We start from the raw sequence: 56249 nt of genomic DNA, 5'->3' as shown, positions 1-56249 counted from the left end.
CACGACCAGGCCCGCGCCTTCATGGATATCGTAATGCCCGACAACGTCGGCAAGGTGAAGCGCTACCACGACGACGTGCCGCTGTTCTCGCGCTTTCAGATCGAGCACCAGATCGAAACCGCGTACTCGCGCACGGTGCCGCTGCCTTCGGGCGGCGCGATCGTCATCGACCATACGGAAGCGCTCGTCGCGATCGATGTGAACTCGGCGCGCGCCACCAAGGGCGCGGATATCGAGGAAACGGCCACGCGCACGAACCTCGAGGCGGCCGACGAAGTGGCGCGCCAATTGCGGTTGCGCGACCTCGGCGGCCTGATCGTGATCGATTTCATCGACATGGAATCGGCCAAGAGCCAGCGCGAAGTCGAGCAGCGCCTGAAAGACGCGCTCAAGCACGACCGCGCGCGCGTGCAAATGGGCAAGATTTCGCGCTTCGGCCTGATGGAGCTGTCGCGCCAGCGTCTGCGTCCGGCTTTGTCGGAAGGCAGCCATGTGACTTGCCCGCGCTGCAACGGCACGGGCCACATTCGCGATACGGAATCGTCCGCGCTGCAAGTGCTGCGGATCATTCAAGAAGAGGCGATGAAGGAAAACACCGCGGCGATCCACTGCCAGGTGCCGGTCGAAGTGACCGCCTTCCTGCTCAACGAGAAGCGTCAGGAAATCAACAAGATCGAGTCGCGCTTCAAGGTGGGCGTCGTACTCATCCCGAACAAGCACCTCGATACGCCGCACTACAAGCTCGAGCGTCTGCGTCATGACGATGCGCGCCTGGACGAGCCGCGCGCCTCGTGGAAGATGGCCGAGGAAGCCGCTCGCGAGCTCGAATCGGAGACGGCTTACAGCAAGCGCGCCGAAGAGGTGAAGCCGAAGCAGGAAGCGGCGGTCAAGGGCATCACGCCGGAGCGGCCCGCGCCGAGCGCACCGGTGCGTCCGGAAGCGGCGAGCACGCCGACCCCGGCCGTCGCCGCCCCCCGCACGGGCGGATTCTTCGGTTGGATCAAGAGCCTGTTCGGCGCTCAGGAAGCCGCTCCGGCGAGCGCACCCGAACCGGTCCAGCCAGTGCGTCCCGCCCGCGGTGAACGTGGCGAGCGCGGTGAGCGTCAAGAACGCGGCGGCGAGCGCAATCGCAATCGCCGCGGCGGCGCGCCCCGCGACGGCGCCGGTCGTCAGGAAGCGGCCGTCGGCGGACGCGGCGCTCAGCAGCCGTCGCAACGGCCCGCGCGCGAGCCGCGTGAAGGGCGCGAAGGCCGCGGCGAGCGCGGTCAAGAGCGTGCCGAGACGGTGGAAGCCGGAACCCGCGGTGAACGTCAGGACCGCCAGGAACGTCGCGAACGCGGCGAGCGTGCGGAACGCGGCGAGCGAGGCGAGCGCACCGAGCGTGCCGAGCGCGGTGAACGTCAAGAGCGCGCGGAGCGTCCCGAGCGCGGCGAGCGCCGGAAGCCGCAACCCGAAGTAGCCGTGGAAGCGGCTGCACGCGTCGAGGCGCAGGACGTCGAAAACGCGGTCGCCGCAGGCGTTCCCGCGCCCGAGCAGGAAGCGGCAGGGCGTGATGGCGAAGAACGCCGCCGCCGCCGCCGCGGTCGTCGTGGCGGCCGTCGCGAGCGCGAGGAAGACGGCGTGAACGCCACGCTGGCCGCCGACGTGGCGGAAGCCGAAGGCGCCGCATCCGCCGTGCCGCCGCAAGCGGCGCCTGTCGTCGAAGCCGCTCAAGCGCACGAGCACGCCGCGGCGTTCGAGGGTGTGCCGCAGGCTGAAGCCGAACTGCCGGCCGAAGCACGAGCCGAACCGGCAACCGTGACGCCGGTGGCTACCCGAGAGGCTGTCGCTACGCCGCTGGCGGAAACGCCGGCTGTCGAGGCCGCCGAACCGGTCGCGCCCCCTTCGTCGAGCACCGCCGCGCCGGTCGAGCACGAGGCCGCGGTGCCGTCGGCGCCGGCCGCGCCCGCACCGATCTCCGCCGAACCGGAATCGGCCGTCGCACGCGCCATCGAGACTGCCCCGACTGCTCCGGCCACCCCGGCAGAGCCCGTGCCCGCGCCGGACGTCGCGCAGGTGGAAACGGCAGCGGCCGCTTCGCCCGTCGTGATTCCCGTGCCCGCGCCGATCGAAGCGGCCAGCGCGGTGACCGAGGTCGCACAGCGTCCGGAGGCGTTCGAAACCATCGCCACGCGCGCGCCGCGAGCGAACGGTTTGTCGGTCTCCGAACTGCAGCCGATGCTGGAATCGGCCGGCCTCGTTTGGGTCAACACCGATGAGCAGAAGCTGCATGCCGCGCGTGAAGCGGCTGCGCAAGCACCGGCCCCCGTGCGCGTGCCGCGCGAGCGCAAGGCGCTGCCGCCGGTCGACCCCACGCCGATGCAGCAAATCGAAACGCACAAGGACGCATAAACAGGTCCGAAGGGCGCGAAGGCGCCCTTCCCGTGCCGCCGGCCCGCCCTTCGAGGCGGGCTTTTTTGTGAGCCCGCGCCCGCCTCGTCAGCACCTTTTCGGGGTTTCGCGACCCCGTTTTTGATTCACATCAGACATTTCGCGGTTATCCTCAGCGTCAGGCGGGCCATGTCGTCCGGCCGAGCGGTCATTCCGTTAGAATGGGCTTCTGCTCGTTTATTGCCTCATCATGTCCCGACGCATCATTCCCGTGGCCGACGTCAGCGCGATCCCCGATGTCGCCGGCGCGCCGTTCGCTCCGCGCGGGACGCTCACCGATACGCTCGCCAGGCCGCTGCGCGATTTGCGCATCTCCGTCACCGATCGCTGCAACTTCCGCTGCGTCTACTGCATGCCGCGCGCCGTCTTCGACAAGGACTACCCGTTCTTGCCGCACGGTGCATTGCTGACGTTCGAGGAAATCGAGCGGCTCGCGCGGCTGTTCGTCGCGCACGGCGTCGACAAAATTCGCCTGACGGGCGGCGAGCCGCTGTTGCGCAAGGACATCGAGCGACTCATCGAGCGCCTTGCAGCGTTATCCACGCCCGACGGGCGGCCGCTCGACCTCACGCTGACCACGAACGGCTCGCTGCTGGCGCGCAAGGCGCGCAGCCTCAAGGCGGCCGGCTTGACGCGTGTCACGGTCAGCCTGGATGCGCTCGACGACGCGCTTTTCAAGCGAATGAACGATGCCGACTTCGCGCCGGGCTCGGTGCTCGACGGCATCGAGGCCGCGCAAGCCGCCGGGCTCGCGCCGCTCAAAGTGAACATGGTGGTCAAGCGCGGGACGAACGACGGCGAGATCGTCCCGATGGCCCGCCATTTCAAGGGCTCGGGCGCGGTGCTGCGGTTCATCGAATACATGGACGTCGGTGCGTCGAACGGATGGAACATGACGGAAGTGTTGCCGTCCGCCGACGTCGTCGCCCGGATCGCCGAGCACTTTCCGCTCGTTCCGCTCGAGGCTCATACCCCGGCCGAAACCGCGCAGCGCTGGGGCTACGCCGACGGCGACGGTGAAATCGGCGTGATTTCGAGCGTCACGCGCGCCTTCTGCGGCACCTGCACGCGCGCCCGGCTCTCGACGGAGGGCAAGCTCTACCTCTGCCTGTTCGCCTCTGCGGGTCACGACCTGCGTGGCCTCGTGCGCGGCGGCGCGACCGACGATGAAATCGCCACGGCGATCGGCCGCATCTGGCACGCGCGCGCCGACCGGTACTCGCAATTGCGAGGCAGCGCGGCAGCCGACGCCGCGTCGAACGGCCAGGCGCGCGTCGAAATGTCGTACATCGGCGGCTAGCCTCAGTTCCCACGCAATGAACTCGGGCACGCGCACTCGCATTACCGGCATCGTCTTGGCCGGCGGCCGCGGCACGCGCATGGGCGGGCTCGACAAAGGGCTGCAGCCGCTCGCCGGCGCGCCGCTCGCGGTTCATGTCGCCAGGCGCTTAGCGCCGCAAGTCGACACCCTCTTAATTAGCGCGAATCGCCATCGCGACGACTACCTGCAGTTGGGGGCGGCCTTCAACGCACGCGTCGTCGAAGACGCGACGGATGATTTCCCCGGACCGCTGGCCGGCCTGCTCGCGGGACTGCGCGCAACGTCGAGCGAACTCGCGCTCTGCGCGCCCTGCGATACCCCGAACTTGCCGGCCGATTTGGCCGACCGGCTGCTCACGGCGTTCGACGCCGCCCAGGCCGACATCGCCGTCGCGGCCACGGTGGACGCGGCGGGCCACGCGAGCCTGCACCCCGTGGTCGCTCTCGTACGCACGGCGCTCGCCGACGATCTGGCCGCGTATCTCGATGCGGGCGAACGCAAGGTTCGCACGTGGTACGCGCGCCACAAGCACGTCGAAGTGCCCTTCCGCGACGAGCGCGCGTTTTACAATGCCAACTCTTTGCATGAGCTTGCCGAGCTCGAGCGAGCGTACGGCGATCAGCCCGAGCGCGGACAATAATTCGGCCAAGACTCGAAGCGCGCGACCTGCCTGGCATGCGGCGCGCACGACCCTCGATGAAGATCTCCAACGACATGTCCGGCCAAAGCGCCACGTCCGCCCCCAATCCGCTTCCCGTCGAGACCGCACGCGCGATCATCGGGCGCGCGGTGTCGCGTGTGGCGACGGCCGAGCGCGTGGCCTTGCGCGCGGCGCTGGACCGAGTCCTAGCAGAGGATATCGTCTCGCCTATCGATGTGCCGGCGCACGACAACGCCGCAATGGACGGGTATGCATTCGACGGCGCGACCCTAGCGCAAGGTGGTGCGCCGCTCACGCTTGCCGTGGCCGGGCAAGCGCGCGCGGGCCATCCGTACAGCCAAACCTGCGGAGCCGGCGAATGCGTCAGAATCATGACGGGCGCACCCATGCCGGACGGCTGCGACACCGTCGTGCCGCAAGAGCTCGTCACGCGCGTCGATGAGGCCGTCACTTTCGACGCCCACCGAATCGAGCGGGGAGCCAATTGCAGGCGCGCCGGCGAGGACATCGCACGCGGCGGTGCCGCGCTGGAAGCGGGACGTGTCGTGCGCGCATCCGACCTCGGCCTGCTCGCGTCGCTCGGCGTTGCGGAAGTCGCGGTGCGGCGGCGCCTGCGCGTTGCCTTCTTTTCGACCGGCGACGAACTGCGCTCGGTCGGCGAGCCGCTCGACGCCGGCTGCGTATACGACAGCAACCGGTACACGCTCCACGCCATGCTCGCTCGGATGAACATCGACGCCCTGGATCTAGGCGTCGTGCGCGATGAGCCCGACGCGCTGGAAGCCGCCCTTCGTGCGGCTGCCGCCAGCGCCGATGTCGTGCTGACCTCGGGTGGCGTGTCTGTCGGGGATGCCGATTTCACGGCGCGCATGACCTCGACGTTCGGCGACGTCGCCTTCTGGCAGCTCGCCATGCGTCCGGGCCGCCCGCTCGCGTTCGGTCGTCTATGGCCCGGAGAACGCGGCTCGAACCAACCCAGCGCCGTGTTTTTCGGTTTGCCGGGCAATCCCGTCGCGGTCATGGTCACGTTTTACCAGCTCGTGCGCGAAGCGCTCTTGACGATGTCGGGCGCCACCGCGAGCGCGCCGCTACAATTTGCGGCCGCGAGCCGGGTACCGATCAAAAAGCGGCCGGGCCGCACGGAATTCTTGCGCGGCGTCGCCACGCGCGATGCTGCCGGGCATTGGAGCGTCGCGCCCACGCGCTCGCAGGGGTCGGGCGTACTCAGTTCGATGAGCGAAGCGAATTGTTTCATCGTTCTCGATCACGATCGAGCCGATGTCGCTGCCGGCGACGCCGTCGAGATCATGCCCTTCGACGGGCTCATTTGATCGGCAGCCGAATATCGGCTGCCGAGTTTCCGGGTTAGCACACCAGAACATCCGCACATCGTCTCTTACAGAGGCTTCTTTCAATGAAAAAACAAATCTTGTCGATTGCGCCCGGACAGACCGCGAAGGCGCTCATCCTCGTCTATCTGACGTTCAGTATGCCGATCGTCCTGCTCGGTATCCTCGTCGCGTTCATCCGCCACGGATCGGTCGAACTCAGCACGATTTTCAGCGCACTGCTGCTGAACGCGATTCTCGGTTTCGTCTTGCTTTGGATCGCCTGCCATGCCTACAACTGGGTGGCCGGGCGTTTCGGCGGCATCGAGATCGTCCTCTCCGACGTGCCGGAGGAAGCATGACGGCCGACATCATCCGCGGCGCGGCACCTCAAGATGTGAGCGCGATGCTCGGCCTCATGCATGAGTTGGCGGAATACGAAAAGCTTACGCATTTGTTCGTCGCCACCGAGGCGTCGCTGAACGACGCGCTGTTCGGCGCGCGGCCCGCCGTCGAGGCGCTCGTCGCCGAACGAGAGGGACGCGTCGTCGGCTACGCGCTGTTCTTCCACAACTTCTCGACGTTCCTGAGCCGGCGGGGCCTCTACCTCGAAGATCTCTATGTGCAGCCGGCGCTGCGTGGAAGCGGGCTGGGCACCGCCCTGCTGCGCCGCGTGGCCGCGATCGCCGTCGAGCGTCAATGCGGGCGGTTCGAATGGTCGGTGCTCGACTGGAACCAAACCGCGATCGACTTTTATACGAAGATGGGCGCGACGGTCATGCCCGATTGGCGCATCGTCCGGGTGACGGACGACGCGTTGACACGGCTCGCCGGCGGCGCCTGATACGTTCTGCGGCGGCCCACGCTAGTGCGCCGCCGCAGAACGTTCCGCCGACGACGCGCGCCGAATCGCCCGAGAGCGAGCGAACCGCTCACACGTCGGGCTCTTGCAAGCCTGCATAGGCGTCGCCGAGCAACCCTTCCGTTTGGTCGCCGGGCAAAGCCTCCACCTCGCGCAGCCTCGTGTTCATGACGCGCGTGCGCCGCTCCGCCGCTTCGATCGACCTCGTGACCGTTTCGAGCTGCGACTTGGTCTTCGCGAGGACATCGCCGAACTTGCCGAACTCGGTCTTGACGGCGCCGAGCACCTGCCACACTTCGCTCGAGCGCTTCTCGATCGCGAGCGTTCGGAAGCCCATCTGCAGGCTGTTCAAAAGGGCCGTCAGCGTCGTGGGGCCCGCGATCGTCACGCGATAGTCGCGCTGCAATTGATCGGTCAGCCCCGGCCGCCGCAGCACCTCGGCATATAGCCCCTCGGTCGGCAGAAACAGCAGCGCGAAATCGGTCGTATGCGGCGGCGCCACGTACTTTTCCGAAATCGTACGGGCCTCGCCGCGCACACGCGCTTCGAGGGCGCGCGACGCTTCCTCTACCGCCACGGGATCGGCACGCTCCTGCGCATCGATCAAGCGCTCGTAGTCTTCGCGCGGGAACTTGGCGTCGATGGGCAGCCATACGGGCGTGGCCACCCCCTGCCCGCTTGCGCTTTCCAAGCGGCCGGGCAGCTTGATCGCGAACTCGACGCGCTCCGCGCTCTTGGGCACCGTCGGGACGTTTTTCGCGTATTGGTCGGGCGTGAGAATCTGCTCGAGCAACGCCTCGAGCTGGACCTCCCCCCATGTGCCGCGCGTTTTGACATTCGTCAGCACCTTCTTCAGATCGCCGACGCCGGCGGCCAACGTCTGCATCTCGCCAAGCCCGCGATGCACTTGCTCGAGCCGGTCCGACACGAGCTTGAACGATTCGCCGAGCCGCTGCTCGAGCGTCGCGTGCAGCTTTTCGTCGACGGTGCGGCGCATCTCTTCCAGCTTGGTCGCGTTGTTCGCTTCGATATCCTTGAGCCGCGCCTCGAGCGTCGCACGCACCTCGGCGAAGCGGCGATCGTTCGCCTCGACGAGCTGCGCGAGCTGCTGGGCCAGCGTGTCCCCGAAACGCTTGAGCGCGGCAGACTGTTCGTCCCGCGATTCGTGCGAGTGGCGCTGCAAGCTCTCGCGCATCGCGTCGAGCTGCACCGCGTTCGTTTCGGTCAGCTGAGCAAGACGCATGGCGAAGCCGTCGATCTGCTGGTTCTGCACGGTGGCCACGCTCGTCAGTTGCGCGGCCAGGGTCTGCTGAAACTGCGCGAAGCCGCCTCCGAGTTCGACGCGGGAAAGCCGAGAAGTCTCGGTGATCTCGCCCCGCAGCTCTCGTTCGAGCCGTTCGTAGGCGCGCCCTTGCGTTTCGCCGGCCCTCTCGATGCATTCGCCGAGTTCGGCCAGCGCGACGCTGTCGTTCGCGCGCGCGGCGCCCCTTATCGCCAACGCGAGGGCGATCGCCAAGATCACCACGGCCAGCGCGAGCGCTGCAATCAGTATGGTCGTCATGAACGCGTACGTCCCAGTACTTCAGGGTTGATCGGATTCGGCGGTCGCCCGGCGCGCGGCCCCACGCCGAGCGCGGCGATGAGATTGTCGGCCGCGAGATTGGCCATGGCGCGGCGCGTCGATTCGGTCGCGCTCGCGATGTGCGGCGTCAAGACCACGCTCGGCGCAGACAACAGTCGAGGATGCACCTTCGGCTCACCCTCGAATACGTCGAGACCCGCGGCCGCGATACGGCGTTCGTGCAGCGCGTCGGCCAACGCGGCATCGTCGACGATGCCGCCGCGCGCGATGTTCGTCAGAGTGGCGGTGGGCTTCATCAGCGCGAGTTCGGCCGCGCCGATCGTGTGATGACTCTGCGCGCTGTACGGCACGACAAGCACGACGTGATCGGACTGTCGCAACAGGTCTTCCTTGGACAGATACTGCGCACCCAGTTCGCTCTCGATCCCCGGGGCCACGCGCGAACGGTTGTGATAGACGACGCGCATCGAGAACCCGAGCGCGCGCCGCGCGAGCGCTTGCCCGATTCGGCCCATGCCGATGATGCCGAGCGTCGAGCCGTACACATCGCCGCCTAAAAAGCCGTCGTAACGCCAGGCGCCCCACTTGCCGGCGCGCAGCCAATGCTCGCTCTCGGTGACGCGCCGCGCCGCCGCCATCATGAGCGCCCAGCCGAAATCGGCCGTCGCTTCGTTCAGCACATCGGGCGTGTTCGTCGCGATGACGTTGGCCGCGTTGAACGCGTCGATATCGAAATTGTTGTAGCCGACGGCCATGTTGGCGACCGCGCGCAGCCGCGGAGCGGCCGCGAAGACCGATGCGTCGATCGGATCGCCGGCCGTCAATGCGCCATCCTTATCGGCGAGCCTGCGCGCCAGTTCTTCGGCCGGCAACGCGGGCCCATCGTTCCAATCGACGTCGAAGTGTTGCCTGAGACGGTCGACGACATCGGGAAATATCGGACGCGCGACGAGAATCTTCTGCATGACATCTCCAGGATTAAAAAAACAGCCACGTCGTCAGCAGGAACACCGGTATCAGCACGGCGCCCGACCAACCGAGGTAGCCGAAAAAGCTCGGCATGCGCACGCCGCGCGACTCGGCGATCGCCTTGACCATGAAATTCGGCGCATTGCCGATGTAGCTGTTGGCCCCCATGAACACGGCGCCGGCCGAGATAGCCACGAGCGTCGAGGCGCCCGTGTCCATCAACACGCGAGCGTCGCCGCCCATCAAATTGAAGAATACGAGGTACGTCGGCGCATTATCGAGAAACGACGACAGGATACCCGTTGCCCAGAAATACATCGCGTCGATGGGCCTGCCCTGCGTGTCGGTGACGACGTGAAGCACGGACGCGAACGCGCCGCGCTCGCCGGCTTTCAGCATCATCACGACGGGCGCGATCGTCACGAAGATCGCGGCGAATAGCTTGGCCACTTCCTCGATCGGCGCCCAATTGAACGCGTTGCCCGTGCGCGCGGTGCGCGGTGTGATCGCAAGCGACACGAGCGTCAGCACGGCAAGCGCCGTATCGCGCACGACGTCTTGCAGCGCGAGATGCGCGCCCGCCACGTCGAACACGATGCCCGGCTTCCAGAGCCCGCTCATCAGCACGAGCGCGATGGCGAGCGCGAGCAGACCGAAATTGCGCTTGCCTTCGATGACGATGCCGAGCGAATCGGGCGACGGGTCGAGGCCTGGCGCGCGCTCTTCACCCGGGCGCTTGTAGAAGTAGGCGTCGAGCGCGTAAAACACGGTCAGCAGAACCGCCGTAACGAACAGCATCGGCAGCGCGAGATGGCGCGTCGTCCAAAAGAACCCCACGCCGTTCAAGAAGCCGAGAAACAGCGGTGGATCGCCCAGCGGCGACAGCGAGCCGCCCACGTTCGCAACGAGGAAGATGAAGAACACGAACACGTGCACCACGTGCCGGCGGTTGTCGTTCGCGCGCAGCAGCGGCCGGATCAGCAGCATGGCCGCGCCTGTCGTGCCCATGATGCTCGCGAGCGCCGTGCCGAGCGCGAGCATCGCCGTGTTGACCCGAGGCGAGCCGTGCAGATTGCCGCGCACGCAAATTCCGCCCGCGATCGTGTAGAGCGCGGTGAGCAGGACGATGAACGGGATGTACTCGGCGACGAACGCATGCGCGAGCGCGAGTGCGGCGGCGGCGGCGCCGAACGCATAGGCGAACGGCGCGAGAAAAGCGATCGCCCAGAGCGCCGCCACTTTGCCGAAATGCCGATGCCAGAACGCGGGGGCGAACAGCGGAATCACCGCGATGGACAGCAAGATGCCCGCGAAGGGCAGCGCCCAATGCGGCCCCAGCGCCGCGCCGTCCGGCAGCGCGGCCGCCCACGCGCCGGCGGGCCACGCGAGCGCTACCGATGCAAATGCCCCCGCCGCCGCCTTGCGCGAGCAGGCGGCCCGTGGTTGGACCATGTATTCCTCTCTTGAATGACGAAGGCGCGCGCATGCCGCGCGCGCCGCGAATCAACCGCCGCGCACGACGATCGCATGAACACGGTACGGGCCGTGTGCCCCGAGCACGATCGTTTGCTCGATATCGCCGGTACGCGAAGGGCCCGACACGAAGTTGACGGCGCGCGGCAGCTCGCCACGTTCGGCGCGCATGAGCGCGAACGCTTCCTCATGGCCCGCGACGATGCGTGAAGCAGGCACGACGGCGATGTGCGTTTCCGGTAGCAGCGCCATCGAGGCCTCGGAATCGGGCCCCGACAGCAGCACGAGCGAACCGGTCTCGGCCGTCGCGCAGAAGCAGCCCGTGATGCCGACGAGATCGCCGTTCTCGGGCTTGCGAAACTCGACCGACACGCCGGCTTGGGCCCAAGGCAGCGACTCGAGCGTGGCCCAAGCCACGGCGCGCGGCGCCATGCCGAATTGGGCGAGGTAGCGTGCGGCGGCAGCCGGGACTTCGTCGAGCGATTCGACGATCTCGACTGTACTCGCCATCAAGCGCGCTTCGTCGACGAAACGCGTCGCGAGCCCTTCGCGATCGACCGGCATATCGGGACGCGGACCGACCGGATGCCGTTGCAGGTAATCGGCAACCGCTTCGCGCTCCGAAGCTTCCGGCTGCGCCGAGCGGCCCGAGGCCGCGCGAATGCGCGCGAGAATGTTGCGCCGCGCCGCCGATGTATCCATTGCGTTCCCCATCACGAGACCAAACGAATGGCCGATTATACGGACGTTCTTTTTTGGGATACATCGGCCGGTCGGCCAAGCCGCTCGATCAGTCCGAACCGTCGTCCACCGGCGTTTCAATCCCGAAGACTTGCCGCAGATAAGCGAGATATGCCTTGTCGTCGCACATATTCTTGCCCGGCGAATCGGATAGCTTGGCGACGGGCTGCCCGTTGCAGCGAACCATCTTGATGACGATCTGCAAGGGGCTGTAGCCGAGGTCGTTCGTCAGATTCGTGCCCACGCCGAACGCAAGCTTGCAGCGTCCGCGGAACTGCTCGTAAAGCTGGAGCACCTTCGGAATATCGAGCGCGTCGGAAAAGACGAGCACCTTCGTGCGCGGGTCGCAGCGATTCTCCTCGTAGTGGCGCAGCAATCGCTCGCCCCACTCGAAAGGATCGCCCGAATCGTGACGCGCGCCGTCGAACAGCTTGCAGAAATACATGTCGAAGTCGCGCAGGAACGCCTTCATGCCGTACACGTCCGACAGCGCGATGCCAAGGTCGCCGCGGTATTCCTTCGCCCAGACTTCGAAGCCGTACGTCTGCGAATCGCGCAGCCGCGGGCCGAGCGCCTGGCAGGCTTGCAGGTACTCGTGCGCCATCGTGCCGAGCGGCGTCAATCCGTGCTTCTTCGCGTAGAAGACGTTGCTCGTGCCGGCGAGCTGCTCGCCGATGCCGCCCATCAGCGTGAGCACCACCTCTTCGTGCCAGCGTTTCGAGAACCGGCGCCGCGTGCCGTAATCGGCGATCTTGCAATCGGCGAATTCCGGACGGGCTCCGAGCAGCGCGATCTTTTCGCCCAGACGCTCGCGCCCGATCGCGTAATTGGGCTCGCGCTGCGTATTGCGAAAATAGACCTCGTTGACGATCGCGAGCACGGGGATTTCGAAAAGAATCGTGTGCAGCCACGGTCCCGTGATCGAGATTTCGATTTCGCCGTTGCGCTTCGCCGATTCCTCGACCGAGATGTACTTCTCGTTCAAGTGAAACAGCGCCAGAAAATCGACGAAATCGCTCTTGATGAAGCGCATGCGCCGCAGGTAATCGAGCTCGTCGTCGGTGAAGCGCAGCTCGCAGAGCTGGCGCACCTCGTCGCGAATCTCGTCGACATAGGGCGCCAAATTCACGTTCGGCGTGCGGCAGCGAAAGCGATATTCCACGCTCGCCGCGGGAAACTGATGCAGCACCACCTGCATCATCGTGAACTTGTAGAGATCGGTGTCGAGCAGCGAAGTGATGATCATGGTGGCAACCGAAACACGTGGCGGGCGGCGCGCCTTGCGCCGCGGCACGCTCACGAATCGCCGCATGTTACCGCATCGACGGCGGCGATAGCGTAGGACCCGCCGGGCGCCCCGGGCGCCCATAAACTAATCACGAATCGATCTAAACGGCGCTAAGACCCCGGACGCAACGGGGCCAGGACGTTCAGTTACAATACACGTTTTGCTATTTCGGCATTTTCCCCCGATATCCCCTGCAGGAGCTTGAATGACTCACGTTGTGACCGAAAGCTGCATCAAATGCCGCTATACCGACTGCGTCGACGTCTGCCCGGTGGACTGCTTTCGCGAAGGTCCCAACTTCCTCGCGATCGACCCCGATGAATGCATCGACTGCGCCGTGTGCGTGGCCGAGTGCCCGGTAAACGCGATCTACGCCGAGGAAGACGTGCCCGGCGATCAGCAACAGTTCACGCCGCTCAACGCCGAGTTGGCGAAGATCTGGCCGAGCATCACCAAAACGAAATCGCCGCTGCCCGAAGCCGACGAGTTCAAGGACATCCAGGAAAAGCTCCAGTTCCTCGAGCGATAACGCGCTTACGCTCCGGCCTGCGGGCGCGGCGCCCGACTTTTCCCGCCTCGCGTCCGGCCATCGCCGTCGCGAAGATGCCTCGGGGTATTGACAGGGCGAGAACCGGTACATAAAATCTCGCTTCTCTGCTGTTGTTGTTCCCCGATAGCTCAGTCGGTAGAGCGCCGGACTGTTAATCCGTAGGTCCCTGGTTCGAGCCCAGGTCGGGGAGCCAAAAGAATGAATGGAAAAGCCCGTTCGTCATAACGGGCTTTTTTACGCGTTAGCCGCGTAGTACTAGTTTGCACCGTAGCATGCTGTTCCCCGATAGCTCAGTCGGTAGAGCGCCGGACTGTTAATCCGTAGGTCCCTGGTTCGAGCCCAGGTCGGGGAGCCAACCGCTCCATGTAAAAAGGCCCGTCGTATCGTCGACGGGCCTTTTTGCGTTTGGCGCTGGCCATTCGCACACTGCATTCGGCGCGTGCCCGTCGGCCTTGCGGCCCAGGCGATCCGCGGCTAACCGTTGTGATACCGTGTCGCTTTACACGCCATCGTGTCAGCCGCCTCGCGCAGGCAGTCCCCGCAGGATCATCACTTCGCCATGAGCCGCCTCGCCTCCTTACCGCTCCAGATCGTCGCACTCGCGTCCACCGCCCTCGCTTGCGCGGCCCTGCCCGCAAGCGCGCAGGAAATCGGCAGCGTCAATACGAACTTCCGCGTGACGGGCTCCGACCGCGTCGTGGTCGAGGCGTATGACGATCCGGCCGTCGACGGCGTCACCTGCTATGTCTCGCGCGCGCGTACCGGCGGTATCAAGGGCACGCTCGGCATCGCCGAGGATCCCACCGAAGCGTCGATCGCCTGCCGCCAGGTGGGCCCGATCAAATTCTCCGGCCCCTTGAAGCGCCAGGCGGATGTCTTCACCGAGCGCATGTCGTTCATCTTCAAGACACTGCACGTCGTGCGCATCGTCGACGAAAAGCGCAATGCGCTCGTCTATCTGACCTATAGCGACCGCGTCGTCTCGGGCAGCGCCAAGAACAGCGTCAGCGCCGTGCCAATGCCCTCCGGCACGGCGATCCCCGTGCGCTGAGGCGCGCGGCTGGCCACATCGCATGCACGGTAGGATGCCGACCATGGACGAGCCCCGCTTCCGCGATTGCGCCCGTTATTGGCGCTCGCCGCTGCTGCCCGGCGCGGACATGCTCACGGCCGAGTATCGCGAGCACGAATTTTCGCCGCACTGGCACGAGGCCTACACGGTGCCCGTCATCGAGGCGGGAGCGGAAGCTTACGCCTACCAAGGCGCCCGGCACGTAGCCGAAGCCGGCACGGTGCCCGTCATCAATCCAGGGGAGATCCACACGGGATCGCGCGCCATGGAAGGCGGCTGGCGCTACCGCGTGTTCTACGTACCGATCGATTTCATCACGCAGTTGGCGGGCGAAATCGCATCGACGCCGCAGCCGATGCCGTGGTTTCCCGTCGATGTGATCCGCGACCCCGATCTAGCCGAGCGCGTCGCGCGCGCGCATCGCCTCATGGAAGGGCTCGCGGCCGCGCACGGCAACGGTAAGGTGTTGCCGGGCGGCGATTGCCTCGCGGCTGAAATGGCGCTCATCGATGCCATGTCGACGCTGATCGTTCGCCATGCCGTGGGGCATCCCGAAGCGCACCGGCCAGGGGGCGACCCGCCGCGTGTCGCGCTCATGAAGGAGCGGCTCGCCGCCGATCTGCTCGAGCCGCTCAGCCTGACCGAGCTCGCCGCCAGCGTCGATCTATCCGCTTTTCATGCCGCGCGTCTGTTCACGCAGGCGACGCGCATGCCGCCGCACGCGTGGCGCAACCAGCTGCGGCTGCAGCGCGCGCTCGCGCCGCTGCGTGATGGCGCGCCGGTCGCCGATGTGGCCGCCGCCTGCGGCTTCACCGATCAAAGCCACTTCACGCGGCACTTCCGGCGCATGTTCGGCGTGCCTCCGGGCCGCTGGCAGGCGGGCAACGCCGGATAGGCGCGGCGCACACGGCGCACACGGCCCATACGCGACGCCCAAAGCAAGAACGTACAAGCGCCCCGCACCGCGCCGCCGCTATCCTGCGCGCAGTAGGAGGACTTTCCCTTGAAACCGCGCACCCCACTCAACGAATTCGTCGACGGCGCCCGCGACACGATCCCCATGATGGTGGGCGCGGCGCCGTTCGGCGTCATCTTCGGCACGCTCGTCACCGCCGGTCCGCTGCACCTGTGGCACGGCCAGCTCATGTCGCTCGCCGTCTTTGCCGGCTCCTCGCAGTTCATCGCATTGGGGCTCATCGCCTCGCACGCGAGTTTCGCCGTCATATGGGCGACGACGCTCGTCGTGAACATACGCCATGTGCTCTACAGCGCGACGCTGGCGCCGTATGTCGCGCGCCTGTCCCCCGCGTGGCGGCTAGCGCTCGGGGCGCTGCTCACCGACGAAGTGTTCGCGGTCGCCTACGCGCATTATCGGCATGCGAGCCCGGGCCAAATCGGGCCGCACTATTTCCTTGGCTCGGGCTTGTCGATGTACGTGAACTGGCAAATTTGGACGCTTGCCGGACTCCTGTTCGGCGCGGCGTTCCCGCGCCTGCAATCGCTCGGCCTCGATTTCGCGATGGTCGCGACGTTCATCGCGATCGTCGTGCCGCAGCTCGTGTCGCTGCGCTACATCGCATCGGCCGCCACCGCCGGGGTCGTCGCACTCGCGTGCGCCGGCCTGCCCTACAAGCTTGGCCTGCTGGCGGCCGTGGCCGCCGGCGTGGCGGTCGGCGTCGCGCTGTCCGGGCCTCGGGCGGCCGATGGCGACCCCGGGCGCGGCGGGCGACGGCGAGCGGACGAGCGCGCCTCCTCCAGCAACGCCAGCCGGCAGCATCAGCCTCGGCAGGCCGGCGGCGCCCCCGCCCGGGCCGAACGCGGCACGGAGGTGACGTCATGAGCTACGTTCTGCTGATTCTCGGCATGGCCGCCGTGACCTTCATGATCCGCGCGACGGTGTTCATGCTGGGAGAGCGCATCGTCTTCGCGCCGCTCGTGCGCACGGCGCTCGGCTTCGTGCCTGTGACGGTGCTGACGGCGATCATCGTTCCGATGGCCGTCACGCCCCATGGTGGTGCACCGGAGCTGACCTGGCGCAATCCGCAACTCGTCGGCGCGCTTGCCGCCTGCGCTGTGTCGGCCTGGACGCGCCGTCCGCTCTTGACGATCGCCGTCGGGCTTGCCGTCTTCTTTCTGTGGCAAGGACTGGTCGTTCACTAAATTCGCTATTCGTCCGACGGCATCCTCCAAATCCCTCAAGTTCCGCGCGCAGTCGCCGTTATTCAGTCGAAGCGCGTTTTTTGGCCGCGCGGCGCAGGGGCGCGCCGTCGCCTGTCGTCGGTAGCGGCTCGAAAACGCATGCGAAAACCGCAAGGCGCGCCGTTTCGCGCCGGCGCGTCCGATTGGACGTCGAGCCGGCTCGGCCAGGACTGCCCTAGCGACCACCGCGGCGTGAAGCCGTCGGCGGGGCGAGCGATCAGGACAAGCCATGGGTCAAATCACCCTTTCTCTACGAGACGAGACGATCTCTTCGCTGCACAAGGACTTCGAGGCCTTCGTGCGGGTGTCGCTCAAGCTCGATCCGCAGTTCGCGACGCCGTCGTTCGAAGATTTCCTGCGCGCGAAACTGCTCGATAACATGGTGCCCCTCACCGAGCATGCCGTGCAGCGCATGCTCCAAGGGGGCCAGTACGCGTGGGCCAAACGCACGCTGGAAAAAGAATTCCCGGACGTCGCGGCGATTCTGATGCGTCAGGCCGAAGAGTTCGGCTTCAGCTTCGCCGTACGCTCGGAGTGGACGCCCGAGGAACTCGCGAAGGCTGCTCGCGACTGGGCCGGCGCCATCGTCAAGGAAGCGGGCGGCGACCCGGCGCTCGTCGATCCGCTCGCCGCTCAGATCAAGTCGACGGCACGGGACATCCAATCGCTCGAGGAAAAGATGCAGACGCCGGCCTGGCGGCTGGCTGAATCGCTACGCCAGCGCGTGTACGAGGCGAAAATCGCCTGCGAGACGAGCGTCGGCAGCACGGCACGCGAAAAACTCGGGGAATTGCGTGGCCTGCTCAAGCTCGGCCTGGCGCACGGCTCGTTTCAAAAGCAGGAAGCGCAGCAGATCATGGAGTATCTGCGGCTGCTCAAGCCCGAGATTTTCGTCGAAGAGCCGTACGACATCTTCGCGCGCATGGCGACTTGGATGCGCAACTTCTTCATGCCGCCCCAAAGGCCGGCGCAGCCCCGCATCGAACCCCGCCGCCCGCGCTGACCGGGGCGGCTCCCACGGCGCGCCCGTCCATGCCGCAAGCCGAACGCCGCCCGGCGCCCGGCGCCCGGCATCGCGGTAGCGGCAACCCGCCGGCCTCGCCGGGGGCGTTCTGCCCGCGAGACATCAATCCCACATCGCCTTGAGCTGCGCCGCGATATCGATGCGCGCCTTCGCGGCAGCCGCGAGCCCCGAGGCCGTCGGCGGTGCGACCGGTTCCACGCGGGGCCAGGCTTGAACGTCGAACAGCGGCAGCAGCGATGCGGGGATGAACCGCGTGCGCGAGGCCCAGACATGCCGATCGCCAAGCCCGCTCTGGTTGTGCACGTAAAAGCGCTGGGGCACGACGATGTGCAGATCTTCTTTTGCGCGCGTCATGGCCACGTAAAGCAGGCGTCGCTCCTCGTCGATTTCCTCTTGACTGCCTGTGCCGAGATCGGACGGGATACACCCGTCGACGCCGTTGAGCACGAACACGTTACGCCACTCCTGGCCCTTCGCCGAATGGATCGTCGAGAGAATCAGATAATCCTCGTCGACGAGCGGCACGCCCGATTCGCCGCTGGTCGCATCGGGCGGATCGAGGGTCAGCTCGGTGAGGAAGCGCTCGCGCGACGCAAACGTGGCGGCTAGGCTTTCCATCTGCAAAATATCGGCATGCCGCGTGGGCGCGTCTTCATGATTGCGCTCGAGATGAGGCTCGTACCAGCGCCGCACTTGCTCGAATTCGGCCGGCCACGGCGTGCGCGAAGCGCCGGCCTCCATCATCAGCGCGGCGAACGCGGGCCAATCGGCCTGCGCACGCGCCGGCGGATCGTACGCCCCGATCGCCGCGGGCAGTTCGCCGGCATCGGCCACTGCATCGAGCACCTGTCCAGCCGTCGCAGGGCCTACGCCCGGCATCAGTTGCAGGACGCGAAACCCGGCCACGCGGTCGCGCGGGTTTTGCGCCCATCGCAGCACGGCGAGTACGTCCTTCACATGAATGGAATCGAGAAAGCGCAGCCCCCCGAACTTGACGAACGGGATGTTGTGCCGCGCGAGCTCGATCTCCAGCGCCGCGCTGTGGTGCGCCGCTCGAAACAGCACCGCCTGGCCCTTGAGCTTCATGCCGGCTTCGCGCGCCGCGAGCACCGATTCGACGACATACCTCGCCTGCTCCAGTTCGCCCGCCACCGATACGAGCCGGGGTCGTTGGGCCGAGGCCTTGTCGGTCCACAGATCTTTCGTGAAGCGCTCCGCGGCCAGGCCGATCACGGCGTTCGACGCCGCGAGGATCGGCGCGGTCGAGCGATAGTTGCGCTCGAGCGTCACGCGCGAGGCGCGAGGCTCGAAATGTCCCGGAAAATCGAGGATATTGCGCACCGTCGCGCCCCGGAACGAGTAGATCGATTGCGCGTCGTCGCCGACCACGGTCAGCCCTCGGCCGTCGGGCTTCATCGCCAGCAAGATCGTGGCTTGCAGTCGATTGGTGTCTTGGTATTCGTCGACGAGCACATGGTCGAAGCGCTGCCCGAGATCGGCGGCGATCGTGGGCTCCGCCGCCATGCGCGACCAATACAGCAGCAGATCGTCGTAGTCCAGGACGTTTTGCGCCTGCTTGGCGGCGACATAGGCGGCGAACAAAGCGCGCAGATCCGGTTCCCATTCGCGGCACCAGGGGAAGGCCTGCTCGAGCACCTGCGCGAGCGTCGCGCCGGTATTCACGACGCGCGAATAGATCGCGAGACAGGTACCCTTCACCGGAAAGCGCCGCTCCTTGGCGGACAACCCGAGTTCGTGCCGCACCACATTCATCAGGTCAGCGCAGTCTTCCCGATCGTTGATCGTGAACACGGGCGACAGACCGATCGACTCGGCGTATTCGCGCAGCAGGCGCGCACCGACGCTGTGGAACGTGCCCGTCCACGTCAACGCCTGAGCCAAATCGGCGCGGGTGCCGAGCGCATGGGCGGCGATGCGCGTGGCGCGACGCGTCATGTCTTGCGCCGCGCGCCGCGAGAACGTCAGCAGCAGCACGCGCCTCGGATCCGCCCCTTTCACGAGCAGATGCGCGACCCGATGGGCAAGCGTATTCGTCTTGCCCGACCCCGCGCCGGCGATCACGAGCAGCGGGCCGCCCGGGCTCGCCCGCTCGCCGACGCCATGCTCGACCGCCACGCGCTGCGCCTCGTTGAGCTTCTCGAGATAAGGGATGGCCGGAGCGGGCGCAGCCGAGGCGGCGGCAGTCGAAATGTCGTACACGGGGCGATCGTCGATCGTGATGTTGGGCAGCGAGACGGGCAAGCGAGCGCCCGATTGGACGCTCGGTTAGCCGCTCGGCTAGCGAGTCGGACATACTGTATAGGCATACATGCCTGCCCGGCAAGGGCCCCAAATGAGGGGCGTATCGAATCTCGCATGCGCCGGTTCACTCCGCGGCCCAAGTGGCTTATGATGCGTGCCCTAATCGCTTACAGGCCGCGTGTCGGCTATCGCCATGGCCAATCTCAATTTCACGCTTACGGGCGATTACGTCGAACTGCACAATCTGCTCAAGCTGATGGGTCTCACGGACAGCGGCGGCGCCGCGAAGATGCTGGTCGCCGCGGGCGAGGTCACCGTCGACGGCCGCGTCGAATTGCGTAAGACCTGCAAGATCCGCGCAGGCCAGGTCGTCATGCTCGGCGACACGCGCATCGCCGTCCACGAGGGCGCCTGAGCCGAGCGCAGTCCTGAAAATCGGGGCGCGCCGCCGCCCACTACGCGCTTGCGCCATCGACAGCCGAGCGCCGAAGCAATAAGCTCTTCATTTCCGACGAAAACAACATTGGGCCCGGCGCAGGTCATGCGCCCGCGCACCATTGCGCCTCGATCGCCTCGCCATGTCCGAATCCGCCTTCACACGGGCCGCTGCCGCGCCGGCCCCGCCGCCGCTGTCGCGCCATGCCGCCGACACCGCACGCCTGGCCGCCCCGCTCGCCATCGCGCAACTGTCTCAGATGGCCATGGGCGTCACCGACACGATCCTGCTCGGCTCGCTGAGCGCCGACGCGCTCGCCGCCGGCGGTTTGGGCGCCGGGATCTTTTTCGTCATCGTCACGCTGCTGCAAGGCGTGCTCAGCTCCGTAAGCGTCACGGTCGCCAATGCGCGCGGCGCGCAGGCCGAGCACCGTGTACCGCACATCTACTGGACCGGCCTCGCCTTGTCGGTGCTGCTCTCCGTGCCGGCGTTCGTCCTGCTCTCGTTCGCCCACCCTATCCTGCTCGCGTTCGGGGAGCCGCCCGCGCTCGCGCGCGACGTAGGCGCATATACGGGCGTGCTGCGCTTCGCCTCGCTCGGCAGCCTCATCGGCATCGGCATGATGCGCTCGTTCTTGCCGGCGATCGGCGCAGCCAAGCGCTTGCTGTGGGTCTCGCTCGTCGGCGTGCTCTTCAACGGTTTGCTCAACTATGGCCTCATCCACGGCGTCTACGGTCTGCCCAAGCTCGGTATGCTCGGCTCGGCAGCGGCCACCACGATCACCGTGTGGCTCAGCGCCATTGCGCTCGTCGCACTGCTGCACGGCCGGCCGCGCTACCGGCACTTCGTGGCCGCCAAGCGGCCGACGATGCCGCTCATGAGCGAGTTGTTCGCGATCGGCTGGCCAGTCGCGATCACGTACGGCGTGGAATCGATGCTATTCCTGTGCACCGGGCTTTTTATCGGCTTGATCGGCGAAAAACCGCTCGCGGCGCACCAAGTGGCGATGAGCGTCAGCTCCGTTACGTTCATGGTGCCGCTTGCCATCGGCCAGGCCGCTAACGTGCGCGTCGGTTACTGGATGGGCGCAGGCAATCGCGTCGCCGCCCGGCACGCTGGGTTCGTCGCACTCGGGCTAGGCGTAGCCTATATGTCGATGACAGGCCTGCTGTTCATCGTCGCGCCGCGCGCCATCATCGGCCTTTATCTGCGCCTGGACGATCCCGCCAATGCGCAGACCGTCTCGATCGCAGCCTCCTTGCTCGGCGTCGCGGCGGTCTTTCAGATCGTCGACGGCATGCAGACGATCGGATCGGGGTGCCTGCGCGGGCTGAAGGACACGCGTATTCCGATGCTGGCGGCGGCGTTCGGCTATTGGGGCGTCGGCTTTCCGATCGGGTACCTGCTCGCGTTTCACGCCGGGCTCGGCCCGCGCGGGCTCTGGTGGGGGCTCGCCGCCGGGTTAGCGAGCGTCGCGGTGCTCATGACGCTGCGTTTCGAACGCCGCACGCGCCATCGGCCCGACGCATAGATAAGCAAAGCATCCCTTATTGGTTGGCCGGCGCCCGCAATGCACCTACGATAGGCACCGACTCTTCTGACAGGGTGTTCGGCCCGCGATTGCGGCGGGCCATTTTTTTGTCGGGCGCATAGATGGAGTGCATGCGCCGATGCGCACGTATGCTTGGCGCGTATCGTGCTCCGGCTTCCCCTAGAATGCGGTTATGGGTGCCGATACGAGCATCCGCCGGTTCCGGTCTGTCCACCAGCAAGGGAAGAGTCCGACGTGCATCACGTGCCATGGCCGCGGCCCCCTGCCGCTTTGCGTCGAACCGCGCATCGCTTTGCGGCGCGAGTGAGCGCCGAGCGAGTCCTTCCGCTCGACTCGCCCGCGGGTGTGCTCGTCTCGGCCCGTCGGCTCGCCTTGGTGCTGTTCATCGGCCTCCTCGCCGGGCTGGTCGCCGCCTGCTCCTCGCTGCCGCCTGCCACTTCGCTCGATCGCCCTGCCACGCATGCGCTGGAGCACCCCGCCGCGACGCCGCTCGGGCAAGCACTAGCGCCGCTTGTCGCGGCGCACGGCGGGCAGTCGGGATTCCGCTTGCTCACCGACGGCACCGACGCGCTTCAAATGCGCATTGCGCTCGCGCGCGCCGCCACGAAGACACTCGATCTGCAGTACTACATCGCCGCCGAAGACACGACCGGGCGACTGCTGCTCGCCGCCGCGCTTTACGCGGCCGATCGCGGCGTGCGTGTGCGGATGCTGGTCGACGATCTCAATTTCGACGACGCCGAGCGCCTGATGGCCGCACTTTCCCGACATCCGAAGATCGAGGTGCGCGTGTTCAACCCATTCGGCAGTTCGCGCTCGAGCGTCTTTGCCCGCACGGAAACGTTCGTCACGCGCCTCGATCGCTTCACGCATCGGATGCACAACAAGGCGATGATCGCCGACGGCGAAGTCGCGGTCGTTGGCGGCCGCAATCTGGGCGACGAGTATTTCAGCGCGAGTCCCAAGCTGCAGTTCCGCGATTTGGACGTCGTCGCCGCGGGGCCGATCGTCGAAGACGTGTCGAAGAGCTTCGACGCTTTCTGGAACAGCGCCGGGGCCTATCCGCTGAACGTACTGGACAAGCAGCACTTCGCCGACACCGATCTGCACTCGGCCCGCGAGGCGCTGCGTGCGCACTGGCGCGAACAAGCCGCGGCCGTGGGCGCGAAGCCGCTGCGCGATGCGCCGCTCGCACAGCAGATCGCGCGCGAGCAGTTGGGCCTGGTCTGGGCTCACGCCACCTTCAGCGTCGACTCGCCGAGCAAGGTCACCGCCCCGAACGACGACTACCGCAGCCCCCCGATGCATCGGCTCGCCGAACTGCTGCGCGGCGCGCAGCATGAAGTGCTGCTGCTGTCGCCGTACTTCGTCCCGCACGATGCGGGGGTCAAGCTCCTCGCGGGCCTTACCCATCGCGGCGTGCGCGTGGCCGTCGTCACGAACTCCATGGCCTCGACCGACGCGGTCGCCGTGCAGGCGGGCTACAGCCCTTATCGAATACCGCTGCTCGAGAACGGCGTCGAACTCTACGAGTACCAACCGCTGCAGCGGGAGCGCTCGCGCTTCTTTGCGGGATCGCAATCGCGCGCAAGCTTGCACGCGAAAGCGTACGTCATCGATCGGCAAACACTCGTGATAGGTTCGTTGAACTTCGATCCTCGCTCGGCCCACCTCAACAGCGAGCTTGCCCTATTCATCGACAGTCCGGTGCTGGCGGACGCGGTCGCCAAGCTCATCGATCAATCGATGTCGCCAAGCGTGAGCTACCGCGTTCGACTCGCGACGCCGAGCGAAGACCAGCGCCTGCGCGCGCTCGGGGCGCCCGTGGCGGGTCTCGTCTGGACCGGCGAAGACGAAAGTGAAACCGGCAGCCCTTATTTGCGGACCTGGTCGCTCGATCCCGAGGCCGGCTTCGCACGCAATGTGTTGACGGGTCTATTCTTGTTGTTGCCGATCGACTCGCAGTTGTAGCGGTTCAACGGCCCAGGCCGAATCGAATTCGCTTCCCAATCCCGTTTTTCGCACATCTACCGGAGCCAACGCATCATGACGGAAGACCATCGCATGGAGCGCGACACGTTCGGCGAAATCGCCGTGCCCGCCGCGCGCTTGTGGGGCGCTCAAACACAACGCTCGTTGCTCAACTTCAAGATTTCGACCGAAAAGCAATCGCCCGAACTCGTCACGGCGCTTGCCGTCATCAAGCGCGCCGCGGCGGAAGTCAACCTCGAGCTTGGCGTGCTGGCCAAAGATAAAGCACAAGCGATCATGCAGGCGGCCGACGAAATCATCGAGGGCCGCCATGCGAGCGAATTTCCGTTGGCGGTCTGGCAAACGGGTTCGGGCACGCAAACGAACATGAATTTGAACGAAGTGATCGCCAATCGCGCCAGCGAACTGCTGGGCGGCGAGCGCGGCGAGGCGCGCAAGGTGCATCCGAACGATGACGTGAATCGCGGGCAATCGTCGAACGACGTGTTCCCGACGGCCATGCACGTGGCCGCGGCCAGCGGGATCGTCAAGCATCTGGTACCGGCGCTTTCCGCTTTGCGCGCGACGCTGGAGGCGAAAGCCCAAGCGTTCGCCGGCATCGTGAAGATCGGCCGCACGCATTTGCAGGACGCGACGCCGCTCACCCTCGGTGAAGAGTTCTCGGGGTACGCGGCGCAGCTCGCGCACGGCATCGCGCACCTCGAATCGTCGCTGCCGCACTTGTACGAACTCGCACAGGGCGGCACGGCCGTCGGCACGGGGTTGAACGCGCACCCGCAATTCGCCCAGCGCGTCGCGGCGGCGATCGGCCGCTTGACGGGCCTGCCGTTCGTCAGCGCCCCTAACAAATTCGAAGTGATGGCGGCGGCCGACGCGCTCGTCTTCGCGCACGGCGCATTGAAGACGCTCGCCGCGAGCCTGATGAAGATCGCGAACGACGTACGCTGGCTCGCGAGCGGCCCGCGCTGCGGCTTGGGCGAAATCTCGATCCCCGAGAACGAGCCCGGTAGTTCGATCATGCCGGGCAAGGTCAACCCGACGCAGTCGGAAGCCGTCACGATGCTGTGCTGCCAAGTGTTCGGCAACGACGTGGCGATCAACCTGGGCGGCGCGAGCGGCAACTTCGAGCTCAACGTATTTCGCCCGATGATCGCGCATAACGTGCTGCAGTCGATTCGTCTACTGGCCGACGGTGCGCAAAGCTTCAACGATCATTGCGCGGTGGGCATCGAGCCGAACCGCGCGCGAATCGACACGCTGCTCAACGAATCGCTGATGCTGGTAACGGCGCTCAACCCGCACATCGGCTACGACAAGGCCGCGCAGATCGCGAAGAAGGCCCATAAGGAAGGCACGACGCTCAAGGCGGCCGCGCTCTCGCTCGGGTATGTGACGGAAGAACAGTTCGATGAATGGGTGCGGCCGGAGGATATGACGGGGCACTAACGACGAACCCGAATGCGACAAGGGAAGGCCCGAGCCGCCCACAGGCCTTTCCTGGCTCGCTCATGCCGGGAACCCAATCGCGAACATCGCGAGCGAGCCCGCTCGATACTTAGATTTTGCCGTTCGCCATCTCTTCGGGCTTGAGTTCGACGATCGCGTCGAGCGCGGCTTTCACGTCCATCGCATACTTCGCGACACGCTTTTGCTCGTCGGTCCGCGGCTCGAACGCCGGGACTGGGATGGGCGTGCCGTTCTCGTCGACGGCCACGAACACGACGAGACAATCGGTGGTCAGCCGCAGTTGGCCGCTCTTCGGATCGCCCGCGTGCACGGTCACGTGGATATGCATGCTCGTGCGGCCCGTCGCCACGACGCGCGCCCGCAATTCGACGAGATTGCCCACCAGGATGGGCCGGCGAAAGCGAATGTTGCCAACGCTGACCGTCACGCAATACCGGCCCGACCACACCGCCGCGCAGGCGTACGCGGTTTCGTCGATCCATTTCATCAGCGCGCCGCCGTGCACCTTGCCGCCGAAATTGACCGAGGTGGGCTCGGCGAGGAAACGGAACGTCGTTTCGGAACGGTCCAAGGGGGTCGAGGGCGTGCTCATCGTGGCTCCGGTGGCGCGTTCGCGCGGCGAGGAATATAAAGGAGCCGATTATACGGGTGCAATATCGGCGCGGCGCGCTCTCGGTTACCCGGCGTTCAGCGAAGCGAACCGCGCGCGGTAATCGAGCGGCGGCACGCCGAAGCGTCTGACGAATGCGCGCCGCAGATTCTGTTCGGAGCCGAAGCCGCAATCGAGCGCGATCCGCTTCATGGGGCGATGGGATTGCGCGAGCGCGCGCGAGGCGGCCTCGAGCCGCAGCGCCTCGACCGTTTTGGCCGGCGTGCGCCCCACCGCGTCCACGTAACGACGCGCGAACGTACGCGGCGACATGCGCGCGCGTTCCGCAAGCCGCTCGACCGAGAGGTCGCCGTGCAGATTCGTCGTCATCCACGCGTGCAGCGCGTCGAATTCGGCGCTCGCGCAATGCTGCGCATCGAGCGCAGCGCTAAATTGCGATTGCCCGCCGGGGCGCTTCATGAACACCACGAGCCTACGCGCCGCCTGCATCGCGACCGCATGCCCGAAGTCTTCTTCGATCAGCGCAAGCGCGAGGTCGATTCCGGCCGTCACGCCCGCGGACGTCCAGACGGCGCGACCGCCGCGCACGTCGCGAATGAAGATCGGATCGGCGTCCACGTCGACCGTCGGAAACGTGCGAGCGAGTTCATCGGCGCTGCGCCAGTGCGTGGTCGCGCGTCGTCCGTCGAGCAGACCCGCGGCCGCCAGATAGAACGCGCCGACGCAGACCGAGCAAACGCGGCGAACCCGCGGCGCTATGCGGGCGAGCCACGCGACGAGCTTCGGATCCAGCACCATTCGATCGGCCACGAACGTGCCGGCGACGACGACGGTATCGATCGCCTCGTCCTCCAGCGCGTCCAGCCGTTCGACGACGACAGGCAGGCCCACGTGCGTGGGCAGCGTTCCGCCCTCGATGGACGCTACACGGGTCTTGTAGGCGACGATGTCCTCGGCGGAACTGCCTCGCGCTCGCCGCAACTCGAGTTCGGCGCGCCAAAATGCCTCCAGCGGACCGCACGCGTCGAGCAGCACGAGGTGCGGCGCAACGGCGAACACGATTTGCCGAATCGCGGGCGCGGCTGCGGGAGACGCAAGGATAGGTTCGCCGGTCGCACTCAATTAGGGCTCCTTTTCATCGAATCGATCTACATGGCGCCGGCCACGGCGGTTGCGTTCGCTCGCGCGCGCGACCACGCGTAGGCGAGCGTCACGCAGGCCGCGAGCGCAAGCGCCGGAAAGATCGCGGCATTGACGGCTGTCCAGCCGAAACGCGCAAGCAGCTGGCCGGCCGTCAGCGAGGCGAGCGCGGTGCAGGCGAAGGTCGTGAATTCGCTCGTCGCCTGCGTTTTTGCGCGCTCGTTCGGGCGATACGATTGCGACAGCAAGGTCGTGCCGCCCACGAACATGAAATTCCAGCCTACGCCCAGGCACGCGAGCGCGACATAGAAGTGGGGCAGATCGGTGGCCATGAGGGCAATGGCGCCGCACGCGGCCGACAATACGATACCCGCGCCGATCACGCGCAGCACGCCGACGCGCGCGATCAAACGCCCAGCGAAGAGCGAAGGCGCGAACATGCCGACGAGATGCCATTGAATGATCCGCGCGCCGTCGCCGATCGTATGACCGCATGCCACGGCGGCGATGGGTGTGGCCGTCATCACGAACATCATGACCATGTAGCCGATCGCGTTGTTCGCGAGCGCGGCGAGGAAAATCGGCTGCGCGACGATTTGCGCGAGGGGGCGCGCCCTCGCCTCGCCCGCCTGCGTCGATGCGCTTGCGTGGGCTGCCGGTGCGGCGTTGCGATAGCCGATCAGCACGAGCGCCATCGATAAGAGCCCAAGCACCGTCACGAGCGCATAGGAACCGGCGAACGCGATAGGGGCGAGCCAATCGCGGCTCCACGCGGCCAGCGCCGGCCCGAGCACGGCCGCGACGACGCCGCCCGTCAGCACCGTGGAGATCGCGCGGCTCTTGAATTGCGCATCGACCGCATCGGCGGCGGCGAGCCGGTAGTACTGCGCGAACGCTTGGAAGACGCCGACCGTCGCCGTCCCGCAGCAAAACATCCAGAAGCTGTGAGCGAAGATCGCATGCACGGAGACGGCCCCGCCGGCCGCGCCGACGGCCGCCCCGAGCGCGAAACCCGCACGGCGCCCGATACGCGCCATTAGGAACGACGCGAAGATGGTCGTGAGCGCGGCGGCGACGGTGATCAAGGAGAACGGCAGGGTGGCGAGCGCCTTGTCGTCCGCGAGCGTATAGCCCACCAGACCGGTCAGCGTGAGGTCGATCGAGACGGAAGACGTATAGAGCGCCTGGCATAACGCCAGCACTCGTGCGTTACGGCGGCCGGCGCGTTCGGGGTTAGGTAGGGCGGACAGAGAAGCGTGCATCGGGGAACCCTTCGATGAGTGAGCAGGAATCCCTCTATGCTCGCTCCGCGCGAGATGGCAGAAGCGTCAATGATGCATCAATTTCTGCCACACCACGCGCTGTCCCCGTACCGCCGTCGCCGAACAATGCCGCACGCCCCTCCTTCGCTACTTGCGGAAGGTGATGCCCTCGTCGATCGTGCCGTACATCGTAATGCTGCTGCCGTCGTTGGTACGCGGCGTGCCATGCTCCGCGCAGCCGACACAGAACCATACGGCCAAAACAGCCGTCAACCACGCTTTCATCGCAACCTCTTCGCGTCACCGTCCAAAACTTCATTCTAGCCTGCCCGGCCGGGCCCGCCGCGCCGCCACATTCCACGTTTCACGTTACGCCGAAGCATCGAATGCAACGGGCGATTACAGTAGAAGCCGTACCGCCGACATCCGCCCCGAACCACGCTACGAGGAGATCCCATGGCCGCCCTGCTTTCCGATGCCGATCGCGACGTCGCGCATTTTCCTGGGCTTTCGCGCATCGGCGCCCTGCTCGCCGACCCGGGGCGAGCGGCCATGCTCTGGTCGTTGATGGACGGCGCCGCCCGTCCGGCCGGCGAACTCACCCTCATCGCGGGGCTATCGCCTTCCGCCGCCAGCGGCCACCTCGCCAAACTCGCCGAAGCCGGGCTGTTGGCGCTTGAGGTGCGCGGGCGCCACCGCTACTACCGCATCGCCACGCCCGAGATCGCGACTGCCATCGAGGCGTTGGCCCATTTAGCGCAAGCCAGCGCGCCGGCACGGCCGGCGCCGGTAGTGGCCGCACGCACGGTGCCGGTTGAAATGCGATATGCACGCACCTGCTACGACCACATGGCCGGCGAATTGGCCGTGCGCGTCTTCGATCACCTGCTCGCGCGCGGCTGGCTCGTCGACGAAGGCGGCAGCGTCGAAACAACCGATTCGGGCGCCGCACAGCTCGCGCGCTTGGGAATCGATGTGAGCGCCCAGCGCTCCCGCAAGCGGCGGTTCGCCTGCACTTGCCTCGACTGGAGCGAACGGCGCGCGCACTTGGGCGGCGCGCTCGGCGCCGCGCTGCTCGAGCACTGGACCGAGCACCGATGGGTCGAACACGCCGAGAAACCGCGGGTGCTGCGCATTACGCCCGCCGGCAGGGAGCGATTCGACGCGTTGCTTTCGGCATAGGAAAGTCGCCCGCGCCCAGGCAAGGCGGGCGAACGAGCGAAACGGTGCGGGCGCGACATTTTTCGTTACAGCCCGGAACGGACAGCTACAAAACGGAGCGCATTGATACACGCGGCGGGGCTACAGTGCTGTCACAGGCCGGTTACGATCCGGCACCAAAACGAGACTGCTATGACCGCCGCCACTCCTATCACCCTCGCAACCTTCAGGCGCGTGACCGGACGGGGCTTCGCCCTGCTTGCGATCGCCCCTTTGGCGCTCGCCGCGCAAACGGCTTTCGCGCAATCCGAGCCGCCCCCTCCTGCCGGTGCGCCAGCCACGCAGTCGGCCGACCCGCCCGGGCGCGTCGCGCGGCTGAACTACATGGCCGGCACCGTCACGACCGAGCCGGCGGGCGAGAACGACTGGTCGTACGCGTCGGTCAACCGCCCTTTGACGACGGGCGATCAACTCTGGAACGACGCGAACGCACGCTCGGAGCTGCACATCGGCTCGACGGCCGTGCGCCTGGGCTCGTCGACCAGCCTCGACGTGATGAACCTCGATGACTCGAACGCACAACTCAAGGTCGCGCAAGGCACGCTGTCCACGCGCGTTCGCTCGATGCCGAGCGGCGCCTCGTACGAGATCGACACGCCCAATGTCGCGCTCGGCGTCACGCGGCCCGGCGACTACCGCGTCGACGTTGCCCCCGACGGCAGCACGACGACAGTGACCGTGCGCAGCGGCGCGTTAACTGCATACGGCGACAACGGCCAAGTGCCCGTCGAAGCCGGAGAACAAATTACCTTCACCGGGACCAACCTTCAGGAGGCGTCGGCCGCGCAAGCGCCCGCGCCCGACGGCTTCGACCAATGGGCGGCCAACCGCGATGCCGCGGAGGAGCGTTCGGTGTCGGCCCGCTATGTCTCACGCGACATTCCCGGCTACGAAGATCTCGATGCCAATGGGACGTGGAGCAATGACCCGCAGTACGGCGCGGTGTGGATCCCGAATCGGGAACCCGTCGGCTGGGCGCCCTATCACGACGGCCATTGGGCATGGATCGCGCCTTGGGGCTGGACCTGGGTGGACGATGCGCCGTGGGGCTTCGCCCCCTACCACTACGGCCGATGGGCCTATGTGCAGTCGTCGTGGTGCTGGGTGCCGGGGCCGAGGCTCGTCAGCGAGCCGCCGGTCTACGCGCCGGCGCTCGTAGCCTTCGTGGGTGGAGGCGGCGGCGGAATGGATTGGAGCGTCAGCTTGTCGATCGGCGGTGCGGCAACGCCGGGCCTCGCTTGGTTCCCGCTCGGCCCAGGCGAGGTTTGGCGCCCCGGATGGGGCGGCTGGAGCCCGCGTTACTACGAGCGCGTGAATCAGACGGTGATCGTCAATCGCAACGTCAACATCACCAACATTCACAACACGTACATCAACTACCGTGCGCCGGGCGCCGTGACGGCCGTACCCGCAACGGCGTTCGTGCACGGCAAGCCCGTCGCTCACTTCGCTCAGCACGTCGACCCGCGGCAATGGGGCAACCAAGTCCGCTTCAACCCGGGCGCGGCGGGCGTCGCGCCGGTGCGCGGCAGCCGCGCGTCGGGCCTGCGGCCGGCGACCTATCACCCGCCCCAAGCAATCGCGACCCGGCCGGTAGTTGCGACGCGAGCGCCGACGACGCCAGCAGCCTACCGCGACGGCTTGGCCCAACATTTGGCGCAAGCGGGGGGCCGTGTGCCGGGCGCGGGACAGCCGGCGATCCGCCCGGCGGCGCCGGCCCCCTTCGCCGGCCAGCCTAACCGCGACTTCCGAGGCGGCGCGCCAGCCGAGCCGCACAACGTGCGTGTCGTCGATACGCACTCGCCTGTTATCACCCCGACGCATGGTCCGGCCAACGCCGCGCAGCGCGCCGAGCAACCCGGCAGGCAGCCCGGGCAGGCGCGTCCCGAGGCAGGGCCGGCACAATCGCAGCAACCGCCCCTGCGCCAGCCGGGGTTCGCGCAACCGCAGGCCATGCCGCATGCGCCGGCCGCAATGGAGCGTGCGCAGCCCAATAATGGCGTGCCGCGTCCGCCGGCCACCCACGCGGTCGAACGCGGCGGCGAGGCGAATGCAAGGCAGGCGCCGGCGTGGACGCAGCCGCACGCCCCGGTTACGCAGCAACATCTGCCGACGAATGAGCCGCGTGCCACGGCAGGAGGCGCACCGGGACAAACGACGCCGATGCAACGCGTCGAACCCCAGCGCATGCCGCAGGCCGAGGCGCGGCCACCCCAAACCGGCGAGGCGAGACCCGGCATGCGTGAGCCCGCGGCGGCGCAAGCCGCACCTCGCATCGAGCAGACGCGCCCACAGCCGCAGCCGCAACCACACTTCGAGCAGCCGCGCCCGCAACCCCAACCGCAGCCGCACTTCGAACAGCCGCGCCCGCAACCCCAGCCTCAGCCGCACTTCGAACAGCCGCGCCCACAGCCCCAGCCTCAGCCGCACTTCGAGCAGCCGCGCCCGCAACCCCAGCCTCAGCCGCACTTCGAGCAGCCGCGCCCGCAACCCCAGCCGCAGCCGCAGCCGCACTTCGAACAGCCGCGCCCGCAACCCCAGCCTCAGCCTCACTTCGAACAGCCGCGTCCACAGCCCCAGCCGCAGCCGCGACCGGAACCCGCGCCGCAACAGCATCAGCAGCACGCCGCCGGGCCATCGCAACCCGGCCCGGAACACCATCGAGGCTAACGGGGCGCGCCACGCATACGAAACAGCCCGATCGGCCGTGAAGGTCGATCGGGCTGTTCTGCTGGATCCGGCTAACTAGCTAGACGGCCATCGGCGCCGTCAAAGGCTCGTGATGCCGGTAGCCCACGAGCGAAAAATCGGCCGGCTCGACCTGCTCGAGCCATTGCGGCTCATAGACCTTCGTCTCGGCATAGACGGGCACGCGATCGGCGATCACAAGACGCGGACTGTCATACGGCTCCCGTTCGAGTTGACGCTCGAGCATATCGAGTTGGTTCTCGTAGATATGCGCATCGCCTATGAAGTACGTAAACCATCGCGGCGTATAGCCTGTCAATCGCCCGACGAGCGAAAGCAGCGCCGCCCCTTCGACGAGATTGAACGGCGTGCCGAGCCCCACATCGTTGCTGCGGATGTACAGGCACAGGGAAATTTCGCGCCGAGCGACATTCGGCAAGAACTGATAGAGCAAGTGGCAGGCGGGCAGCGCAATTTGATCGAGCAGCGCCGGATTCCAGCCGTGAAAGAGAATGCGGCGATCGCTCGGGTTGGTCATGATCGTATCGAGGCATTGCCGCAATTGGTCGATGGCCTTGTAGAGCAACACCTTGCGCACGCCGCCTTCCTCGAACTGCGTAACGGTGCGATAGCCGCGTTCGGCCGCATCGGCCAAGCGTGCGCTTTGCGTCGCGTCGATCACCTTGTAGCCCGGCCATTGGCGCCATTGCACGCCGTAGACGTCGCCCAGGTCGTCGGTCCCCTCGCGATAGGGATTGGCCAGCCACTGCGCGTTCTCGTTCGCGTTCGCGTCCCACACCTTGCAGCCGAGCGCCCGAAAATCGGCCGCGCTGCGCGACGCGCGCAGAAATCCGATCATCTCGCCGATGGCCGACTTGAACGCGAGCTTCTTCGTCGTGACGGCCGGAAAGCCTTCCTGCAAGTCGAAACGCAACATCGCGCCGGGCATCGAGATCGTGCGGATACCGGTGCGGTTTTCCTGCCAACTGCCCGTATCGAGAATGGTGCGGACCAGGTCCAGGTACTGTTTCATGCGCGGGAATCCTTCGGCTCGAGCGCGCGGGCCGGGACTTGGACGCCGCGCAAACCTCGATTTTATCAAGCGTCGCGGTTTTCTTGCCGAACGGCCGGATCAGTTCGTCATTCGATGCTCGCCGGGCTCCGTCTGGACGTGTCGCATGCCATGCGCGCTGAGCAGCCGGTAAAGCGTCACGCGCGAGATGCCGAGTTCCTGAGCGGCGTCGCCCAGCCTTCCGCGATGACGCAGCAAGGCCAGTTCCATCGCCTGACGCTCGGCGGCCTCGCGCGCCTGCGCGAGCGACACCGGGGCTATCTCGACGTAGTCGGCCAGTTCGAGATCGCGCGCCGTGATGTGCCGGCCCTCCGACATCACGATTGCGCGACGGACGCGATTGATGAGTTCGCGCACGTTGCCGGGCCACGCGTAGTTGTGAAGCGCGGCGATGGCGTCGGCCGAAAACCCACGCAGCCGCCGAGCGCCATCCTTGCGAAAGCGCTCGAGCATGTGCCGCGCGAGCAATTCAATGTCCTTGCCTCGCGCGCGCAGCGGCGGCTCGTCGATCTGCAGCACGCACAGCCGGTGATAAAGATCCGCCCGAAAACGCCCCTCTTCCATCGCACGCGCCATGTCGACGTGCGTGGCCGAGATCACGCGCACGTCGACGTGCACCGACTCCTGGCCGCCGAGCCGTTCGATCCGGCCCTCTTGCAAGAACCGCAGCAAGCTCGCTTGGCTCTCGAGCGGAAGGTCGCCGATTTCGTCGAGAAACAGCGTCCCGCCGTCGGCCGCCTCGATCCTGCCGATCTTGCGCTGGCTCGCGCCGGTGAACGCGCCGCGCTCGTAGCCGAACAATTCCGACTGCAGCAGATGCGGAGGAATCGCGCCGCAATTGATCGCGACGAAAGGTGCGTCTCGGCGCGCGGAGCGCTCGTGAATCGCAACGGCCGTGAGTTCCTTGCCGGTGCCCGATTCGCCCGACACGAAAACAGGCGCGTCGGTCATCGCCACCTTGCGAATCGCGCGGAAGAGCGCGCGCATCGCATCGCACGAACCCACCATTTCGCCCTCGCCCACGCGCGCCGCCGGGGCTTGCTCGCCTGCTTCGTCGGCCGTGCCGAGCACGACCATGCCGTACGCGTGGCCCACCGAATCGACGATGCGAGGCGCCTCATACGGCATCGTAATGTAGTCGTAGCAGTAGTCGCGCACGAGACGTCGCAGCACGCTTTCCTGCATCTGGCCCGGCGCCGTCGCGGCCACCCACCCGACATTGGGCATCGTCAGACAGGGTTCGAGCGCGGCGATCTCCTGCGAATCGAACCGGCTCGACAGGTCCAGCAGCCCGCCGGCCGCCGCATCGCTTCGTAGAGCGCGGCGCGCATCGCGCGCGCTTGCCGCCACCTCGACGTGCCAGCCACGCGCGTTGAACTGCGCGCTGAGCTGCGAATTGACGTCGCGAGTGACATAAACCAAGTGCCGACTTGCGGGTTCCATTATTCAGACCTCGTTCTTGATGAACATGAAGCAAGACGCCATGCGCGACGATACGCGGGCACACGGTTACGCGGCTCCCGCAACGGCGCGGAAGACCCGCCCAGTCCTTTCTTGGCCGAACCCGAGCCGTCGGAACCGCAAATGCATTATTAATAGCAATTGCCGTCCGATCGGCGATTTTAGAGATGTGAAACTGTTCCCACAGCTTACTATACGACCCGTCTTCGAGGCAGCGTGCTTGCCGTAAGAATTGAAACAGGCCGAGCGCAACAAGACGCCATGCGGGCTGGCGGCCATGTTGCACTGCAATCTTAATCGTCGTTGCGTGGCGGTTTTGCGACACCGCGCCGATCCTCGGGCCTGCTCCCGGCTGCCCATTTCTCCGGCGAAGTTTCAGCGCTGAAACGGTTTTCGGCGATCGAGCTCCGCCGGCGGCCGCACGATCGACTCAAAGCCAAGCACAGCAACGCTTTCGGGCTCATGGCACGGCTTTCGCCTTACTCCGCCCACAACGGAGAAGACGCCATGCCACTCGTTTCCCCCCTGTCCTTTCGCTCACACGCCGTCCTCGCTGCACTAGGCCTCGCGCTCGCTGCGCTCGCCGCGCCGTGCCAGGCGCAGGCCGATGAGCCGGCGGAACAAGCGCTGGCGAGCGTGAACGTCGCCGAGGACACGCTCGCCCCCGGCGCCGCCGCGCTCGACGATCACGTGCTGGCGCGTCAGCGCGGCACGGGGCCCGGCCTCATGGCCGTGGCCGTGTCCGGTCCGATGCTCCACGGCTCTCACTCGGTGACGCTGTGGGACGAAATCGCGCCGCCCACCCCTGTGCCGGTTCCCGCCGACGCCGCGCAAGTGGCCCAGGGTAACGCCGTCAGTTATTTCCGCAAGTAGCGCAACCGTCGACGCTCGCTCGGAGACCTTCTCATGCCCTTCATCGCCTTCGTCCCGAAACGACGCCTCGCGCAAGCGATCCTGCGCTCGGGCGCCGCCATCCTGCTCGCCGGTGTCGCATCCAGCGCGTTTGCCCAGAGCACGGGCAATCCGGGCGACATCATCATCGAGCGCGACGTGATGCCGCGCGACGCTTTCAGGGCGGTGCCTCGCGACGAGAACCCGGTCGCGGTACGGGCGACGACGTTTCCGGCGCCGGCGTTCGATTCGACGGTGGGCGCGCTCGTCTCCGATGCGGACCTGACGCAAGCGCACGGTTCGCAAGGCATCGCGAGCGTAGGACCGAATGGCGGAGCCGCCAGCCTGCAGGCGCTCACGAAGCTGCTGGGGGGCTCGGCGACGGGCAGCAATGTCGCGATGGGCCCGGGCGGCGTCGCGCCGACGACGACCGGCATTGGCGGCACGGTGTCGCTGTCCGTCACGGGTGCGCTCGCGCCGCTCACCTCGGGGCTCGCCGGTCTTGGGGGGCTCAAATGAAAGCGCTTCGTTTTGCGCGCTTGCCGCGCCGCGCGTTTGCGCTCCGGTCGATCGCCGCCTGCTGCGCATGCGTCGCCATCTCGGCCGCGCCAACGCTCGCAGACGCGCAAACGCGGCCGACGAGCATCGTCACAGGAGACGCAACGATCTCTTCCGGCGCGCTAGCCGGAGCGAAAGGCGTCTTGACCGTGAACGAGGCAGCGGGCCTGAACAACGCCCAAACCAATCAAGCCGCGATCGGAGAGGCGCCTATCGGCGTCGCCGAATCGAGCTCGGCCCAAAGCGCTTTTGCACGAGCACGCGTGCCGAGCGCCCAGGCAAGCATCGAAAGCGGCGCCCTATCGAACGTATCCGGCGCGGCGATGGTGAACCAAGCGGCGGGCGTGGCCAATCTCCAGCGCAACAGCGTCGTGATCGGCGCTGCGGCGATCGGAGTGGAGAGCGTCTCGGACAGTGTGCTGTCCGCGGCCTCCCCCAAGCAAGGACGTGTGGATGTATCGGCGATGGCTCAGGGCGAGCGCGCGGTGCGCATCGGCAGCGATGTGCTCAAGAACGCAAGCGGCATCGCGCAAATCAACCAGACGGCCGGCGCCGGTAACACCACGGCGAACAGTTTCGTGCTCCGTCCCCCGGCGGGCACTTTTTTCTAACGCAGCACCCTCACCAATCGGAGCGTCATCATGAAGCGCACACTCATCGCGGCAGCAGTGCTGGCAGCAGCTTCGGGCACGGCATTCGCACACGGGCACGAGTTCAAAGACCCGTTCATCTTCAACGCCACGGCCGTCAGCGAGAACGTCGGCATCGACGGGTTCGTCAGGCTCTTCGGCTGCGTCACCGTGTCGAGCACGGTCGGCGCCGTCGTCAACAACAAGCAGGGTGCGTGGTCGTACGCGACGCTCGATCCGACCGCCCAGAGCTATACGATGGGTCAAGTCACGACGACGATCGACAACAACTATCGCTCTGTCGCGGGCGGCGGTTTCTTCGTCAGCTCGAGCAAGAGCAGCGAGTCGGGTTCGAAGTCGTTCTCGCAAGGCTTCCAAGAATCGTCGGCCTACGCGTACAAGAACCAGAGCAGCTCGATCTCGGGCGGCGGCTACGAGTACAGCAATAAGCAAGCGAGCAGCTCGAGCAGCGATTCCCACACCTGGCAAGACGGGTCGGTGTCGTTGACCGCCAGCGGTTCGGCCAATCTCGGCTACAGCTACGCCTCGGATCACGATCGTCATCACGACGATGCGCACGGATACGGCCGTGTCAGCGTCAGCGGCAATCTCGCCCTGAACGCGTATGGCTCGGCCGGCACGGACACGTCGAGCTCGTCGAACAGCACGAGCGCCAACAGCGGCTCCGGCCAAGGCGCGGCGTGGAAGTTCCATGCGGATCAAGGCTCGGGCGGCCAGGCGTTCGCCGAACAATCGTCGGGCAGCGCGACATGGAGCGAATCGCACGACAAGAGCCACTCGGCGGCTTGGGCGTTCGCCAACACGGTCGATTCGAAGAACGTTTCGGTAACCGGCTCGGTGACGGACTACATCAACACGCAAAAACCGGGTGACCTGACGGCGACGACAGGCGCGAACGCCGGCAACGGGTCAGCGGGCAACATCGGCATCAACGTCGCAGAGGGCATCGACAACGCCCAAAGCAACGACGCCTCGCTCGCCTCGGTCGACACGGGCAACGTGTTCGGCAACGCACAGATCTTCAGCACGCAAGCGTCGGGCGGACATGCAACGATCAACAACTTCATGCTCAATGCTTCGCTGGGCGACGGTTCGCTGTCGAACGTCTCGGGCAATGTGGGCGTGAACATCGCCGCGGGCGTGGCCAACGTGCAGAACAACAGCCTCGCCGCTTCGACGACGAACCTGAAGGACGGCGCCATTCCGCTCGCCGTCGCGATGGTCGCCACCGACGACAACAGCCAGCAAGCGAACCTTGGGTTCCAAGGCTCGATCAGCGGCACGGCGATGATCGGCGCCGGCGCGCTGCAGAACTCCACGGGCAACATCGGCGTGAACATCGCCGGCGGCGCGGGGAACCTGCAGCACAACGGCCTGGCCATCGCGGCGACGAACATCAGCGGCCATTGAGCGTCGTCCAAGGCGGCCAGCGAGGTTGCACAGGGCTAGCCGCCTTCGGTTCGAGCGCTCGCGCATACCGGCCCGCTGCTTCGGCCGGTATGCGCAGTCACGAGGGGATTGCAGCATGTCACGACATGCCAGCTTCACGGCATGGCGGCAGATCGTCGCGCTCGTTTGCGCCGCGATATGTGCGCCAAGCAACGCGCAGTCGAGTATCGATACGTCTAACCTTGCTGGCGTGCCACTCACCAAGACGGTGCGATCCATGCGGGACATTCGATACAGCCATATCGTCGGTCAGCGCTACGACTACAGTTGCGGCTCGGCCGCGCTCGCGACGCTGCTCAAGTACGGCTATGGCATCGATATCGCCGAGCCCGAATTGATTCGCCGCATGATGGCCTTCTCGAGCCCGGAAGTCGTCGTCAAGAACGGCTTTTCGATGCTCGACATGAAGCACTTCGTCGAAACCATCGGCCTGCGCGGCCGCGGTTTTCGCGTCAACCTCGACGCGCTCTATCACCTCCGGATTCCCGTGCTCGTGCTGATCAACATCGGCGGCTACGAGCACTTCGTCATCGTCAAGCATGCGGAGCACGGACGCGTATTCATCGCGGATCCCGCACTCGGCAATCGCATCATGCTCGACGAGGATTTCGTCGCGAGCTGGAACGGGCTCGTGTTCGCGATCCTCGGCAAGCCATTTCGGGAGGACTCCCCGCTGTTGCAGGACAACGTGTCGCTAGCGTTGCAACTGCGCGAGCGCGCGCTCGCCGCGAGCACCGCTGCGACCCCCTTCGTGGATTACGGATTGTCTAGGGCAGACTGGTTCTGAACCCCCATGAGACGCCTACTTCTCTCACCTATTCCCCTTGCGCTCGCACTGGCCGTCTGCGATCTCGGGAACACCGCGTATGCCGCCGAACGGCTTGCCGTGTCGCCCGAGTTTCTGTCGGCATCGAGCGGCGCTCGCTGGGAAGCCGTCGGCGACGACGTGCTCTCGCATCAAACCGGCAAAGGCGCCGGCGGCACGATGGTGTCGGGCCTCACGCTCGAGATCCTGTCGCAATGGCAGATGCCGAACGGCGGCTCGGCCAGCGCCCACGGCACGCTCGCGATTTCGACGAACGCCAACAATGCGCTGGCGGCGCAGGTAGCCACAACGGCGCAAGCAAGCGACGGCGGATGGCACGGCAACGGCAACAGTAACGGCAATGCGAACGGAATTGCCAACGGCAGCGGCAACGGAAACGGAAAGGGCCTGGGTAACGGCTCGGTCTCCGTGACCGGCGCAGCGGGCGCCACCGTGACGAGCAGCCTCGCACCGGCTGCAGGCACGGGCGCGAATCCGCAGGCGAGCGCGAGCGGCGGGCAAGGCGTTTCGGTCAACGGTGTCTCGCAGATTACGCAAGTGGCCGGCGACGGAAATGTGGGCGCGAACTCGACGGTGATCGACTTCAACGGCACGAGCGCCTCGACGCTCGCAGGCAATGCGGGGCCAAGTCTCGGGCAAGGCACAAATGCCAACGCAGGCAATGCGGCGAGCGCGAACAGTCCCACCGCCACCGCGACGAGCGCATCGGGCAACGTGAAGGCCGGCATCTCGTTCGCGGGCGGCGGCGTTTCGGTATCGCTGCAGACACCGGCAGGCATCGCCACGCAGACGATCTCGCCGGCAGGCATGCAAGGCGGCGGCTCGATCGCGCAGTTGCTGCAGATCGCGGGCAACGGGCAGGCCGTCGTCAACCAGCTGAAGTTGAGCGTTCAGACGCTGCCGATGTCGGGTGCGCTGATGAGGCAGTTAGGCGTGCTGCAGGCCTTGCAGAACTCGGCGCTGCTGCGGCGCTGACACCACGCCGACGCGGCGCGGCCGCGCGACGAATAGAGGGACCGAGGACGTACGCGAGCAGTCGACGAAGAAACGTGCGCGGGAAGCAACGAGGACGCAAGGCGCTTCCCACGCCAACGCAAGACCGGGGGAATAATAATGTCCAAGATGTCATCGAGGGTTGCGCAACATGCGCGACACGCTTGCCGCCTGCAACTTGCGGCGATACCGGCAGCACTGCTGGCCGTCTGGATCCCGCAGGGCGCGTCGGCGCAAGCGCTGTCGGGGCAGTCGGTCGAGCAGCGGCTCACCACGTTGATGCGTGTCGTCGACGAGCAGCAGCGCCAAATCCAATCGCTCGAAGCGCAAGTGACGCGCCTCGAAATGGCCCAGCGGGGCCGCGGGCTCACGGGCGAGCCCGACAGCAATGCGGCCGTCGCGGCGCCGCCCGGCGCGGACGGCTTGCCGGTTCCCCTGCCGCCGCTCGCGCAGGTGAGCCCTGGCTCTACGGGACCGACGAGCGGGGCATCGACCGCCACGGGCGTGCCGACCACCGCCACCTTGCCCGGTCCCGCGGGCAGCGCCGCGGCGGACACGGAAGGCGGCGCCATCGGCACGACGCAAAAGGCCGCGCAGCCGGTGCGAACCGAAGCCGAGAACGCCGTCGTCCAGCGCGAGCACGCGCCGCTGTTCGATCGCAAGCTCACGCTCGATTGGGGCATCAGCGACACCTACTACGATCGCCGGCAACTTCAGCTGTCGGGCTTTCTCGCGCTCGATGCCATCTTTCTCGGCAACATCAACCTCGGCCAAACGAAATCGCATCAAGTCATGGCCGATCTCGATGCGCGCTACGGCCTCACCGATCGCATCAGCTTCGACGTCGACGTGCCCTACGTCTATCGACACAGCAACTTCATCGTCGGCGGGGCGGGCGGCGCGGCAAGCGCACTGTCGGATGCCTCGGGCAGTTCCAGTGCAATCGGCGACGTCAACTTCGGGATCTACTACCAGCTGCTGAAGGAAAACGGGAACTTGCCCGACGTCGTCGGCAGCCTGCGCGTCAAAGCACCGACCGGCACCTCGCCGTTCGGCATCAAGCTCGTGCAGGTCGACCCGAACAACACGAGCCTCGTCGCCCCCACCAAGCTGCCTACGGGCACGGGGTTCTGGAACGTCACGGCCGGCGTGTCGGTGCTGAAAACCTACGATCCCGTCGTGCTGTTCGGCAGTCTGTCTTACACCTACAACCTCGCGCGCTCGTTCGCCGATGTGTCTTCGGTCGAGGGCCAGACGACGCCGGCGAAAGTGAAGCTCGGCGACATCATCCAATGGGGCGCGGGCGTGGCCCTCGCCTTCTCCGAGAAAGATTCGGCCAGCGTCTCCTACACGATGGCGATCGAGCCGGAAAGCGAAACGCAAGCGCCCGGCCAGCCCTGGCAAAAAGTGCCCGGCAGCGAAACGGTAGCTGCCGCCGTGAACTTCGGTTTGAACCACGTGGTGAACAAGCACTTGACGATCAACGGTTCGGTCTCGATCGGGCTCACGCCCGATGCACCGAACTTCGTCGTCGGCGTGCGGTTCCCGTACACCTTCTAATGCATGACCATACGGGGGCATCGTGCGTGATACATCCCATTTGACATCCGTCGGGCCGCTCGCGGCCAACGGCGCCGCCTTGTCGCTCGCGCACGGCAAACGCGGCGGCGAACACGAACGCGAAAACGCACCGCGCATGCTCGTCTATTTGTCGCGCGCGCCGGAAGATGCACTCGTCGAGCATCTCAAATCCCGAGGCTGGAACGTCGCGATCGCTCGCACGAGCGCCGATTGCGCACGCATCGTGCGACCCGATGTGCCCTATGCGGGCATCCTCGATCTGTCGCGCTTCAGCGCGCGCGAACTGAGTGCGCTCGAAGCGAGCTTGCGGCAGCCGCTCGTCGGCTGGGTCGCCCTCGCAAGCGCCGACCGGCTCGACGAACCGGACGTGCGCCGATTGATTCGCAGCTATTGCTTCGATTACATGAAGCTGCCCGTCGCCGCGCAGGCCGTCGACTACCTGCTCGGCCACGCATTCGGCATGGTGTCGCTGACGGACCTCGATCTCGTTGCGGGCGTGGCAAGTGCCGGCGACGACGAGATGGTGGGTACCTGCGAGTCGATGCAGCTGCTCTTTCGCACCATCCGCAAGATCGCGAACACCGACGCGTCCGTCTTTATCGCGGGCGAGTCGGGTACCGGCAAGGAACTCACGGCCGTTGCGATCCACGAACGCTCGCCGCGCCGCAAAGAGCCTTTCGTCGCCATCAACTGCGGCGCCATCCCGCATCACCTGCTGCAGTCGGAACTGTTCGGCTATGAGCGAGGTGCGTTCACGGGTGCGAACCAACGCAAGATCGGCCGGGTCGAGGCCGCCAATGGCGGTACGCTGTTCCTCGACGAAATCGGCGATCTACCGTTGGAAAGCCAAGCGAGCCTGCTGCGCTTTTTGCAGGAAGGCAAGATCGAACGGCTCGGCGGACGCGAATCGATACCGGTCGATGTCCGAGTGATCTCGGCAACGCACGTCGACCTCGAAGGCGCGATGCGCGACGGTCGGTTTCGGGCGGATCTGTTTCATCGCCTTTGCGTGCTGCGCATCGACGAGCCTCCGCTGCGGGCGCGCGGCAAGGACATCGAGATTCTGGCGCACCACGTCTTGCACAAATTCAAGACCGACAGCGCGCGCAAGATTCGCGGCTTCGCGCCGTCGGCGATCGAGGCGATGCACAAGTACAGTTGGCCAGGCAACGTGCGCGAGTTGATCAATCGCGTGCGTCGCGCGATCGTGATGGCAGAGGGCAAACTCATCAGCGCCGACGATCTCGATCTCGCGCAGTTTACGGAGCAAGAAACGACGACGCTCGCACAGGCGCGCGAGGCCGCGGAAAAGCGCGCAATCGAAGCGGCGCTGCTGCGGCATCGGCATCGGCTCAACGAAGCGGCGACCGATTTGGGCATCTCGCGCGTGACGCTGTATCGACTGATGGGCTCGCACGGATTGCGCGACCCCGCGGGAGCGGACGAAAAGGCGCCCGACGCCGGCGATGGCAAGGCCGCGAGCGAATGAGGTCGCGCGCGATATGGCGTCGATCGTCGTTACGAAAGGAAGGCGAAGCGGCAAGACGATCCGGCAGGAACGGCGAGCCGAAAGCGCATGACGATGGGAGACCCGCCGTCGCGTAGAATCGGCGAATCGCTTCCTTGGCTTCATCGCTTTCCACCATGACGACTCTGACCATCATCGTCGCTCGCGCCCGCAACGGCGTGATCGGCCGCGACAATCAACTGCCTTGGCATTTGCCCGAGGATCTCGCCTTCTTCAAGCGCACGACGATGGGCGCGCCGATCATCATGGGCCGTAAAACGCACGAATCGATCGGCCGTCCATTGCCGGGCCGTCGCAACATCGTGGTCACACGCGACGCTGCCCGCCGCTTCGAAGGCTGCGAAATCGCAACGAGCATCCAAGACGCGTTGACGCTCGCCGCCAAGGACGGCGCGCCCGAAGCCTTCCTAATCGGGGGCACGCAGCTTTACGATCAAGGCATCGATTTGGCCGACAAGCTCGTCATTACCGAGATCGACGCCGATTTCGAGGGTGACGCGACGTTTCCCGCGCCCGATTCGGCGCACTGGGAAGTGCTTTCGCGCGAGGCTCGCCAAACCGAAGCATTCGGCTACGCCCGCGTCGTCTATCGGCGCATCGGCGCATCGGCCTAGCCCCGTCGCTAGGGTTCGATAGGCGATCGGAGAGCGCTTTCGCATCGCGCGGGGCGTTGCGCCCCGCGCCCTCATCGCATCGCCGCGCTTATTGCCCGGCGATCGTCATGCGCTCGATCAGCACCGAGCCCGTTTGCTTCGTCCCGCGCACGATCGAGTCCGCGCCGATCGCCACGATATGGCGGAACATCTCCTGCAGCGTGCCGGCAACGGTGATTTCCTCGACGGGATACTGAATTTCGCCGTTTTCAACCCAGAAGCCCGACGCGCCCCGCGAATAATCGCCGGTCACATAGTTGACGCCCTGGCCCATGAGTTCGGTGAGCAAGAGCCCCGTGCCGAGCTTCTTGAGCATCGCCTTGAAGTCGTCCTCGGGCCGCGTCTCGCTGCTCATCAGCGTGAGGTTGTGCGAGCCGCCCGCATTGCCCGTGGTTTGCATGCCGAGCTTGCGCGCCGAATACGTCGACAGGAAATAGCCCTCGACGACGCCGTCCTTCACCACCGAGCGCTGCTTCGTGCGCACGCCTTCTTCGTCGAACGGCGCGCTGCCCATTGCGCGGGGCACGTGCGGGTCTTCGACGATCTGCACGTGCGGCGAGAAAACCGGCTTGCCGAGACTATCGACGAGAAACGTGGTCTTTCGATACAGCGCCCCGCCGCTCGTGGCCTGCACGAACGCGCCGAGCAAGCCGGCCGCGAGCGGCGCCTCGAACAGCACGGGCACCTTGCGCGTGTCGAGCCGGCGCGCGCCCAGGCGCGCGAGCGCCCGCTCGGCGGCATACCGGCCGACGGCCTCCGGATCGGCCAACGCTTGCGCGCTGCGTTTGGACGAGTACCAATCGTCGCGCTGCATGTTGCGCCCGCTGCCGGCGATCGGCGCGCAGGCAACGTAGTGGCGCGAGTACGGATAGCCGGCCAGGAAACCACGCGTCGTGGCGAGCACGAACTGCGAGTGCTGCGCCGATACACTCGCGCCTTCGGAATTGCGGATCATCGGATCGGTGGCGAAGGCGGCATCTTCCGCGCGCCGGGCGATCTCGACGGCTTCTTCGGCCGACAATTGCCACGGGTGATACAGATCGAGATCGCGCGGGTCGGTTTCGAGCAGCTCGGCCTCCGCCAGCCCGGCGCAATCGTCCTCGGCGGTAAACCGGGCGATGTTGTAGGCCGCCGCCACCGTATCGCGCAATGCTTCCTTCGAGAAATCCGACGTGCTGGCATTGCCGCGCTTCGCGCCGATGAACACGGTCACGCCGACCATCTTGTCTCGATTGTGCTCGATCGTCTCGACCTCGCCGCGCCGCACCGACACCGACAGGCCATCGCCTTCGGAGATCTCGGTGGCGGCGTCGGTCGCGCCGAGCGACTTCGCGTGCTTGAGAATGTCCGACGCGATTTCCTTCAATTCGTCTTGGGTATGCGGGAAAAAGCGTTGTGAGGTTTCCGTTTCCGCTGCCATCGTGATTGCCGTCCGGTAGAAAGCTGACTGTTGAGCGCGGTTCGGGCCGTTGGCGGCCGACGCACCACGCGGCGCATGCCCGATCGTTCGCATCCCGCGATCATAGCAAGGCTTGCGAAGATGGTCGCGCGCTACAATGGCGCCCATGACACGCAAAACCCGCATTCAACCGATCGAGCACGGCGATTCGGCCGATCTCGACCCATCCGACGAGCGCCCCAGCAAATCGCAGCTCAAGCGCGAAATGCACGCGCTGCAAGCCTTGGGCGTCGAACTCGTCGAACTGCCCAAAGACGCTTTCAAGCGCATGCCGATGCCCGAAGCCCTGGCCGACGCCGTGCGCGAAGCGCGCCGCATCACGGATCATGAAGGCAAACGCCGGCAAATCCAGTACGTCGGCCGCGTCATGCGCACGCTGGCGCAGGAGGAAATCGCCGCCCTGCGCACGGCGCTCGACACGCACCGCGGCGTCAACAAGGCCGAAACGGCGCGCCTGCACTGGATCGAACATACCCGCGAGCAACTCATTGCGCACGACGACGCGTTTACCGCGTTTTTGAGGACGCATCCGGCCGCCGACGCCCAGGAAGGCCGCACGTTGATCCGCAACGCGCGCAAGGAAGCTCAGCAAGGTAAACCGCCCCGGTATTTCCGCGAGCTGTTCCAATGGATCAAGACCGCGAGCGGCGGCGAGGCGCAAGACGGCGAGACCCCTGATTCGACGGAAGACGACGATGACCAGACCGACGCGTAGCCACCCCGACGAAATCGTCGTCGGCCTCGTCTCGATCAGCGACCGCGCCTCGAGCGGGGTCTACGAAGACAAGGGCCTGCCCGCGCTGGAAGCATGGCTCGGACAAGCGCTTGCTTCGCCGTGGCGCGTCGAGAAGCGGCTCATCGCCGATGAACCGTCCACGATTTCAGCCACGCTGATCGAACTCGTGGACGCGTTCGGTTGCGATCTCGTCCTGACGACGGGCGGCACGGGCCCCGCGCGACGCGACGTCACGCCCGAGGCCACGCTGGCCGTTGCAACCAAGGAAATGCCCGGATTCGGCGAGCAAATGCGCCAGATCAGCCTGAATTTCGTGCCGACGGCCATTCTGTCCCGCCAAGTGGCCGTGATTCGCGAGAACGCCGATCACGCGGCGCTGATCGTCAACCTGCCGGGCCAGCCGAAGTCGATTCAAGAAACACTGGAAGGGCTGCGCGACGACACCGGCGCCGTCAAAGTGCCCGGGATCTTCGCAGCGGTGCCGTATTGCATCGATCTGATCGGCGGGCCGTACGTCACCACGAACGAGCGCGTCGTCGCGGCATTCCGGCCGAAAAGCGCGCGGCGCGCACCGCCCGGATAGCGGGCAGGCGCCGCCTGCTGGGGTGGCTGCCGCGCGGCGCCGGCTTCGGAGCCGGCCAATTCGATCAGTTGCCCTCGACCGGCGCCGTGCTCGGCACGACGAGAAAATGCTGGCGGTAATACTTGAGCTCGTCGATCGACTCGTGGATATCGGCCAGCGCCGTATGCATCGCGCGCTTTTGGAACCCCTTATAGATGGCGGGCTGCCAGCGGCGGCACAGTTCCTTGAGCGTACTGACGTCGAGGTTGCGGTAATGGAAGAACCGTTCGAGCTCGGGCATCCAGCGCGCCATGAAGCGGCGGTCCTGGCAAATCGAGTTGCCGCACATCGGCGATTTGCCGGGCGGCACGTAATTGCCGAGAAACGAGCGAATCGTTTCGACGGCGGCAGCCTCGTTCACGGCGCTGGCGCGCACGCGATCGATGAGCCCGGAGCGGCCGTGCGTGTTCTTGTTCCACTCGTCCATCTTGTCGAGCGTCTCGTCGCTCTGGTGGATGGCGAGCACCGGCCCCTCGACGACCTTCTCGAGCGTCGAATTCGTCACCACGACCGCGATTTCGATGATGCGATCGGTGTCGGGCTCGAGCCCCGTCATTTCCATATCGAGCCAAACGAGGTTCATCTCGCTACGCGCGAGCGTCGGCTCACCGACGGGTTCGAGTAAATCTGTCATGAAAGCAATCCAGTGGTTGATGCAAAGCTCGAGCGCGGGGCGATCGAGCGAAATAACGCTGCGCGGCCTCGGGCACGCTCGCCCCACCCCGCGAAACTTTATAATTCTCGCATAGATACCTTGGAACTCCCGATGCCCGCTCTCGACTTCACCATCCTGTTCGCCGTCATGGTGGTCGCGATGGTCGCCACGAAACTGTGGCTCGCCTCACGTCAAATCCGCTTCGTCGCCGCGCACCGAGACGCCGTGCCAAGGCAATTCGCCGAAACGATTCCGCTCGAAGCCCATCGGCGCGCAGCCGATTACACGGTGGTTCGCACGCGCTTGTCGATGCTCGAGGTCATCGTCAGCGCAGCCGTGCTGATCGCGTTGACGCTGCTCGGCGGCGTACAGGCGCTCGATCGGGCCATCGTGGGTTGGGTCGGCGAAGGTTATGCGGGCCAGATCGCCATCGTGGCTGCCGTGGTCATCGTCACGAGCATCGTCGATCTGCCGTTCGATTACTACCGGCAATTCGTGGTCGAGGAGCGCTTCGGCTTCAACCGGATGACGCGCGCCATTTTCTTCACCGACATGGCCAAGGGCGTCGCCCTCGGCGCGGCGTTCGGCCTTCCTCTGCTGTTCGTCGTGCTTTGGCTCATGGGCCGCGCCGGCGGCCTGTGGTGGCTGTGGGCCTGGGCCGTGATCGTCGTCTTCCAAATCCTCGTGCTCGTGCTTTATCCGAAGTTCATTGCGCCGCTGTTCAACAAATTCGAGCCGTTGACCGACGAAGCGCTCACGCACCGGATCGACGCACTGATGAAACGGTGCGGCTTCGCCGCGAAAGGCTTGTTCGTGATGGACGGCAGCCGCCGCTCGGCGCATGGCAATGCCTACTTCACGGGTTTCGGCGCGGCCAAGCGCATCGTCTTCTTCGACACGTTGCTCGCGCGCCTGACCGGCGCCGAAATCGAAGCCGTGCTTGCGCACGAGCTGGGGCATTTCAAACGCCGTCACGTCGTCAAGCGCATGCTCGTGACGTTTGCGATCAGCCTTGCGCTGTTCGCGTTGCTGGGCTGGCTGGCCGAGCGCACCTGGTTCTACGAGGGGCTGGGGGTGCGTCCGTCGATGACGGGCAGCAACGACGGCCTCGCGCTGGTTCTGTTTTTCCTGGCGCTGCCGGTCTTCATGTTCTTCGTGACGCCGATCGGCAGCCTCAGCTCGCGCAAGCACGAGTTCGAAGCCGACGCTTTCGCGGCCAGTCAAACGGACGCGCATGAACTCGTCAGCGCACTCGTCAAGCTGTACGAGGACAACGCGGCGACGCTCACGCCCGATCCGGTCTATACCGCCTTCTACTATTCGCACCCGCCCGCGTCGCAGCGGATCGAACGGCTGCTGCGCCACGCATGAGCGCACGCCCAGCCAAGTCTGCCGCGCCCGCGCGGCGCACCGGCGCAGCGCGCCTGCAAGGTCTCGTCATCGCGGCGCACGGCCGGCATTATCTCGTCGCACCGGAACACGAGCCGCATGCGCTATTGCAGTGCTTTCCACGCGGCAAAAAGAGCGAAGTCGCGGTGGGCGACCGCGTCCTTTACGAGCCGACGTCGGTCGATCAAGGCGTCATCGTCGAGATCGGCGAGCGCCGTAACCTGCTCTATCGGTCGGATCAATACAAGTCGAAACTCTTCGCGGCGAATCTCGATCAGTTGCTGATCGTTCTGGCCACGGAGCCATACTTCAGCGAGGATTTGCTCGGCCGTGCGCTCGTCGCGGCCGAAGCGAACGAACTGAAGCCGCTGATCGTCCTGAACAAGACCGACGTGAGCGCGGCGTTGCCGGCCGCGCGCGATCGATTGACGCCCTACCGTTCGCGCGGCTACGAGGTGCTCGAACTGTCGATCAAAACGCAGCCGGACGCAGCCCGCGCCGCGTTGCAGGAACGGCTGCGCGGCCATGCGACCTTGCTGCTCGGTCAATCGGGCATGGGCAAATCGACGCTCGTCAATTTGATCGTGCCCGACGCGGACGCCGCCACACGTGAGATTTCCACCGCGCTCAACAGCGGGCGCCATACGACCACATTCACGCGGCTTTATCCGCTGCCGGGCGGCGGCGCGCTGATCGATTCGCCCGGTTTTCAGGAATTCGGCCTCTACCACCTGACCGAAGGGACGCTCGAGCGGGCATTTCCCGAGTTTCGTCCGTTGCTCGCGCACTGCCGGTTCTACAATTGCCGACATCTGCACGAACCCGGCTGCGCGATTCTCGAGGCGGTGGCCGACGGCCGCATCGCCCGCGAACGGCACGCGCTCTATGCACAGCTCGTTCACGAGGCCAGTCAGGTGGTGAGATAACGCAAAGCGAAGCAAACGGCGACCAAGCCCAGGGTAGGACGAGAACGACAAGGCTCGCATGATCAGACTCATCCGCGCACCGAACACTGTCATCGGCCAACACTGGGTCAACCTGCTGGCCGCGGCCGGCATCGGATGCGAGCTGCACAACCGGTATTTGAACGGCGCACTCGGCGAGATCCCCGCCGATCAGTGCGCGCCGGAGCTATGGCTCGTCGACGAACGCGATGAAGCGCTCGCCAGACGCATTTTGGCGAACGCCCAAGACGGGCCGCCGCCGGGCGGCGTGTCATGGCGCTGCAACACGTGCGGAGAGACGCTGGAGGCCCAATTCACCGCATGTTGGCGCTGCGGGGCGTTGCGGGAGTGAAGCGCCCCGGATGAAGGCACATTAGCGCGCCCCAGCCGCTTTGCTCGACGCTGTTTTATCCCAGCCAGACGGCGATCGTCAGCATCAGCAGCAAGATCATCCACAGGATGACTGCGCGCCAAACTAGGCCGACGGCCGACTGCAGCGTACGCGGCGTGCAATCGTCGCCGACGGGCATGGGCCCGCCGTCGGGTGCGCCCAACGCGTCGAGGCTCGAGGGCTCGGCCAGCGGGCCGGCCAACCGGGCACCGAGCGCGCCGCTGCCGGCGGCGAGCAGGACGCCGTCGTTCGCATCGGGCCATTGCCGAGCGTGGTTGCGCCACGCGTAGATGGCGTCTTCGAAATTTCCGACGATCGCAAAACCGAGCGAGGTCAACCGCGCCGGCAACCAGTCGATTACGAAAAACGCGTTGCGCGCGAAGGCGCCGAAGGCTGCCGTCCGCTCACCGACGGCAACGCTCCAACTGCGCGCGAGATATTCCGAGATACGATAAAGCACGGCGCCGGCTGGCCCGAATGGCACGAGAAACCAAAAAAAGACCCCGAATACGTGCCGATGCGACGCTACGACGGCGTGGATCAGCGTGTGACGCACAATCTCGCCGACGGGCATGTCGACCGTATCCATGCCGGTCCATTCATTGAGGATTTCCCGCGCACGCGGAACGTCGTCGTTATTGAGCGCGAGGTGGATATCGGTGAAGTAATGACTGAACTGCCGGAAACCGAGTGTGAAATAGACGATGACGACGTTCCAAAGGAACGCGAGCACGAAACTGATTCGATAGAGGACGTAATAGATCGCGGCGACGGCGAGCGTCCACGGCAGCGCGACGACGAGCCATGCCAGCATGCCGTGCTTTCTCTTGCCCGCGTCGAACCCCTGCGCTGCCGATTCCGCGTGATATTGCAGCAGCGCGAAAATCGGGTTGGTCTGGGAAAGCGCGCGCAGCTGTTCGATGACAAGCGCCAACAATACGGAGAAAAAGGTCATGCGAGGGGCTGAGGCAATTCGAGTTTGTTCAATTGTCGCGTAACGATAGCACAGCGCGCGACACCAGAATGCGGTCGTTTCGGCTCAGCGCCCCTTGAAATGCCCGGTACGCGTTCACGCGGCTAGAAATCGATAAAAGTTGCGCAGCATGCCGGCCGTCGCACCCCACACGAAATAGTGCCCGCCCGTCCCTGGTCGCGGATACGGCATGGCAAAAAAGCGCCGCTCGCCGCCTTCCCATCGTAAGACCCGCACTTGGTGGTTGGCTGGATTCATGAGGAACGCGAGCGGCACCTCGAAAATATCGGCCACTTCGAGCGTATCTGCGCTCACCGTGAATGGCGGGTGGACGAGCCCGACGACAGGCGTGACTCGAAAACCCGTTCCCGTCAGATAGTCGGGCAACGCACCGAGTACCTCGACGCGCTCCGGAGCCAGCGCTACCTCTTCTTGAGCCTCACGCAGAGCCGTCGCCACGGCGTCAACGTCGAACGGCTCGCGGCGGCCGCCGGGAAAGCTGATTTGTCCTGCGTGGTCGCTCAGATGATCGGCGCGCTGCGTGAGCAAGACCGAGAGCCCCGTATCCCGCACGACGAGCGGTACGAGCACCGCGGCAGCACGGGGATCGCCTTGCGCCGCCAATGGTTCGAAGGGCTCGGGAGCCCAGACTAGGCGCTGCGCGAACCGCTCGCGCAAGCCCGCGGGCGTCAGCCGACGTGCGGCCACGCCGGGCAAGCCGTCGCCGGTCGATTCGATCGGCAGCGCTTCAGGTTCGAAAACGGGACGTATCAAGTCTTGCTCGCGAAGTCACGGAGGATACCGCTATTGTGATCCGGCATCCGGCAAACAAAAAAGCACCCGAAACGGGTGCTTTTTCGTTACTGCTGTCACGCTTAGGAAGCAGCGCGGTCCTTGAAGACCAGCTTTTCCTTGATACGTGCCGACTTGCCCGAACGCTCGCGCAGGTAGTAGAGCTTCGCGCGACGGACATCGCCGCGACGCTTCACGACGATGCTGGCAAGCAGCGGCGAATACGTTTGGAACGTACGCTCGACGCCTTCGCCCGACGAGATCTTGCGGACGATGAACGACGAGTTCAGGCCGCGGTTACGCTTGGCGATCACGACGCCTTCGTAGGCCTGGACGCGCTTGCGGGTACCTTCAACCACGTTCACGTTCACGATCACCGTATCGCCGGGGGCAAATTCGGGGATCGCCTTGCCGGCGAGCACGCGCTCGATTTCTTCCTGCTCGAGTTTTTCGATCAGATTCATCACTGACTCCTTGAGCCATCTTGTCGGCGTTCTGCCTGCCGTGCGCCCAGAGGCGGTTTGGCTCGGCCCCGATAGAGGATGGGTTCACATCTGGTGCCGCTTACGCGGCGCCGCCTACGCCTTGCGCACGCACCGCAACCGTCGAATCATGGCTTCGATGCCGCTTTCGCAAGACTTGCGAGCCATGCCTCGTCGGCACGGCTCAACATCTTGTCCCGCCTCGCGCGCGCGATCAAATCGGGCCGCTTGGCTAGGGTGTTTCTGAGCGCTTCCTTGCGACGCCACTGCTCGATCTCGGCATGATGGCCGCCAAGCAGCACGTCGGGTACCCGAACGCCCTCGTATTCCTCCGGGCGCGTGTAATGCGGACAATCGAGCAGCCCACCGACGAAGCTGTCCTGCACCGCCGACTGGGCATCGCCGAGCACGCCCGGCAGTTGCCGAACGACCGCATCGATCAGCGCCATGGCGGGTAATTCCCCGCCGGAGAGCACGAAATCGCCGAGACTGACTTCCTCGTCGACACAGCGATCGATGAGCCGCTGATCGATCGCTTCGTATCGCCCGCACAGAAGCACGAGCCCGGGCTCTTGCGCGAACCGCATGACACGCTCGTGATCGAGCGGCGCACCTTGCGGCGACATCATCACGACGCGCGTGCTACCGACGCCTTGATCCGCTTGAGCTGCCTTCGCCGCACCGATCGCCGCCTCGAGCGGCTTGGCCAGCATCACCATGCCGGGGCCGCCGCCGTAGGGCCGATCGTCGATCGTGCGGTAATTATCCGTCGTGAAATCGCGCGGATTCCACGTCCTCAAGCCGAACCTGCCTTGCTTCGTCGCTCGGCTCGTGATGCCCCACTCGGTAATCGCGCGGAACATCTCGGGAAAGAGCGTGACGACATCGAACTGCATCGCGCGCTCCCTGGTGTCGACCATGCTCAGTAATCGGCTTCCCAATCGACGACGATGCGCTTCGCCGCCTGATCCACCGTTTTCACATACACGCCGACAAACGGAATCAACCGCTCGCCGGTCACAGACTGCCCGTCCTTACCCTGCGCCGGGTACTCGATCCTCAGCACCGCATGGGCGCCGTTATCGATGAGATCGACGACGCGGCCAAGCGCGACGCTCGACTCGTTGACGACCTCGAGACCGATGAGGTCGACCCAGTAAAACTCGTCGTCCTCCAGCGCGGGGAAATCGCTACGCCGCACATGCACGCGCCAGCCTCGCAGCGCCAGCGCCTGATCGCGATCGCTCGGACCAGCGAGCTGCGCGACGATACTGTCGCCATGCGACTTCGCGGCCACGACGGGCGCCGATTTGATCTCGCGCCCCTTGACGAGCCACCAGCGCTTAGCGCTCGTCAAAGCATCGCCGCCTTGGCGCGCACTGGCATGCGCCGCGACTTTGACCCAACCCTTCAGACCGTAGGCGTCGACGACGGCGCCCACTTCGACTGCATCGTCCGGCAAAGCCTCGACCTGCTCGATATCCGACGCTTGACCGGCGGCGGCACGCACTGCATTGCGCTCGACCGGCCTGGGCGCAAACGCGCCAAACGATACAGGCGCTCGAGTGGCCGGCTTCGCTCGGCCCGAGCCGCCCGAATCACGAACGGACATCGACAAACCTCATAGTTGCTCTATCGCAGCGGCTTCGAATCGGCCTGCACTGAATCATGACCGACACAACCGCAAGGGCGATTAAGCAGCCGGTTGCGCGGCTTGCGCTTGCTTCACGAGGCGCTCGACCGTCGGCGACAGTTGCGCGCCCACGCCTTGCCAGTACGTCAAACGATCTTGCGCGATACGCAGCGATTCGCCCTTCGTGGCAACCGGGTTGTAGAAACCGACGCGCTCGATGAAACGGCCGTCGCGGCGGCTGCGCGAATCGGTAGCGACGATGTTGTAGAACGGGCGCTTCTTCGAGCCGCCACGTGCCAAGCGGATGATAACCATACTGTAATCCTTGAAAACCGGGGGTTCGGAACCACTGAAACGCTCGATTATAGCGGGAAACTGAAACCATAACAAACACTTACCTGTTCGATCGTGCGGCGTGCGCAACTGAATCGGGGCCTCGCGGTCGGAGGGCGACGTACAATGCGCGCTCGGACGCCCTGACGAACGGGCGTTTTCCCGATAAACCTCGCCTTTCGCCACCACGGTCATGTCCACTCGCGCTTCATCCGCCCCTGCCCGGTTTCGCTCCAAGACCCTCACGGCGCTGCTGGCCTTTCTTGTCGGCAGCGTGGGCGGCCACCGTTTTTATCTCTACGGCCCGCGCGACGTGTTCGGCTGGCTTCATGCGATCGGCACCACACTGGGCATTCCGGGCGTCATGCTGCTTATCGCCTCCGAACGCACCTCGGCGCTCGGCTGGGTGCTCGCCGTGCCCGGCGCCGTGTCGCTGCTAGCGGCGTTTCTCGCGGCGATCGTGTACGGGCTTCGGCCCGACCAAAAATGGGATGCCCAATTCAACGCCGGCCTCACGGCGCGCAGCCACTCGGGCTGGGGCGTGATCTTCGTCGTGATCTTTTCGTTGCTGATCGGCGCGTTTTTGCTGATGAGCGGCCTGGCGGTGACGTTCCAGACTTACTTCGAATCGCAGAGCAGCGTCGTCAACTCTCTGTCGCAGTAGTCATGGCCCCAGCCCGCGGGGGCGTCAAAAGAGGTCCAGCTGACGATTGGGCGACTCGGCTACGGTTGGGCGCTTGAAGTGGGACATATCGAGGATGCCGTGGCGCCGCGCGTTCAGGCCCAACCGTTTCACGGCCTTGTCGAAGCGCTGCTTGAGCAGATCCGCCCACGCGCCCTCGCCCTTCATGCGACGCGCGAACGAGGAATCGTAATCCTTGCCGCCCCGCATGTCGCGCACGCGCGCCATCACACGTTCCGCGCGCTGCGGGAAATGAGCGGCCAGCCAATCCTTGAACAGCGGCGCCACTTCCCAAGGCAACCGTAAAACGATGTAGCTGGCGCTCGTGGCCCCTGCCTGCGCACACGCCTCGAGCACGCGCTCAAGGTCAGGCTCGGTCACGAAAGGAATGACGGGGGCGATACTCACGCCCACTGGAATGCCGGCCTCGCTCAGCGCGCGAATCGTCCGCAGGCGCCGCAAGGGGGTAGCGGCGCGCGGCTCGAGCGTCCGCGCAATCTCGGCATCGAGGGTCGTTATCGTAACCGCGGCCATCACTTGCCCGCGCTCCGCCATGGGCGCAAGCAGGTCGATATCGCGTTCGATCAGCGACGACTTGGTAATCGCGGCGAACGGATGACCGTGGTCGTGCAGCACTTCGATGACACGCCGCGTCAGTTTCAGCGTGCGCTCAACGGGCTGATAAGCGTCGGTGTTGACACCCAGCGCGATCGGCTCGGGTGCATAGCCCTTCTTCGACAGCTCTCGTTTCAATAACTCGGGAGCGTTGATTTTGGCGTAGAGGCGGCTTTCGAAATCGAGCCCCGGAGAAAGGCCAAGATAGCTATGAGTTGGACGCGCGAAGCAGTAAATGCAGCCGTGCTCGCAACCGCGATAGGGATTGAGCGACACGCTAAATGGGATGTCGGGCGACGCGTTGCGCGTGAGAATGCTCTTCGCTCGCTCCTCGAACAACTGCGTCTTGAGCGACGGTGAGTCATCGCCTTCGCTTTCGGGCACCCAGCCGTCGTCGAACACTTCTCGCTGGTCGCGTTCGTAACGCCCTTGCAGATTCGTGACGGCACCGCGCCCCTTCAGTGGCGAGGGTGGCGCAATGGGGAATTCGGCTTCATGGTCATCCATCGCAAGGGCTCGAGGCGGTGCCGGACCTGCCGGCGAAAAGCGTTTTCACCCCCTCGTTTTACTGTATGTATATACAGTATGTCAAGGTGACGCATGGGCTAATCCGCGCAGCGATGGATGAGATTTCGGTGATGCAAAACACAAACCCCCGAGAGCGCTATGGCTGTCGGGGGTTCGCAGAGGGAGGAGCCTGACGATTACCTACTTTCACACGGGCAATCCGCACTATCATCGGCGTGGAGTC

General features: G+C 65.7%; 53 protein-coding genes, 2 tRNA genes and 1 pseudogene (1 of these 56 running past the window's edge). 35 read left to right on the top strand and 21 right to left on the bottom strand.

Features of this window, described 5'->3' with window-relative positions; genetic code table 11:
* The 6 genes from ACTHNR_RS17635 to ACTHNR_RS17610 all read left to right on the top strand — a co-directional run.
* Positions 1–2391, top strand: partial view of an Rne/Rng family ribonuclease gene (locus tag ACTHNR_RS17635; protein ID WP_440548945.1) — the 3' portion only. Its footprint begins 711 nt before the window's first position; 2391 of the gene's 3102 nt are visible here — the last part of the coding sequence; the start codon falls outside the window, past its left edge; the stop codon is at positions 2389–2391.
* A 229-nt stretch (positions 2392–2620) separates the two neighbouring features.
* Positions 2621–3730, top strand: coding sequence for a GTP 3',8-cyclase MoaA (gene moaA / locus ACTHNR_RS17630; RefSeq protein WP_440548944.1), 1110 nt, complete (start codon positions 2621–2623; stop codon positions 3728–3730).
* Positions 3731–3746: 16 nt separating this feature from the next.
* Positions 3747–4391, top strand: a complete 645-nt coding sequence (gene mobA / locus ACTHNR_RS17625) for a molybdenum cofactor guanylyltransferase MobA (protein ID WP_440548943.1) — start codon at positions 3747–3749, stop codon at positions 4389–4391.
* Positions 4392–4447: 56 nt separating this feature from the next.
* Positions 4448–5743 carry a molybdopterin molybdotransferase MoeA gene (gene moeA, locus ACTHNR_RS17620; RefSeq protein ID WP_440548942.1) on the top strand — a complete coding sequence of 432 codons (1296 nt, stop codon included), beginning with the start codon at positions 4448–4450 and terminating at the stop codon, positions 5741–5743.
* 83 nt (positions 5744–5826) lie between these two features.
* Complete coding sequence (locus ACTHNR_RS17615) at positions 5827–6102, top strand: hypothetical protein (protein WP_440548941.1); 276 nt, start codon at positions 5827–5829, stop codon at positions 6100–6102.
* Positions 6099–6584 (top strand): N-acetyltransferase family protein, encoded by a 486-nt coding sequence (locus tag ACTHNR_RS17610; protein WP_440548940.1) that lies wholly within the window; start codon positions 6099–6101, stop codon positions 6582–6584. Before ACTHNR_RS17615 ends, ACTHNR_RS17610 begins: the two co-directional genes overlap by 4 nt.
* A gap of 88 nt (positions 6585–6672) precedes the next feature.
* Here the strand turns inward: ACTHNR_RS17610 and ACTHNR_RS17605 are convergent, their stop codons facing one another.
* The 5 genes from ACTHNR_RS17605 to pncB all read right to left on the bottom strand — a co-directional run bounded on the left by ACTHNR_RS17605 (position 6673) and on the right by pncB (position 12613).
* The gene (locus tag ACTHNR_RS17605) at positions 6673–8163 is read right to left on the bottom strand and encodes a DNA recombination protein RmuC (RefSeq protein ID WP_440548939.1); all 1491 of its coding nucleotides are present in this window, start codon (positions 8161–8163) and stop codon (positions 6673–6675) included.
* Entirely contained in the window at positions 8160–9149 is a 990-nt protein-coding gene (locus ACTHNR_RS17600) for a 2-hydroxyacid dehydrogenase (RefSeq protein ID WP_440548938.1), read from the bottom strand. Before ACTHNR_RS17600 ends, ACTHNR_RS17605 begins: the two co-directional genes overlap by 4 nt.
* A 13-nt stretch (positions 9150–9162) precedes the next feature.
* Positions 9163–10605 carry a sodium:proton antiporter gene (locus ACTHNR_RS17595; RefSeq protein ID WP_440548937.1) on the bottom strand — a complete coding sequence of 481 codons (1443 nt, stop codon included), beginning with the start codon at positions 10603–10605 and terminating at the stop codon, positions 9163–9165.
* Positions 10606–10656: 51 nt separating this feature from the next.
* Positions 10657–11328 carry a LutC/YkgG family protein gene (locus ACTHNR_RS17590; RefSeq protein ID WP_440548936.1) on the bottom strand — a complete coding sequence of 224 codons (672 nt, stop codon included), beginning with the start codon at positions 11326–11328 and terminating at the stop codon, positions 10657–10659.
* Positions 11329–11416: 88 nt separating this feature from the next.
* A complete protein-coding gene (pncB, locus tag ACTHNR_RS17585; RefSeq protein ID WP_440548935.1) occupies positions 11417–12613 on the bottom strand; it encodes a nicotinate phosphoribosyltransferase in 1197 nt (398 codons plus the stop codon).
* Between the two features lie 247 nt (positions 12614–12860).
* Between pncB and fdxA the strand changes: the two genes are divergently transcribed.
* The 8 genes and pseudogenes from fdxA to ACTHNR_RS17545 all read left to right on the top strand — a co-directional run bounded on the left by fdxA (position 12861) and on the right by ACTHNR_RS17545 (position 17479).
* Complete coding sequence (fdxA, locus tag ACTHNR_RS17580; RefSeq protein WP_440548934.1) at positions 12861–13184, top strand: ferredoxin FdxA; 324 nt, start codon at positions 12861–12863, stop codon at positions 13182–13184.
* Between the two features lie 138 nt (positions 13185–13322).
* Positions 13323–13398, top strand: a tRNA-Asn gene (locus ACTHNR_RS17575).
* Positions 13399–13484: 86 nt separating this feature from the next.
* Positions 13485–13560 (top strand) — tRNA-Asn (locus ACTHNR_RS17570).
* A gap of 204 nt (positions 13561–13764) precedes the next feature.
* Positions 13765–14256: a CreA family protein gene (locus tag ACTHNR_RS17565; RefSeq protein WP_440548933.1), complete on the top strand. Its 492-nt coding sequence runs from the start codon at positions 13765–13767 to the stop codon at positions 14254–14256.
* Positions 14257–14299: 43 nt separating this feature from the next.
* The gene (locus ACTHNR_RS17560; RefSeq protein WP_440548932.1) at positions 14300–15172 is read left to right on the top strand and encodes an AraC family transcriptional regulator; all 873 of its coding nucleotides are present in this window, start codon (positions 14300–14302) and stop codon (positions 15170–15172) included.
* 165 nt (positions 15173–15337) lie between these two features.
* A pseudogene (locus ACTHNR_RS17555) lies at positions 15338–15973 on the top strand (AzlC family ABC transporter permease); the annotation flags it as partial.
* 140 nt (positions 15974–16113) lie between these two features.
* Positions 16114–16437 (top strand): AzlD domain-containing protein, encoded by a 324-nt coding sequence (locus tag ACTHNR_RS17550; protein WP_440548931.1) that lies wholly within the window; start codon positions 16114–16116, stop codon positions 16435–16437.
* A gap of 268 nt (positions 16438–16705) precedes the next feature.
* Positions 16706–17479, top strand: a complete 774-nt coding sequence (locus ACTHNR_RS17545) for a DUF4088 domain-containing protein (RefSeq protein ID WP_440548930.1) — start codon at positions 16706–16708, stop codon at positions 17477–17479.
* A 123-nt stretch (positions 17480–17602) separates the two neighbouring features.
* Here ACTHNR_RS17545 and ACTHNR_RS17540 read toward each other — a convergent pair whose 3' ends face one another.
* Positions 17603–19720: an ATP-dependent helicase gene (locus tag ACTHNR_RS17540; protein WP_440548955.1), complete on the bottom strand. Its 2118-nt coding sequence runs from the start codon at positions 19718–19720 to the stop codon at positions 17603–17605.
* A gap of 235 nt (positions 19721–19955) precedes the next feature.
* Here ACTHNR_RS17540 and ACTHNR_RS17535 point away from each other — a divergent pair, with 235 nt between their 5' ends.
* The 4 genes from ACTHNR_RS17535 (at position 19956) to fumC (ending at position 25188) form a co-directional block, all read left to right on the top strand.
* Positions 19956–20177: an RNA-binding S4 domain-containing protein gene (locus ACTHNR_RS17535; protein WP_440548929.1), complete on the top strand. Its 222-nt coding sequence runs from the start codon at positions 19956–19958 to the stop codon at positions 20175–20177.
* 163 nt (positions 20178–20340) lie between these two features.
* Positions 20341–21729, top strand: coding sequence for an MATE family efflux transporter (locus ACTHNR_RS17530; RefSeq protein ID WP_440548928.1), 1389 nt, complete (start codon positions 20341–20343; stop codon positions 21727–21729).
* Between the two features lie 324 nt (positions 21730–22053).
* Positions 22054–23721 carry a phospholipase D family protein gene (locus ACTHNR_RS17525; RefSeq protein WP_440548927.1) on the top strand — a complete coding sequence of 556 codons (1668 nt, stop codon included), beginning with the start codon at positions 22054–22056 and terminating at the stop codon, positions 23719–23721.
* A gap of 75 nt (positions 23722–23796) precedes the next feature.
* On the top strand, positions 23797–25188 hold the full coding sequence (gene fumC / locus ACTHNR_RS17520) for a class II fumarate hydratase (RefSeq protein WP_440548926.1): 1392 nt from the start codon (positions 23797–23799) through the stop codon (positions 25186–25188).
* Positions 25189–25297: 109 nt separating this feature from the next.
* Here the strand turns inward: fumC and ACTHNR_RS17515 are convergent, their stop codons facing one another.
* The 4 genes from ACTHNR_RS17515 to ACTHNR_RS17500 form a co-directional block, all read right to left on the bottom strand.
* Positions 25298–25801, bottom strand: coding sequence for an acyl-CoA thioesterase (locus ACTHNR_RS17515; protein WP_440548925.1), 504 nt, complete (start codon positions 25799–25801; stop codon positions 25298–25300).
* Between the two features lie 84 nt (positions 25802–25885).
* Positions 25886–26941: a GlxA family transcriptional regulator gene (locus tag ACTHNR_RS17510; protein ID WP_440548924.1), complete on the bottom strand. Its 1056-nt coding sequence runs from the start codon at positions 26939–26941 to the stop codon at positions 25886–25888.
* Positions 26942–26967: 26 nt separating this feature from the next.
* Positions 26968–28221, bottom strand: a complete 1254-nt coding sequence (locus ACTHNR_RS17505) for an MFS transporter (protein ID WP_440548923.1) — start codon at positions 28219–28221, stop codon at positions 26968–26970.
* Positions 28222–28368: 147 nt separating this feature from the next.
* Entirely contained in the window at positions 28369–28506 is a 138-nt protein-coding gene (locus ACTHNR_RS17500) for a hypothetical protein (RefSeq protein WP_440548922.1), read from the bottom strand.
* A 171-nt stretch (positions 28507–28677) separates the two neighbouring features.
* Between ACTHNR_RS17500 and ACTHNR_RS17495 the strand changes: the two genes are divergently transcribed.
* Positions 28678–29403: an ArsR/SmtB family transcription factor gene (locus ACTHNR_RS17495; protein WP_440548921.1), complete on the top strand. Its 726-nt coding sequence runs from the start codon at positions 28678–28680 to the stop codon at positions 29401–29403.
* Between the two features lie 171 nt (positions 29404–29574).
* Positions 29575–32112, top strand: a complete 2538-nt coding sequence (locus tag ACTHNR_RS17490) for a DUF6600 domain-containing protein (protein WP_440548920.1) — start codon at positions 29575–29577, stop codon at positions 32110–32112.
* A gap of 79 nt (positions 32113–32191) precedes the next feature.
* Here the strand turns inward: ACTHNR_RS17490 and ACTHNR_RS17485 are convergent, their stop codons facing one another.
* Positions 32192–33163 carry a thymidylate synthase gene (locus tag ACTHNR_RS17485; protein WP_440548919.1) on the bottom strand — a complete coding sequence of 324 codons (972 nt, stop codon included), beginning with the start codon at positions 33161–33163 and terminating at the stop codon, positions 32192–32194.
* 99 nt (positions 33164–33262) lie between these two features.
* Entirely contained in the window at positions 33263–34645 is a 1383-nt protein-coding gene (locus ACTHNR_RS17480) for a sigma 54-interacting transcriptional regulator (RefSeq protein WP_440548918.1), read from the bottom strand.
* Between the two features lie 525 nt (positions 34646–35170).
* Here ACTHNR_RS17480 and ACTHNR_RS17475 point away from each other — a divergent pair.
* The 9 genes from ACTHNR_RS17475 (at position 35171) to ACTHNR_RS17435 (ending at position 43753) form a co-directional block, all read left to right on the top strand.
* Entirely contained in the window at positions 35171–35536 is a 366-nt protein-coding gene (locus ACTHNR_RS17475; protein ID WP_440548917.1) for a hypothetical protein, read from the top strand.
* Between the two features lie 33 nt (positions 35537–35569).
* Positions 35570–36073, top strand: coding sequence for a hypothetical protein (locus ACTHNR_RS17470; protein WP_440548916.1), 504 nt, complete (start codon positions 35570–35572; stop codon positions 36071–36073).
* Positions 36070–36723: a hypothetical protein gene (locus tag ACTHNR_RS17465; protein ID WP_440548915.1), complete on the top strand. Its 654-nt coding sequence runs from the start codon at positions 36070–36072 to the stop codon at positions 36721–36723. The genes ACTHNR_RS17470 and ACTHNR_RS17465 overlap by 4 nt, the downstream gene beginning before the upstream one ends.
* 30 nt (positions 36724–36753) lie before the next feature.
* Positions 36754–38172 carry a hypothetical protein gene (locus ACTHNR_RS17460; protein ID WP_440548914.1) on the top strand — a complete coding sequence of 473 codons (1419 nt, stop codon included), beginning with the start codon at positions 36754–36756 and terminating at the stop codon, positions 38170–38172.
* Between the two features lie 115 nt (positions 38173–38287).
* Complete coding sequence (locus tag ACTHNR_RS17455; protein ID WP_440548913.1) at positions 38288–38998, top strand: C39 family peptidase; 711 nt, start codon at positions 38288–38290, stop codon at positions 38996–38998.
* A gap of 6 nt (positions 38999–39004) precedes the next feature.
* The gene (locus tag ACTHNR_RS17450) at positions 39005–40012 is read left to right on the top strand and encodes a peptidase C39 (RefSeq protein ID WP_440548912.1); all 1008 of its coding nucleotides are present in this window, start codon (positions 39005–39007) and stop codon (positions 40010–40012) included.
* A gap of 138 nt (positions 40013–40150) precedes the next feature.
* The gene (locus ACTHNR_RS17445; protein WP_440548911.1) at positions 40151–41590 is read left to right on the top strand and encodes a hypothetical protein; all 1440 of its coding nucleotides are present in this window, start codon (positions 40151–40153) and stop codon (positions 41588–41590) included.
* 79 nt (positions 41591–41669) lie between these two features.
* Positions 41670–43100, top strand: coding sequence for a sigma 54-interacting transcriptional regulator (locus tag ACTHNR_RS17440; RefSeq protein WP_440548954.1), 1431 nt, complete (start codon positions 41670–41672; stop codon positions 43098–43100).
* Positions 43101–43255: 155 nt separating this feature from the next.
* On the top strand, positions 43256–43753 hold the full coding sequence (locus ACTHNR_RS17435) for a dihydrofolate reductase (protein WP_440548910.1): 498 nt from the start codon (positions 43256–43258) through the stop codon (positions 43751–43753).
* Between the two features lie 88 nt (positions 43754–43841).
* Here the strand turns inward: ACTHNR_RS17435 and pmbA are convergent, their stop codons facing one another.
* Entirely contained in the window at positions 43842–45212 is a 1371-nt protein-coding gene (gene pmbA, locus ACTHNR_RS17430; protein WP_440548909.1) for a metalloprotease PmbA, read from the bottom strand.
* A gap of 145 nt (positions 45213–45357) precedes the next feature.
* On the opposite strand from pmbA, the gene yjgA reads away from it, so the two are divergent.
* Both yjgA and mog read left to right on the top strand, forming a co-directional pair.
* Positions 45358–45966: a ribosome biogenesis factor YjgA gene (gene yjgA, locus ACTHNR_RS17425; RefSeq protein ID WP_440548908.1), complete on the top strand. Its 609-nt coding sequence runs from the start codon at positions 45358–45360 to the stop codon at positions 45964–45966.
* Complete coding sequence (gene mog, locus ACTHNR_RS17420) at positions 45947–46570, top strand: molybdopterin adenylyltransferase (RefSeq protein WP_440548907.1); 624 nt, start codon at positions 45947–45949, stop codon at positions 46568–46570. Before yjgA ends, mog begins: the two co-directional genes overlap by 20 nt.
* A gap of 64 nt (positions 46571–46634) precedes the next feature.
* Here mog and orn read toward each other — a convergent pair whose 3' ends face one another.
* Entirely contained in the window at positions 46635–47243 is a 609-nt protein-coding gene (gene orn, locus ACTHNR_RS17415) for an oligoribonuclease (RefSeq protein ID WP_440548906.1), read from the bottom strand.
* A gap of 132 nt (positions 47244–47375) precedes the next feature.
* On the opposite strand from orn, the gene ACTHNR_RS17410 reads away from it, so the two are divergent.
* From ACTHNR_RS17410 to ACTHNR_RS17400, 3 genes are all read left to right on the top strand, one after another.
* Positions 47376–48635: a M48 family metallopeptidase gene (locus ACTHNR_RS17410; RefSeq protein WP_440548905.1), complete on the top strand. Its 1260-nt coding sequence runs from the start codon at positions 47376–47378 to the stop codon at positions 48633–48635.
* Complete coding sequence (gene rsgA, locus ACTHNR_RS17405; protein ID WP_440548904.1) at positions 48632–49579, top strand: ribosome small subunit-dependent GTPase A; 948 nt, start codon at positions 48632–48634, stop codon at positions 49577–49579. The genes ACTHNR_RS17410 and rsgA overlap by 4 nt, the downstream gene beginning before the upstream one ends.
* A gap of 61 nt (positions 49580–49640) precedes the next feature.
* On the top strand, positions 49641–49949 hold the full coding sequence (locus tag ACTHNR_RS17400; RefSeq protein ID WP_440548953.1) for a putative signal transducing protein: 309 nt from the start codon (positions 49641–49643) through the stop codon (positions 49947–49949).
* A 55-nt stretch (positions 49950–50004) separates the two neighbouring features.
* Here ACTHNR_RS17400 and ACTHNR_RS17395 read toward each other — a convergent pair whose 3' ends face one another.
* The 6 genes from ACTHNR_RS17395 to rpsP form a co-directional block, all read right to left on the bottom strand.
* On the bottom strand, positions 50005–50943 hold the full coding sequence (locus ACTHNR_RS17395) for a CobD/CbiB family protein (RefSeq protein ID WP_440548903.1): 939 nt from the start codon (positions 50941–50943) through the stop codon (positions 50005–50007).
* 114 nt (positions 50944–51057) lie between these two features.
* Positions 51058–51735, bottom strand: coding sequence for a CoA pyrophosphatase (locus tag ACTHNR_RS17390; RefSeq protein WP_440548902.1), 678 nt, complete (start codon positions 51733–51735; stop codon positions 51058–51060).
* A gap of 101 nt (positions 51736–51836) precedes the next feature.
* Positions 51837–52217 carry a 50S ribosomal protein L19 gene (gene rplS / locus ACTHNR_RS17385; RefSeq protein ID WP_440548901.1) on the bottom strand — a complete coding sequence of 127 codons (381 nt, stop codon included), beginning with the start codon at positions 52215–52217 and terminating at the stop codon, positions 51837–51839.
* Between the two features lie 146 nt (positions 52218–52363).
* Entirely contained in the window at positions 52364–53155 is a 792-nt protein-coding gene (trmD, locus tag ACTHNR_RS17380) for a tRNA (guanosine(37)-N1)-methyltransferase TrmD (RefSeq protein WP_440548900.1), read from the bottom strand.
* A 2-nt stretch (positions 53156–53157) separates the two neighbouring features.
* The gene (gene rimM / locus ACTHNR_RS17375; protein WP_440548899.1) at positions 53158–53847 is read right to left on the bottom strand and encodes a ribosome maturation factor RimM; all 690 of its coding nucleotides are present in this window, start codon (positions 53845–53847) and stop codon (positions 53158–53160) included.
* 81 nt (positions 53848–53928) lie between these two features.
* Entirely contained in the window at positions 53929–54183 is a 255-nt protein-coding gene (gene rpsP / locus ACTHNR_RS17370; protein WP_440548898.1) for a 30S ribosomal protein S16, read from the bottom strand.
* A 211-nt stretch (positions 54184–54394) separates the two neighbouring features.
* Here rpsP and ACTHNR_RS17365 point away from each other — a divergent pair, with 211 nt between their 5' ends.
* Positions 54395–54865, top strand: a complete 471-nt coding sequence (locus ACTHNR_RS17365) for a TM2 domain-containing protein (protein ID WP_440548897.1) — start codon at positions 54395–54397, stop codon at positions 54863–54865.
* 24 nt (positions 54866–54889) lie between these two features.
* On the opposite strand, the gene ACTHNR_RS17360 is transcribed toward ACTHNR_RS17365, so the two are convergent.
* Positions 54890–56005 (bottom strand): PA0069 family radical SAM protein, encoded by a 1116-nt coding sequence (locus ACTHNR_RS17360; protein ID WP_440548896.1) that lies wholly within the window; start codon positions 56003–56005, stop codon positions 54890–54892.
* Between the last annotated feature and the right edge of the window lie 244 nt (positions 56006–56249).

It is taken from the genome of Trinickia sp. (genome assembly GCF_051954495.1).
GTDB lineage: Bacteria > Pseudomonadota > Gammaproteobacteria > Burkholderiales > Burkholderiaceae > Trinickia.
The sequence above is the reverse complement of the archived record's forward strand: the minus strand, read 5'-3'. Positions and strand labels throughout refer to the sequence as shown.

Bases quoted from the DNA above. Each gene is read 5' to 3' on its own strand.
- rimM (WP_440548899.1), bottom strand. From the start codon at position 53,847: ATGTCCGTTCGTGATTCGGGCGGCTCGGGCCGAGCGAAGCCGGCCACT.
- ACTHNR_RS17500 (WP_440548922.1), bottom strand. From the start codon at position 28,506: ATGAAAGCGTGGTTGACGGCTGTTTTGGCCGTATGGTTCTGTGTCGGC.
- ACTHNR_RS17530 (WP_440548928.1), top strand. From the start codon at position 20,341: ATGTCCGAATCCGCCTTCACACGGGCCGCTGCCGCGCCGGCCCCGCCG.
- ACTHNR_RS17535 (WP_440548929.1), top strand. From the start codon at position 19,956: ATGGCCAATCTCAATTTCACGCTTACGGGCGATTACGTCGAACTGCAC.
- mobA (WP_440548943.1), top strand. From the start codon at position 3,747: ATGAACTCGGGCACGCGCACTCGCATTACCGGCATCGTCTTGGCCGGC.
- moaA (WP_440548944.1), top strand. From the start codon at position 2,621: ATGTCCCGACGCATCATTCCCGTGGCCGACGTCAGCGCGATCCCCGAT.
- ACTHNR_RS17605 (WP_440548939.1), bottom strand. From the start codon at position 8,163: ATGACGACCATACTGATTGCAGCGCTCGCGCTGGCCGTGGTGATCTTG.
- ACTHNR_RS17495 (WP_440548921.1), top strand. From the start codon at position 28,678: ATGGCCGCCCTGCTTTCCGATGCCGATCGCGACGTCGCGCATTTTCCT.
- moeA (WP_440548942.1), top strand. From the start codon at position 4,448: ATGAAGATCTCCAACGACATGTCCGGCCAAAGCGCCACGTCCGCCCCC.
- ACTHNR_RS17470 (WP_440548916.1), top strand. From the start codon at position 35,570: ATGCCCTTCATCGCCTTCGTCCCGAAACGACGCCTCGCGCAAGCGATC.
- rplS (WP_440548901.1), bottom strand. From the start codon at position 52,217: ATGAATCTGATCGAAAAACTCGAGCAGGAAGAAATCGAGCGCGTGCTC.
- fumC (WP_440548926.1), top strand. From the start codon at position 23,797: ATGACGGAAGACCATCGCATGGAGCGCGACACGTTCGGCGAAATCGCC.
- ACTHNR_RS17545 (WP_440548930.1), top strand. From the start codon at position 16,706: ATGGGTCAAATCACCCTTTCTCTACGAGACGAGACGATCTCTTCGCTG.
- ACTHNR_RS17615 (WP_440548941.1), top strand. From the start codon at position 5,827: ATGAAAAAACAAATCTTGTCGATTGCGCCCGGACAGACCGCGAAGGCG.
- ACTHNR_RS17590 (WP_440548936.1), bottom strand. From the start codon at position 11,328: ATGGATACATCGGCGGCGCGGCGCAACATTCTCGCGCGCATTCGCGCG.
- ACTHNR_RS17490 (WP_440548920.1), top strand. From the start codon at position 29,575: ATGACCGCCGCCACTCCTATCACCCTCGCAACCTTCAGGCGCGTGACC.
- ACTHNR_RS17450 (WP_440548912.1), top strand. From the start codon at position 39,005: ATGAGACGCCTACTTCTCTCACCTATTCCCCTTGCGCTCGCACTGGCC.
- rsgA (WP_440548904.1), top strand. From the start codon at position 48,632: ATGAGCGCACGCCCAGCCAAGTCTGCCGCGCCCGCGCGGCGCACCGGC.
- rpsP (WP_440548898.1), bottom strand. From the start codon at position 54,183: ATGGTTATCATCCGCTTGGCACGTGGCGGCTCGAAGAAGCGCCCGTTC.
- trmD (WP_440548900.1), bottom strand. From the start codon at position 53,155: ATGGTCGACACCAGGGAGCGCGCGATGCAGTTCGATGTCGTCACGCTC.
- ACTHNR_RS17445 (WP_440548911.1), top strand. From the start codon at position 40,151: ATGTCCAAGATGTCATCGAGGGTTGCGCAACATGCGCGACACGCTTGC.
- mog (WP_440548907.1), top strand. From the start codon at position 45,947: ATGACCAGACCGACGCGTAGCCACCCCGACGAAATCGTCGTCGGCCTC.
- ACTHNR_RS17410 (WP_440548905.1), top strand. From the start codon at position 47,376: ATGCCCGCTCTCGACTTCACCATCCTGTTCGCCGTCATGGTGGTCGCG.
- ACTHNR_RS17485 (WP_440548919.1), bottom strand. From the start codon at position 33,163: ATGAAACAGTACCTGGACCTGGTCCGCACCATTCTCGATACGGGCAGT.
- pncB (WP_440548935.1), bottom strand. From the start codon at position 12,613: ATGATCATCACTTCGCTGCTCGACACCGATCTCTACAAGTTCACGATG.
- ACTHNR_RS17360 (WP_440548896.1), bottom strand. From the start codon at position 56,005: ATGGATGACCATGAAGCCGAATTCCCCATTGCGCCACCCTCGCCACTG.
- fdxA (WP_440548934.1), top strand. From the start codon at position 12,861: ATGACTCACGTTGTGACCGAAAGCTGCATCAAATGCCGCTATACCGAC.
- ACTHNR_RS17465 (WP_440548915.1), top strand. From the start codon at position 36,070: ATGAAAGCGCTTCGTTTTGCGCGCTTGCCGCGCCGCGCGTTTGCGCTC.
- ACTHNR_RS17475 (WP_440548917.1), top strand. From the start codon at position 35,171: ATGCCACTCGTTTCCCCCCTGTCCTTTCGCTCACACGCCGTCCTCGCT.
- ACTHNR_RS17435 (WP_440548910.1), top strand. From the start codon at position 43,256: ATGACGACTCTGACCATCATCGTCGCTCGCGCCCGCAACGGCGTGATC.
- ACTHNR_RS17395 (WP_440548903.1), bottom strand. From the start codon at position 50,943: ATGACCTTTTTCTCCGTATTGTTGGCGCTTGTCATCGAACAGCTGCGC.
- ACTHNR_RS17610 (WP_440548940.1), top strand. From the start codon at position 6,099: ATGACGGCCGACATCATCCGCGGCGCGGCACCTCAAGATGTGAGCGCG.
- ACTHNR_RS17515 (WP_440548925.1), bottom strand. From the start codon at position 25,801: ATGAGCACGCCCTCGACCCCCTTGGACCGTTCCGAAACGACGTTCCGT.
- ACTHNR_RS17365 (WP_440548897.1), top strand. From the start codon at position 54,395: ATGTCCACTCGCGCTTCATCCGCCCCTGCCCGGTTTCGCTCCAAGACC.
- ACTHNR_RS17480 (WP_440548918.1), bottom strand. From the start codon at position 34,645: ATGGAACCCGCAAGTCGGCACTTGGTTTATGTCACTCGCGACGTCAAT.
- yjgA (WP_440548908.1), top strand. From the start codon at position 45,358: ATGACACGCAAAACCCGCATTCAACCGATCGAGCACGGCGATTCGGCC.
- orn (WP_440548906.1), bottom strand. From the start codon at position 47,243: ATGACAGATTTACTCGAACCCGTCGGTGAGCCGACGCTCGCGCGTAGC.
- ACTHNR_RS17460 (WP_440548914.1), top strand. From the start codon at position 36,754: ATGAAGCGCACACTCATCGCGGCAGCAGTGCTGGCAGCAGCTTCGGGC.
- ACTHNR_RS17550 (WP_440548931.1), top strand. From the start codon at position 16,114: ATGAGCTACGTTCTGCTGATTCTCGGCATGGCCGCCGTGACCTTCATG.
- ACTHNR_RS17595 (WP_440548937.1), bottom strand. From the start codon at position 10,605: ATGGTCCAACCACGGGCCGCCTGCTCGCGCAAGGCGGCGGCGGGGGCA.
- ACTHNR_RS17505 (WP_440548923.1), bottom strand. From the start codon at position 28,221: ATGCACGCTTCTCTGTCCGCCCTACCTAACCCCGAACGCGCCGGCCGC.
- ACTHNR_RS17600 (WP_440548938.1), bottom strand. From the start codon at position 9,149: ATGCAGAAGATTCTCGTCGCGCGTCCGATATTTCCCGATGTCGTCGAC.
- ACTHNR_RS17565 (WP_440548933.1), top strand. From the start codon at position 13,765: ATGAGCCGCCTCGCCTCCTTACCGCTCCAGATCGTCGCACTCGCGTCC.
- pmbA (WP_440548909.1), bottom strand. From the start codon at position 45,212: ATGGCAGCGGAAACGGAAACCTCACAACGCTTTTTCCCGCATACCCAA.
- ACTHNR_RS17455 (WP_440548913.1), top strand. From the start codon at position 38,288: ATGTCACGACATGCCAGCTTCACGGCATGGCGGCAGATCGTCGCGCTC.
- ACTHNR_RS17560 (WP_440548932.1), top strand. From the start codon at position 14,300: ATGGACGAGCCCCGCTTCCGCGATTGCGCCCGTTATTGGCGCTCGCCG.